Below are 57,671 nucleotides of genomic sequence, written 5' to 3'. Positions count from 1 at the left end.
TTTGTAAATCAATATTTTCCCAAGGCAGAAGTCACCCTTACGGGCGGAGTAGTTTATCACCTAGCTCTTTCTGATGTTCTTCACAATTTTGATGAATCAAGAGATAGACATCTTTTAGATTTGCTTATGATTATAGATGATTTGTGTGCAGAATTGGGAGAATCCACTTATGCAACTGCCCTAGCATTTAAGTGAGAATTTATTATATATATTGAACACCCCCTCTATATAATTTTGTTAGTTCTTTGTAGTTTTTATTGGTGAAAAAATGAACTCATTACCCTTACCACCGAAAGAGCTTCGTTTCATGCAGGAAAGCGATGAACTTTTTATCTCGATTGGCGATGATTTGGTCACGCAGATTCAAACACTCGCTGGACTCCAAAGTGACTTTTCTTTGATTGATATAGGCAGTGGCTATGGAAGACTGGCACACGCATTGCTAAGGCAGGGATTTTCGGGTAAGTACATCGGTCTTGAGATTTTAAGAAGGCACGTCGCTTGGTGCCAAGAAAACCTCAGCAGGACCTCAATTTCTTTTCAGCATTTAGATGTTTATAATTCCCGTTACAATCCATCTGGTACAATTCGTGCTGAAGCAGTGAAATTGGATGAGTTAGTTAAAAAAGGGGATTTAATAGTTTTGACCAGTGTTTTTACGCACATGATGCCCACTGAAATTGAAAATTATATCGATTGCTTTTCACGGATGGTGCTTCCTGGTGGCAGTGTTTGTGCAACATTTTTTTTATTAAATGAGCAGCGACGAGAACTTATAGAAAAAAAACAGAGTGGTCTCTCATTTCCTTTTCAGCTAACTGATTTCTCGCTCTACCACAACGAGCATGACCCTCTACACGCCATTGCTTTTGATGAAAGCTGGGCGATCGAACTCATTCAGAAGAAAGGAATGATGGTGAAAAAAATTCAGCACGGTAACTGGTGTGAGGGAAGTCGAGCTAATACTTCCCAGTACCAAGATTTTGTTGTTTTTGGTCTGAAAATTTGAATGAGCAGACTCATCTATCAGGTTTGTCAGTGACCACCTCTGACATATTTAATATATGATTGTTCAAGAAAATTATTGTAGGCTGCTATATCAGAGTTGGAGGGAGAATCGCCTCGGATAGCTTCTACTATCCAAACAGAGGGATATCCATTAAAAAACGATACTCTACCGTGACGCTCAAGTTTTGTCAATGCTGGTTGTTCACTCTTTCCATATTCACAATATTTAATTTCTCGCCATCCAAGGTTTTCAAGCAGAGAGGTAAGAAACTCCTGAGAATAAAGGAACTGGTGCCCCCAGCCATGAAATGCTCGATTAATTGCGAATGTCGATGAAATTCGCTGCTGTACACTTGGTTCAGACAGGTTGAAATGGGTAGACAGTACCCATTCTAAAGAGGGTGTGGACAGTCTTATAATACCCCCGGGTTTTAGGCTATTCCAAGCATTGTTGAGAAAATCGACAGCACCTTCCAGGCTCAAATGTTCCAAAAAATGTTCTCCATAAACGTACTCGACCCCTGCAAAAGGCCAAGGTTGTGTGACATCCATAACCCCATCTATACCTGGAAAGGGTCGGATATCTACGTTCCACCAGTCAGTCAGAATATTGTGAGGTCCGCAGCCTATTTGGACTTTTTTGATACCGTTAGGATGGCTAGGGCCTAAACGTGGTGAGATATTTTGGTCTGTTATTTCCATAAGTCCCTCAACTCTAGGAGGTTGGTGCTTGCTCATCAGATAATCACTGATGAGCCTGGGAATAATTTTTAAATTAAATTGAAGTTTCCTGGTATAGCCAGCTTTAAAATACAATCATAATTGTCGTCTCTTGTGATTGTAATGTTAATGAGCATTAGAGATTGATGTAGGACGCATTTTTTCTGCATTAAGCTGTTCAATCACCGTGAGCATTTCGCCCACACGCTTCTCAAATGTGTGGTGTTGGCGGATGTTTTGGGATAATTTCCGCCGCTTCTGAACAGTGTCGCTATGGCGAGCGAGACAGGTTTGCACAATTGCGGGAAGTTCTTTCGGTGAACTGTAAGTGATAATCACATCATCAAACACTTCCTCCAACCCAGAGATTTTATCAGAGACGATCACCGCACCGCAAGCGGCAGCATCGAACAAGCGGTTAGAGATAAACCCCTTCTTCTGCATCGTTTCCCAATGGTCATTTAACAAAACGCCACACCGCGTATAGTAGCGTCGGAGCACCTCATTGGGAATGTGCTGACCTTTGAGATAATCAGGCGACAAGAATGGCTCCCAATTCGTACCGTACACATCAACAGCAAGACCACTCTCAATAGCATCGCGGAGGATGTGGCGGTAAACCTTCCGGGAATTGCCGACGAACAAAATCTCACCCACCTTTTCAATCCCCGACTTGTCTGGGTAAAACAAGTCTGGGTCAGTACATTGTAGAAGCGGTGCCACAGGCACCTTCAATGTCTGTTTCAATTCTTCAGCATACAGCAATGAAGCAACAAACACATAGTCGAACTGCTCGTACTCGCTCAAAGAAATTTTATCAGGGTGACTTATATTCCACATGATATTGATGTGGTAAGGCTTGGGCTTATAGCTACTTAGACCCCGCAACACGATCGCCACATCGTCACCAAAGCCTTTAGGCGTTTCCCAATCAGGGAGAATATCAATCCGAACCGAGTGTCCCTTGCGTTCAAAAGCTCGTTTCATCGCCAGCGCAAAATGATAGTCCCCCCATTCATTAGCAACTTCCCAATTCGGCACACCAATTTTAATACTGATGCGGAAGGTAGAACAGATTTTGTCTCTAAGGAGAGCGAAAACCGTATGGGCGCGGTTATTATAAGTATGCTGCTCTAAGGCAATTTTCTGTAGCTTTGCAACTCGTTCTAAGCGCTTGTTTTCGTCTGTCAAAAACTCAGACAGTAATTTTTCAAGGGACTCTTGCGAGTCGTAAGTAGGTAACAGACCGTTAAAAGCTTCTTCATTGCCCAACTTGCCATTGGTAATCACAAGAGTACCAGCCATGAGGGCATCAAAAACACGAGAATTTACCGAACCCCATTCTTTCGTTACTGAATTGGCATCATCTATCACGATTTTGGTAGAAGCATAAACTTTAGGCAAGTCGGTATAAGGAACTGGTCCCCGATAATAATTTTTGAATTTTATAACATTCTCCCAATTGTGACCGTACAAAGCAAAGTTAAAGGGCAAAGCATCCGGGTCTAAAAATTTTATAATTTCTCTTTCCGCTTGCCAGTAGCTGCCAGTGAAGCAATAGTCTGATTTGAACTTAGGATCGAATCGACCGCTAGAAAATCGCTCTGGATTACTGGCAATACGCAACAAATTGACTTGCTTAGATAACTTCGACTTGATGTATTCTGTGCCCCTGACTGAGGAACACCAGAAACAGTCATAGTCCCCAGACCATTTCTGGGAATCCCATCCCTTAAACCAATTACGCGCCCAAGCAACTTTTACAAGAGTTGGCTTGGTATTGTGTAACAGCCGCAAATCATAGTTATGACGCATAACCACCAGCACATCCAACATAGTCATGTCATACCAATCCGGCCCCTCGGATAAATAAAAAACCTCCCAACCGAATTCCCTAACAAGTTGTTCGCCCAACTCAAAAGCTGTAAAATAGTCGCCAGCAGATGCCGCCATGTCTGCTTCAGTTACAGCAAAACCTATTCGCATTGGATGGGAAGTCCAGAACAGAGGATTCTCAAAAAAATCGCGCAAATGACTCCGCCGAACTAAATAGCCAAAGCGACTGTCAAACACAGAGCGGTTGTTTCCCATCCTCTTGTCAAATCCTTTCCCTCCGCTGAAGCGCGTCAAACCGCGATGATGGAAAGCTGTTAGGTGATTGGCACATATGATTTCTTTGCCTAGAAATTGTCGGAAGGAAACGCACAAGTCCACATCTTCCAACCCGTAGAAATACTTTTCTTGAAATTGGCCAGCCGCGAGAAAATCCTCTCGGCGACACATCATAGCAGCACCAGTTACAGCAGGAACCTTCCAAGGTGCCATCTGGACATCCAGAAGTTGCGGAGTATAGCGCACCTCGAATGGGCGAGACAGTTCATTAGGGTTGTAAAAATTGAACTGGACACCCAGATGCTGCGTTGGTGGTAGCGCTAAAGATCCAGATTGGACGACATCAAGCAGTTTGATACCAACAATACCAATTTCCGGATCTTGCATTAAATTAACTAATTCCGGGATAATATCTTGACAGAATGTGATGTCGTTATTTACGAACAATAGTAAGGGAGATTGTGTTTGACTAGCAGCTAAATTATTTGAATTTGCGAACGAATAGTTTTCACCCCTGTCAATAATTTTGATTGGCAGTGTTTCTGACCAACGCTGGCACACATCAATACTATCGTCATCAGAGCCATGATCGACTATCAAAAATTCTATTGACTCATAGGAATTATAAAGCCCAAAAGAATGAAATAATTTATTTAAAAATTCTCCAGCGTTGAGATTAAGAATAATTATTGCTACAGTTGGCTGAACTAGGTCTTGTGATGTTTTTTTATTTTTTGACCTGTAGAGTAATTTGGAGTCAAGAGACCCATGTTTTACAAAAACCTTGCTATCATGTTTTTGTCCTTTAGGACCAATTACTAATGAAACAGGAGATTTTTGTAAATTTTGAGCATTTTCACTAATCCTAACGCTAACATCAACAGCACTTTGACTGTTCAAAGAGGATGGAAGTTCAAAATAGAAACCATAGCATCCATGATTATGAAATATTTTTGCTAAATCCTTACGAAATTTGTTGGCTGCACAATTACCCACTAAGTTATTACCAACAAAAATATCGACAAAAACAACTTTGTCGGGAGCGTTATGATCTCGTACCCAGCCTGATACATAATTTGATGTTGCAAAATCTAGGTGGCCTTCAAAATCTGTCTTACCTTTTTGTGCTTGTAGTTTTCTTAACTTTTGGTGTAACCAAGAGCATTGTGGGTTAAGTTCAACAGCATGACGGTAACAGGCGATCGCCTCCTCAATTTGCTCTTGTTGAGCTAGTATTTCCCCTAGCTTATGCAGACACTCGAAAGAGTTTGGGTTAAGTTCAATAGCGCGATGATAACAACCGATAGCTTCCTCAATTTGCCCTTGTTGGGCTAGTGCTTCCCCTAAGTTGTAGATTGAGTCGAAAAAGTTTGGGTTAAGTTCAATAGCACGATGGTAACAGGCGATCGCCTCCTCAATTTGCTCTTGTTGAGCTAGTATTTCCCCTAGCTTATGCAGACACTCGAAAGAGTTTGGGTTAAGTTCAATAGCGCGATGATAACAACCGATAGCTTCCTCAATTTGCCCTTGTTGGGCTAGTGCTTCCCCTAAGTTGTAGATTGAGTCGAAAAAGTTTGGGTTAAGTTCAATAGCACGATGGTAACAGGCGATCGCCTCATCCCAGCGCTTAACTTTAGCTAGGGCATACCCTAAACCGTGCTGATACGCAACGGAGTTCGCTTCAAGTTTAATAGCATGGCTGTACTCAACTACAGCTTGCTCCCACATTTGCAGTGCGGTTAAGGCCTGCCCTAAGTGGTAATACACCACAGCCACATCGGGGATAAGCTTAATTGCTTTGCGACAGGAGGCGATTGCGTCTTCCCACCGTCCCAGTTTTACTAGAGCTTCCCCTAAATAATGGTGAGCCTCCCATAACTCCGGGTTCAACTCCACAGCATGGCGATACTGCACGCTCGCGCCCTCTAACTGATTTTGCTGTGCCAAAGCCTTGCCGAACTGCAAATACAACTCCGCATCGTCCGGCTGAATTTCCAAAGCCTTTTGACAAACCTCCAAATTATTGGGATTCTGTTCAATACTCCTGCGATAGCAGTTCACTGCGGCATCTAAATCTGCTTCAATATCTTTTTGAAGCGGTTGTACCCTCCCCCGCGAGCACAAAGCATCCCCTAAATGGAAATTAACAACATCCGAATTGGGAGCAACTTCCAAAGCCTTGCGATAAGCTGCGATCGCCTCATCATACTCCCCCAACTGATATAGAGCAAACCCCAAATGATCCTGAGCCTCCAGCGAATTTGGCTCAATTTCAACCGAATTCCGGTATGCCCCTACCGCTTGCTCCCATCTTCCCAGCGTCGTCAACGCATCCCCCAAATGCTGGGAAACTATAGCGGCATCCGGTACGATATCAAGCGCTTTCCGATAAGATGTGATCGCCTCCTCCCACCGCTGCACCCTCGACAAAGTATGCCCCAAATAGTGGTGGACGATCGCCGAGCCCGGTTCCAAATCAGCAGCCTTCGTGTAAGCTGCGATCGCCTCCTCCCATTGACCCTGTGTCGCTAAAGCCGTTCCCAATTTATAGTAAAGCCAATGGAAATCTGGTTTTAATTGAATCCCCTTTCGGTAATAACCCACGGCTTCTGCTAAATCATTCTTACCTTGCAAAGCCTCTGCCAACTTCAAGTACAATTCCCCATCACCCGGATTTAGATCGATCGCATGACGCAAGCACTCAATCCCTTCATCAACCCGCCCCTGTCTTGCCAAAGCCTCCCACAAATTTTGGTAAGGCAAAGCCGATTCTGGGTCAAGTTCGATCGCTTTTCGCAAACAACTTATAGATTCATCCAGTTGACCTTGCAAACACAAACCCTTACCCAAGCTGTTATAAAACTCATAAAAATCTGGATATATTTCCACAGCTTTGCGGTACGCAGCAACGGCTTCATCTAGATTCCCCTGCTGTTCTAAAACCTCTCCTATATTATGCCAAGACCAAGCCGAATTCGGGTTAAGTTCGCAGGCCGTGCGGTAACTTTTCTCCGCCCCATCCCGCTGCCCCAATTTCGCCAAAACTTCACCCAAATTGTGGTGATACCATGAAAAATCTGGGTTTAGTTCAGTACACCGCTGGTAGGCGGCGGCGGCTTCCTCTAATTTATCAGACTGTTTCAGAAGGTTGCCTCTGTGAAAATAATTAGAAGCAGTCTCTTCATGCACTAGTAATGAGTTATTCATATTTACAAAATTATTGTGTACTTTACTTTTTGGTCTGCCTGGTCTTATGCTCTAATGCTGAAATCCTGACGATCCCTAGTTAAATGCGGGCTATAACAAGGATCGTTTTCAATAAATTTTTGCCATCTTTTTCCTAGAGTATCTGCCTCTTTTTGCAACCTTTCTTTCTTTTCCGGCGTATCTTCGTAACCACGACTTTTTGATTCGTGGTGGTAGAGAGAAACATGAGGCACGTAAATATTTTGATAGCCTTGCTCAAGCATTTTCAAGCATAAATCCACATCATTATAGGCAACTGCTAGTTCCTCATCAAATCCCCCCACACTCTCAAATACCTCACGGCGGCACATTAAACACGCGCCTGTCACCGCTGACAGATTGTTCATCCCCACCACATTGCTGAAATATCCAGGGAAGTTAGCGGGAAAACCGAGGTATATGTGGCCGGCAACGCCGCCAACTCCAAGCACAACTCCAACGTGTTGGATTGTGTTGTCAGCATATAGCAGTTTAACTCCCACAGCGCCGATAGAAGACCTTTGAGCTTGCTCCACCATCGCGTCGAGCCAATCGGGAGTAATCACCTCTGTATCATTATTCAAAAATAACAAATAATCTCCCTGCGCTTTGCTAACCCCGTAGTTATTAATCTTAGAAAAATTGAAGGGAACGTCGAACGGGTAACAGGTAAATCTATCGGGCTCCTTCGCTGTCCATTTAGCAATTACTTGAGCCGTCTCTAACTCTGTGCTACCGTTGTCGATAACTATGACTTCATAATTTGGGTACAGACTCTTAGTGAAGATAGATTCTAGGCACTTATCTAAAATGTTGCCGAGATTGCGTGTAGGAATTATGATGCTTACCAGCTTGTAGTCAGCGATTTTGTAGCGGACAATGTAGTGTCCTAAATAGTCCGGCACTCCCTCCACCTTGCCCGGTTCGCCCCTCCTTTCAATAGCTTCTTGCAGAGTTTTCATTGAGGCTTGATAAGCATAAGGCTTTGCCTCCGAACTGCTAGCAGTCGAACCCGAGTGCATTCGCCAGTGATAGAGGACTTTGGGAATGTGATAAATTTTGTTAGTTTTTTCTGTAAACCTCAAAACCAAATCATAATCCTGAGCACCTTCAAAACCCGCTCTAAAACCTTCAATTTCGTTGATAATCGATCGCCTGTAAGTCCCCAAATGGCAAGTGTACATCCGAGACAGGAACGAGTCGGGACACCAATCAGGCTTGAAATACGGCCCCATCAGCTTCTCATCAGCAGTCAGCTTATCTTCATCGGAATAGATCATGTCCGCTTCTGGATGGCTGTTCAACATCAACGCCACTTCATACAGTGCATCTGGTGTCAGCAAGTCGTCATGATCTAGCAGCGAAACAAACTCCCCTTCTGCCACCTCCAATGCTGAATTAGATGCGCGGGAAATGTGACCATTTTTGGTTCTATAAACAACTTTGATTCGAGCATCTTTATCCACATACTCTGTCAAAATTTTCTTGACGTGAGGATCACTTGAAGCATCGTCAGCGATGCACAATTCCCAGTAAGGATAGACTTGATTGCGAACTGACTCGATCGCCTCCCTCAGAAAATTTTCCGGCGTGTTGTACACTGGTACAATCACGCTGATCAGAGGCTTGTAATTCAACAATTTTACTGTTTCAGCCATCTGCCGCAAGTCGGCTTCTCTGGGACAATTCTGAGCCCGCCACCTGCTATAAGCATCTTGGCTTTGTAGTAGCCCTTCCCGCAAAACATCCAAGTCTAGAGGAAATAATTGAGGATTTAGTTCATTAGCTCTCTGGTAGTAACCTAGCGCTTCATAGAGCTTATTCTGTTGGTTTAATACTCGCCCCAAATTGTAGTTAGCCCACGCAAAGTTTGGCTCGATTTCAATGGCTTTGCGATAGGCGGCAGCGGCTTCTTCAAATTTTTCTTGCCGCAAAAGAGTATCCCCTAAGTTGTGGTATGACCACGCAAAGCCTGGATTCTGTTCAATGGCCATCTGGTAAGAAGCTGCCGCTTCATCCAACTTGTACTTTTGCTGATAAAGGTCTCCTAAATTGTGGTGAGTTCCAAAGTAATTCGGGTTAACTTCTATTGCTTTTTTGTATGCGACAATAGCCTGATCTATTCTACCTTCTCCCTGAAGACTCTCGCCTAATTTGTGGTAATCCACAGCATCCCCAGGAATCCGATCGCTCTTTTCCGCCGCCTTACTTACACCCTTTTTTTTTAATACCTCTTCTAACCGCCCAGAAATAGCCTTGTCATCAGGCCGAATCTGCAACGCCATTTGATAAAAGACGATCGCCCCATCCGGCCAATTTTTCCGCACCAAAGCATTAGCCAACTCAACATAAAGGTCAGCATCATTCGGCGCAATCTCCAGGGCCTTGTGATACAACTGCACATCATCAGGATTCTCCTGAATCGCCCGCCGATACAAATGCATCGCTTCCTTCAACTCCCACTGCGATCGCATCCTCAAAGCATCAGCCAACTTTTGCGAAAGCCACGGCAAATCAGCCTGAATTTCCGCAGCGCGGCGGTAAGCGGCGATCGACTCATCCCACCGTTCCAGCTTCTCAAAAGCCGTTGCCATGTTGTAATAAGTCCACGGAAAATCACGATTCAACTCGGCCGCGCGCCGATAAACATCGATCGCTTCCTCCCACCTTTCCATTTCTAGCAGCACGTCGCCTAATTTGCTCTGCGACCAGAAGAAATTCGGATTAACTTCGTTAGCACGCCGGTAGGCAACAACTGCCTCATCCCACCGTTCCAAATTCACCAGCGCTTCTGCTAAATTGTTGTGCGCCCAAAAATGGTCTGGATTGAGTTCGATCGACCTTTGGTAAGCCGAAATTGCCTCATCCCACCTTCCCAGCTTAATCAGCGCGTCTGCTAAATAGTTGTGCGACCAACTGAAATCTGGATTTAACTCTGTTGCTTTGCGGTAAGAATCTACAGCTTCTTCCCACCGTTCCAACTTCAGCAACACATCGGCTAAATTGTTGTGAGACCAGCTAAAATCAGGATTTAATTCGATCGCATTGCGGTAAGCATTTACAGATTCCTCCCACCGTTCCAACTTAACCAGCGACTCAGCTAAATTGTTGTGCGACCAAGAAAGATCGGGATTATTTCTAATAGCATTGCTGTAAGCATCTACCGCCACTTCCCACTGTTCTTGACCCTTAAGAATTTCGCCCAATTCGTGATAAGCTGCGCCAGCATTTGGGTTCAACTCAACCGCGCGTCGGTAACACTCAATTCCCTTATCTACCTTACCTTGCTCGATCAAAGTTTTGGCTAAATTCTCGTGTTCCTCGGCGGTGCCCGATTTCGGCTCGATCGCAAATGCTCGATACCAAGCCTCAGCCGCCGCCTCCGGCTTCCCTAACTGCGTCAACAGTTTCGCATAATTGCGGAAAGCACCTGCAAAATCCGGTTTCAGGGCGATCGCCTTTTCGTAAGCAGAAACCGCTTGCTGCCACTGTTCTTGCTGCGCGCAAATGCTGCCGTAATTAGCGTATGCTTCGGCAAAATTTGGGTTAATTTCTATTGCTTTGACATAGCAACTTTTAGCTTCATCAATTTTGCCGCCAGCTTGCAGGGCGTTGCCCAGCATTTTGTAAAGCGGCGCTTCCGGCTTTATTTGCAGGGCCTTCTTGCAAGCTGCGATCGCCTGTTCCAATTTGCCCTGAGCAAAATAGCCTTCTGCTAGTATTTTGTATGCTTCTGGATCTTCTATATTAATTGTAGGATTAACTGCCTGCTGAACTGGTGGCTTAACTGGCGGCTGGATTGGCGGCTTAACTGCCTGCTGCACTGTGGTTGCTGCGGGCTGCTGCTTAACTGCACCGTTTGTCGCAGTGGCACCCGCCAAAGTTTGCTCTCCCTCGCTGCCGTTTCTCGCATTAGCTGCGTTCAGTTCAATAGCTTTTCGATAATATGCTGTCGCTTCCTCTAACTTGCCTTGTTTTTTTAGCGCTTCGCCCAAATTTTGGTAAGCTGTCGCCACATTAGGATTTAGTTTTATGGCGCGATCGTAACAAGCGATCGCTTCGGGGAATTTTTCCTGGCGAAAAAAAGCGTCGCCCATATTCAAGTGTTCCCCCGGCGCTACTTTTTCCGGTTCCAAACTAAATGCTTGATACCAGCACTGCTGGGCTTCTTCCGGTTTGCTAATTTGTCCGAATACTTTTGCTAAATTCCGGTACACTCCCGCGAAATTCGGCTTAATCGCGATCGCCTTTTGATAAAATCCGATTGCCTCCTGCCATTTTTGCTGCTGCGCGCCTAGGCTGCCCAAATTCGCATATACTTCCGCAAAATTCGGTTCTATTTCAATCGCTTTAGCGTACCAGTGCCGCGCCTCTTCCATCCTGCCTTGAGCTTGCAGCGCGTTGCCCAAAGTCTTGTAAGCTGGTGCAAAATTGGGGTGAATCTTCAAAGCTTGCTCGCAAGATGCGATCGCTTCTTCTATTTTTCCTTGGGATAAGTATGTTTCTCCCTGTTGGTTAAATTGAACCGCTGTTGATTCTGTATTCACTGTTGATGGCATATGGGCGGCGGCTCCAGAGGCAGGAATTAAATAGGGTAGTCAAAACGTTTCACAATTATACTCGCGTTTGACACTAAGAGTAGCGAGCTTGTTCCCCCAATTCTTAATTTTTTTTGACTCTCGGTGCTGGCGAGGAACGGGAATTCTCGGCTGATTTTTTGATTTTACGGCTAAATATGTAAGAATCAGTACGGTTTATGGCGGATTTGCGCGCCAGTCCAGACTTTTGTACCTTCCGGTCGATAGCCCGTGTTGTAAAGAAAAGTAAACCCTGCAGGTTCTCTTGCTTGTGGGATGGTTTCTTGTGGCCTGGGCAAGGGAGATTGCACCCTTTTCTATAGGCTTTTTACCTGCGGGCTAGAAGCAACGGCCCACAAGAAAGTAATTCACTGTTTGTGGAACAGACCAGAAAGCCGGTTTTTGAGAAGGGTGCAAAATGTGCGATCCAACCCAAATTAGAATATCCTTTTTAGCAAAAAACGATCGCCCTTTTGCGAGAAAGCGATCGCCCTTTTTTTCAACAATTAGTTAACAACTATTAGCAATTACTAATCAAGCTGCTGCGTCTGTTTCTGTGTCTTCGGCTTCAGAACCTGCTTGAATTCCCAGCACGGTAACAACCACCTGATCTGGCTCGCCGAGAGCTACCACTCCCGCAGGCAAAACTAATTCGTGAATGTGCAGCGCATCTCCAACCTTTAAATTAGAAATATCTACTTCAATTGCTTCAGGAATGCTGTCAGGTTTGCACTTAACTGCCAGTTGCGTCAGCACGGTATCCAAGATGCCGCCTTCTAACTTGACGCCCACAGCTTCGCCGACAAAATTCAGCGACACTTCAACTTCCAGACTGTCTTGAGTTGCCACGGAGAAAAAGCTCAGGTGGTAAGGATAGCCCTTCCAAGGATGAACTTGAACTTCCCGGAGCAAGGTTTTTCCGCTCCAAGAGAGGTCGGGAATGCTGAGGTCAATTAGGGTATTGTTGACTACGTGCTTTTTGAGCAGGTGTTCAACTGTTTTGGCTGGGATGGTAAGGGAAATGGATTCAGATCCTTTGTGGCCGTAGAGGACGGCGGGAATCAATCCAGAGCGGCGGAGGGCGTTAGGTTTGCTGCCTTCTGCCCGCTTTTGACATTCTACTGCGAGTTCCATTTTATCACTTTCTGCTGATTGTTTTCACATTTTATCAAATTTATGCTACAGCGATCGAACTTAATTAAATTCGCTAAATATTTGATAATAATTGATTGGGAATTGGAAATTGGGAATTTGGCTATTCTCCGAATCTCGGCCTATCCAACTTTCCCAATCTCCCCCTCACTCTTTCCCAATCTAAAATGGTTAGGCTGGAGTACCGTCTGCTGAAAGCAAAGCGCGTTTCGGGCCGTGAATCGGGTCTTCTACAATGATAGTTTGGTCGCGGCTGGCTCCGAGAGAAACGATCGCGATCGGCACTTCCATCAAATCTGCCAAAAACTTCAGATAATTCAAAGCTTGGGGCGGTAAATCTTCTAAATTACGGCACTCTTCCGTAGACTGTTTCCAACCGGGAAGGGTTTCGTAAATAGGTTGGCACCGAGCAAATATCCGGGAACTTTTCGGGAAATCAACACATTTTTCGCCGTCAATTTCGTAAGCAACGCAAACTTTTATTTCTTCTAATTCATCCAAAACATCTAGTTTGGTAATTGCCAGACAGTCAAGGCCGTTGATGCGGACTGCGTAGCGGCCGATTACTGCGTCGAACCAACCGCAACGGCGTTTCCTGCCCGTTGTCGTGCCGAATTCTGCACCTCTCTCGCCCAAAACTGCTCCTATTCCATCTACCATTTCGGTAGGGAAGGGGCCTTCTCCGACGCGGGTTGTATAAGCTTTTGCTACGCCAATTACGCGATCGATCGCTGTTGGGCCGACTCCGGTTCCCACACAAGCCCCACCAGCGATGGGATTGCTCGAAGTAACGTAAGGATAAGTACCGTGATCTAAGTCTAATAAAGTGCCTTGAGCGCCTTCAAACAGAATATTTTTCCGCTTGTGAATTCCCTCATAAATCTTCAGGGAACTATCTACTACGTGCGGGCGCAAACGTTCCGCATAAACTCGATATTCATCAATTACGTCTTGCGGATTTAAAGGCGGCAAATTGTAGAGTTTTTCGAGAAGGACATTTTTACAATTAATCGTCCATTCCAGTTGTTCTTGCAACCCTTCCAAGTCCATTAAATCTAGCATCCGAATGCCAGTGCGTTCCGACTTGTCGGCGTAAGTAGGGCCAATGCCGCGTCCCGTCGTCCCGATTTTATAATTTCCCCGCTGGGTTTCCGATGCTACATCAATTAATCGATGATAGGGCATCGTGACGTGAGCCGTCTCCGAAATCATCAGGGAGGTTGTCGAAATATTCAGTGCCTCTAGCTGATCTAACTCTGCAATTAAAACTTTCGGGTCGATGACCGTGCCACAGCCGATAATACACTCTTTATCAGGGTAGAGAATCCCGGAGGGAATTAAATGCAGCTTGAAAGTCTGACCGTTTACTACCACGGTGTGACCGGCGTTGACGCCCCCTTGGTAGCGGACAACGATATCTGCGGATTTGCTGAGCAAATCGGTAATTTTGCCTTTTCCTTCATCGCCCCACTGGGCGCCGATCACAACTACGTTAGCCAAGGGTTTCTCGCGTTCAGTTCAGGTTGACACAATCTCCGATTATGTATGAATGCGTCCTAAATGTCAATCAATTTTAGATTTTAGATTTTGGATTTTAGATTTTAGATACGGGCATGGGGCGTGGGGCATGGGGCGTGGGGCATGGGGAATCTCCCAAAAAGCCTTTTTTGAACAGGCTTTCCGGCCTGTTCCACAAGAATTATCGGAGATGTCTATTGGGCATTAGGCATTGGAACTCACAAATAACCAATGACTAATGACTAATCACTAATGACTGCTGACTACTGACTAATTAATTTTTGTTAACATTGAGAAAATAGAGGCTTTGTTGCCATGACTTTACACGCTGAGTTGCACCGCCATCTGGGTGGTTCTGTTGTTCCTAGGGTGCTGTGGCGGTATTCCGATCGCCACAATGCTGAGATGGTTAATCGATTTCCGAAATACTCGGAGTTTGAGGAGTTTTACACTCGTCCGCGCAATACTCTCAATGAGTATTTGGAACTGCACACGCTGGTAGAAAGCGTTCAAACTGTTGAGACGTTGCCTTATTTCATCTATCGGTTGATGCGGGGCGCTTACGTGTTTGAAAATCTGGCTTATTTGGAGTTGCGCTATACGCCTTATTTGCGGACTCCAGAACATTTGGAGCAGTCAGAACGCATTGATTTGATGGCAGAAATTGTCAAGGTTGTGGGCAAGGCCAGTCAAATTAGCGATTGTCCGATTGTTACTAGCCAAATTTTGTGTATGCACTCGCGTTTGCCTTATGAAGTGAATCGGGCGATCGTAGATTTGGCGGCGCAAATGGGAGAATATGTTTGTGCGATCGATATAGCTGGCGGCGATGATTGTATTGGCGAGCGTTTGGAGGAGTTTGTCGGATTGTACCAGTACGCGAGGTCGATCGGCATCAAAACTACCGGCCACCTCTACGAAACTACCTCTGGCTGTTATCCCGAACTTCTGCCTTATCTGATGCGTATCGGCCACGGGATTCAAATTCCCTTAAAATATCCCGAACTGCTGCCAGAAGTCGCGCGCAGGAGTCAATGCTTGGAAGTTTGCCCGACTACCTATCTCAAAACGGGGACGTTGCAGGATATGCGCGAATTGAAGGTTGTGTTCGATCGATGTTTTGAAGCTGGTGTCGATATTGCCATTTGTACTGACAACGCGGGATTGCACAACGTGCGACTGCCTTTCGAGTACGAGAATTTATTAACTTTGGATATCATTGATTTTCGGCAATTGCAAGCCTGTCAAAATGCTGCTTTCCGCCATGCTTTCGCGTGGCCTTACGGGGAGCAACCGGCCCAAATGCTGAATGGTTTGTTGCACCATGAGTCTGTGGAGGCGATCGTTAATTAAAGAATATCTATTTAATGAACCGCCAAGGCGCGAAGGAAGAGAAAGAGGAAGATAGGCAGATGTTTTCAGGTAAAGATTATACTTGGAAATGAGAAAAAGCTCTTTCTTCTCTTCCTTCGCGCTCTTTGCGTCTTCGCGGTTCGTTTAAAAAAGATATTTGTAAAGTTATAATAAGCGTCTGGCGAGCGATACTCAGCCACAAGCTATAGTTTGGATGCAGAAGTATCAATATAAAAGGATAAAAAAACATGACAAATATGGACGCTTACTGGATGCCCTTCACTGCCAATCGACAGTTTAAAGCGAATCCGCGAATATTGGTTTCTGCCAAAGATATGCACTTTACAAGCGATGATAACCGCTCAATTTTAGATGGTACTGCGGGGCTTTGGTGCGTGAATGCAGGGCACGCCCGCGAGACAATTGCCGAAGCAGTTAAACAGCAGGTTTTGCGTTTGGATTACTCTCCGGCTTTTCAGATGGGACATCCGGGTGCTTTTGAATTGGCGGAACGTTTGGTAAAGATGATTCCGGGCAATTTCGATCGCGTTTTCTTTACTAATTCCGGTTCGGAATCTGTAGAAACTGCTTTGAAAATTGCGATTGCTTATCACCGGGTAAAAGGTGAAGGAACTCGCCAAAGATTGATAGGGAGGGAACGCGGCTATCACGGCGTTGGTTTTGGGGGAATTTCTGTCGGCGGTATCGGTACAAACCGCAAGTTTTTTGGCAGTTTGCTAACGGGGGTAGATCATTTGCCTCACACTCACAATCTCGAACACAATGCTTTCAGCCGCCAACAACCGGAATGGGGATCGCATTTGGCGGATGAATTGGAGCGGATTGTCGCTTTGCACGATGCGTCTAATATTGCAGCGGTAATTGTGGAACCGGTGGCTGGTTCTACAGGTGTTTTGATTCCCCCGAAAGGTTATTTGGAGCGACTGCGGGCGATTTGCGACAAATACGGAATTCTGCTGATTTTTGATGAGGTAATTACCGGATTCGGGCGCGTAGGCTCTAGTTTTGCAACGGAATATTTTGGGGTGGTACCCGATATTGTGACGGCGGCGAAAGGGATAACTAACGGTACGGTGCCGATGGGGGCGGTGTTTGTGAAAGAAGGCATTTATGATGCTTTTATGAATGCTCCTGAAAATGCGATCGAGCTTTTTCACGGTTATACTTATTCTGGTCATCCTCTGGCTTGTGCGGCTGCTTTGGCGACGCTGGATATTTATGAGGAAGAAAAGCTGTTTGAACGAGCCGATAAGATGGCTGGTTACTGGGAAAATGCAGTGCATTCTTTGAAGGGAGTGCGGCACGTAATTGATGTCCGCAATCTGGGACTGGTGGCGGGTATTGAGTTGGAATCTATTGCTGGGAAGCCGGGAAAACGGGCGTTTGATTGTTTTATTCAGTGCTATGAAAAAGGGTTGCTAATTCGGACTACTGGTGATATTATTGCTTTGTCGCCACCGTTAATAATTGAGAAAGAACATATCGATCGCCTTGTAGAAATTTTGACAAGGGTTTTGCAGGAAATGGAGTAGAATTTAACGAGTCGCGAAGACGCCAAGGATGCGAAGGAAGAGAAAGAAGAAGATGTTTTTAGGTAAAAATTCCACTTAGAAATGACATCAAATTCATTGGCGCCAGAATTATTTATCTCTCTCTTTTCTCCCTCTGCGGTCTCTGCGTTCTCTGCGGTTTAATCATTCCGAAACAACCGTAAACAATATGAGAAAGACCTCTCTCTTTCCTTCCTTCGCGTCCTTGGCGTCTTCGCGGTTCGTTCAAAAAATTAAAAAGCGCTATAATAATTGACAAATAACGACGAATGACGAATAACTATGGTGCAATTAACTGCAAAAATCTCTGGTAACGAGTTAGCAAATTTGGCTGTAGATTTGATTCGGAAAACAGGTTGCGAGTACGGTGATGTGCGTTTTTGCACTTACCGAAGGCAGAATCTTTACGCGCGCGATCGATCTTTAAGTCAACTGTCAGATAATGTAAGTTCGGGTTTTGGCGTGCGAGTACTTCTAGACGGCGCTTGGGGGTTTGCCGCTAGTCACAGCAAAACACCCGCAGAGGTTGCAAGAATAGTCGCTTTGGCTGTAGAAATCGCTAAAGGCAGCCGCTTAACTCAGAAGGAACCGGTGCGGTTAGTACCAGTCAAAAAATATGTCGATACCTATGTAACTCCCATCGCCATTGACCCTTTTTCTGTACCAATTGCGGAGAAAGCTGAACTGCTGCTAACTATCAACGAGCAACTGCTAGCACACGGCGCACAAGGCATCAAAAAAGCTGATTCTTTTTTGCAGTCCAGCCGCGAAGACAAGGTTTTTGCTTCTACAGAAGGCTCGCTAATCGAACAAACAATCTACCGCAGCTATCCGGGTTTTGACTGTACGGCAATTGCGGGCGGAGATGCCCAAAGTCGCAGTTACGAACGCCCGCCGCTGAATATCGGTTACGAACATATTAATCCCGATGATTTGTTGAGTCAAGTCGAAAGAGTTGCGGCCGAAGCTATTGAGAAAGTCCACGCTCCTAAAATCCCTGCTGGTATTTGTAAATCCCTGATTCTTAAGCCGACAAATTTGTATTTGACAATCCACGAATCTGTAGGTCATCCCACTGAATTAGACCGGGTTTACGGCTACGAATCTAATTTTGCTGGCACTAGCTTTGCTACTACTGATAAGTTAAATAAACTGCAATATGCTGCACCTTGGGTGAATTTTAAGTGCGATCGCACTCAACCAGGTGGCCGCGGTACAATGGGTTACGATGATGAGGGCGTAAAATCACAAGAGTGGTACGTTGTCAAGGATGGAATTTTAGTTGATTATCTCACTGACAGAGAGACGGCTTATCGCCTGGGACGCGGTAGCAGCAACGGTTCTGCTTACGCTGACAGTTGGTCGAGCGTGCCGATGGTGAGAATTCCCAATTTGGGGTTGGAGCCGGGCCCGGATGGCGGCAGCCATACTGCTACTTTGGCAGAGATGATTGCTGATACGGAAGACGGGATTTTAATTGACGGTATGGGTAGTTATTCGATTGACCAGCAGCGACGCAATTTTCAATTCGGCGGCGATGCTTTTTGGAAGGTGGAAAAAGGTAAAGTTGTCGGTATGTTGAAGGATGTAACTTATCAGGCGATGACTACTGATTTCTGGAATCAAATAGATGCGATAGGGCCGGCTTCGGAGCTGGTTCAGTGCGGTACTCATATATGCGGAAAGGGCGAGCCGGTGCAGGTGGCTCAGATGACTCACGCTTGTGTGCCCGTGCGAGTGAGGGATATTCAAATTGGGTAATAGGGCATGGGGCATGGGGCATCGGTTCTTAGTTATTAGTTAATTGCTAACAATGCCCAATTCCCAATGCCCAATTCCCAATGCCCAATTCGCAATGCCCAATTCCCAATGCCTAATTACCAATTATGATTGTAACAACATCTCCCGCACTTTTAAGTGAAGACCAAGCCTTATCTGTAGTAGAAAAAGCAGTCAAATTATCCAAAGCAGAGGAAGTATTTGTCAGTCTCTCTACTGGCGAGGAATCTCTTTCGAGATTCTCGGAAAATCAAATCAGCCAAAATATCAGCAAAACAGTATTTAGCCTGAGCATTACTAGCTATTTCGGTAACAAAAGTGCCTCTGCTGCTGTTACAGAATTTGATGAAGATGCGATCGCCTCCGCAGTCAAGCGATCGGAAGAATTGGCCCGAATTGCGCCGGCAGACCCCGAATGGATGCCGCTGCTGCCGCCTCAAACCTACGATTTGCGATCGCCCGCATTCGACACAGCAACGGCAACTGTATCGCCTCTAGCACGGGCCGAAATGGTGCAGCAAGCGTGCGCGAGATCCTCCCAGGGGGGCGCTCATGGTTCGGGAACTTTGAGCGCTGATGCGTCGCTGTACGCGATCGCCTCGTCAACCGGACTCCGCGCCTGCAACCAGTCTACAAATGCGGATTTCAGCTTTACTGCTCGCGTTGAAGACGGTTCTAGTTGGGCTCAGAGCACTGCTTGGAGTATCAACGAATTGCCGATCGCCCAATTAGCAGAACAAGTGCTCGATCGGGCGATCGCATCCCGCAACCCCCGCGAAGTCACTCCCGGCATTTATCCTGTAATCTTTGACGGTGCTGCTTTTGCGGATTTGCTACCATGGGTAATTTGGAGTTTGGATGCGAGGGCGGCGGATGAGGGGCGATCGTTTATGTCGATCGCTGATGCAGAGGGAAAACCAGCGGGAAACCGCGCCGGGGAACAACTTTTCAGCCCGTTAGTGCAAGTGCAGCGCGATCCGGCTCATCCTTTGTTGCGATCGAATACTTTTTTCGGCGACGGATTGAGCAATAACTATTTGGAAATCATCAAAGATGGCGTCCCTCAAAGTTTGTCTTATTCCCGCTACTGGGCCGCACAAAAAGGCAAAGAGGCGAAAGGTGCTTATTACCCGATCGTAATGACAGGTTCCGACCAAAGTTTAGCAGATTTAATTGCTCAAACCGAGCGAGGAATTTTCGTCAGTCGAGCTTGGTACGTGCGCTACGTTAATCCGAAAACATTGGAAGTAACGGGAATGACTCGCGACGGTACTTTTTGGATTGAGGATGGCAAAATTGCTTACCCGATTAAAAACCTGCGTTTCAATCAAGTTTTACCTGATATGTTGCGCGATGTGGATGCAGTTAGTGCGGTGAAGCGTTACGGCGGTAGTGTCGTGCCCGGAGTGCGCGTGAAAGCTTTTAATTTCACGAGTATTACTGACAGTTTGTGACTTGCAAGGGTGAGGTTCGCGGAAACCCACCCGGAGGAGTAAGAATTATTCATATCTCTCTTCTCTTCATCTGCGTTTATCCGCGTCCATCCATTGTCATCTGCGGTTCAGAAATTCTCTTCTTTTAACCGCAGATGAGGGCAGATAAACACAGATTAACGCAGATTAATTAGATCAATTCCGGTTGCAACGTCCGTGATTGTTGACTGTTGACTCGATTTTACAATTCCGATGGTACCGGATTTGATATAATTTAGGGCGATCGATAAAAACCAATTCCCAATTACCAATTACCAATTATCAATGAATCAATATTTTGCTACAGTTGCGCGCGGTTTAGAAACTATTGCCGCCCAAGAATTAGAACGTTTAGGGGCGCAGGATGTTAAGCCAGATTTTACAGGGGTTTACTTTGCGGGCGATCGGGCTTTATTATACCGCGTCAATCTTTGGTCGAGAACAATTTTTAGAGTGCTAATGCCGATCGCCGAATTCCGGTGTTACAACTCGGATATGCTCTACCGCGAAGTGCAGAAAATCCCTTGGGACGAATACTTATATCCCGACAATACTTTAGCAGTAAACTGCACCGGTGGCAACGAAAACTTGAACCACACTCACTTTACAGCTTTGCAGGTCAAAAATGCGATCGCCGACCAACAGCGCCTGCAATTTAACAAGCGTTCTAATGTTGATGTAGAGCATCCAGATTTGCTAATTAACCTTCACATTCATCAAGATAGAGCTATTTTAAGTTTAGACAGTTCTGGCGGCAGTTTGCACCGCCGGGGATATCGACCGGCGATGGGGCTTGCTCCCCTCAAAGAAACCCTAGCTGCGGCTTTGTTGGAGATGGCAGAATGGACGCCAGATTTGCCGTTTTTAGACCCGATGTGCGGTTCTGGAACTTTGCCTTTGGAAGCGACTTTAAAGGGCTTGAATATTGCACCGGGATTGTTTCGAGAAAAGTTTGGATTTATGAGTTGGCGGGATTTTGATGAACCTTTGTGGGATAAATTGTGGGCCGAAGCGGAAAACAGCGAATTACCGGAACTTAAAGAGGTGATTGCAGGGTGCGATCGCGATTCCGATATGTTAACTCAAGCTCGCACGAACGCGCAGCAAGCTGGTATTTCCGGTAAAATTCAGTTTGCTCAAACCGAGTTATCTCAGTTGGAAGCACCCGCAGACAGAGGTGTTTTGATTTGCAATCCTCCCTACGGAGAAAGGCTGGGAGATGCTAGCGAATTGGGAGATTTGTACAAGATGTTGGGGGATATTTTCAAGAATCGTTTTAAAGGTTGGAATGCCTTTATTTTGACTGGAAATAAGGAGTTGGGTAAAAAGGTGGGACTCAGGACATCGCGGCGAATTCCGGTTTTTAATGGCTCGATTCCGTGTACTTTGCTCAAGTATGAACTGTATTAGGGGATGGGAGTAGGGAAAATAGCGGTAATGAGGAAGCTATTGCAAAAGTGGAGAAGCAATAAAGCAGAAGATAGGTGACAAGGCAGAGAGAGGCACTAATAGTCAAGGAAAAAAAGAAGATCTGCCGAATTAAATGGCTCAACAATAATCAAATTCAAATACCGACTAGGGAAATTATTTCACCTTGATCTGAGGTATGTCACCGCTCATCCCTCCATCGACAACAAAGAAACGTGAGCGGAAATAATCTTCCACCCTTCCGGAAACTTGCGCCACATCTGACTTTGCCGCCCCAGCCGCACCACTCCATCCATTACACGGCGAAATTCCAGCGTCACAGCCGCCGTGTCTGCATCGAAAGTCACGACTTTGAGGTTGAACATTTCTCGATCGACATTTACAGGCGATCGTCCTTTGCGAAAAGCCCTCACCTCATCGCTCCCGTAGAGGTTCTCCGTCACCCCAAACCGCACGACTTCCGGCGCATCCCAGAACAAATTATCAAGAGTTTCAATATCATTCGTACAAAGAGCTTTTTCGTATTTTAAATATAGTTCAGTTAACTCAGTCACCACAGCATAATCATTGATAACCGTCATAAATTTGAGATTTTACAACTCTTAAATTTCACACGTTTTGTTTGCAATAAGGACTAAATTCCTTATTGCAAACGCAACTAATTAGAGAAAATTAATGCTCAATTTTGAGCGAAATAATCTTGTCACCTTGGCGGATAGCATTGACGACAGACATATCCTCAGTTTTGCCAAAAGTTGTGTGAACTCCATCTAGATGAGACTGGGGAGAATGGCAAATAAAGAATTGGCTACCACCCGTATCTTTACCTGCGTGAGCCATCGATAAAGTTCCTGCCAAATGTTTGTTCGAGTTGATTTCACACTTTATTTTGTAGCCGGGCCCGCCCGTTCCATTGCCTTTTGGACAGCCACCTTGAATCATAAAGTTAGGAATGACTCGGTGAAAAGCCAATCCATCGTAAAAACCTTTTTCCGCCAAGTCAACAAAATTCTTCACTGTGTTAGGCGCATCCGCATCGAACAATTCCAAATTGATTGTGCCTTTGTCGGTTTCCATTATAGCGCGGGTCATGATTTTTCCTTGCTTCCTAAAATGAGTGTGTTGCCTGCGTGTTAATTGCGGACTTCGCTTTTATAGCGACAGGTTTCAAACTGTCGTTATATTGTGGCTTTCAGAAGTGTAGCATATTCCCGCAACTCTCATAGGACTTATGTGCGCTTTCGGAGGAAACCCGGTTTATTGCGAGATTTCTGGTTAGCAAAGCCAATATTTTCCCAGACACCGGGTTTGTTACTCTCTGTCATATTTTAATTGTTGGTCACTTGCGGGTGATCGGGTTCTTCCTGAATATCGCTCATATTAAAAATGAAAGGAACCCGACTAGAACCTGATCCCATAACCAGCACTTTTGGCATCTGAGCGCCGCCGCTTCTCCAAGCTTCGATCGCCTCTTTTTGCAGCACTAAATCGCCGCCTTGAGCCTTCAAAGTTTCAGCCAATAGCCTTTGAGCTTCCGCCCTACCTTGAGCGCGGTTAATATCAGCTTGAGCCTGTTGTTCTGCTTCCTGAGCCACATAAACAGCTCTTTGCGCCCGCTGTTCAGCAACCTGTTTCTCCTCAACCGCTTTCGCAAAATCTGCGGAGAATCGAATGTTAACAACGCTCGTATCGAGCACGATTACATCATACTTGGATAGCCTTTCCTTCAGCGCAGTATCAAAGTCTCGCTTCAGTTCACTTCTTTGAGTAATAGATTGTTCGGCGGTTCTCAGTGCAGCCGCTGTTTTAAATGCTTCTTGCGTCTGAGGAGCAATAATTTTTGAAACTATATTCTCCAATGTTCCTTGAGTCCTTCGGACATCAACTATTCTCGCAGGATCGAGGCGAAAGTTGATCGCAAAACTGGCATTTAAATCCTGAAGGTCTTTAGTAGCACTCTGGGCGGGAACTTCAAATTTTTGCACTGTTACATCGTACACATCTACCTTGGAGATAAGCGGGGGTCTGAGGTGAAACCCCTCTAACAATGCTCCATCTCTGGCTTTTCCTAAAACACTGACTACCCCTGCTTCGCCTGGATTGATGATGACAAAAGAGTTTAAACCGATGAGTAGCGCGCCTACTAATAGAACCCCAGCGATTGCTGATGATATGCTCTGGAAATTTTGAGTTTTCAACTTACACGCTCCTTTGTGCTCCTTCCATTATAATGGTTAAATAGATTGGGTCGCCTCTAAAGTCTAAAATCTAAAATTAAAATCAAACATGGATGGGGTCGCCTCTCAAATCTAAAATCTAAAAGGGATTGGCTGATGCTCAAAATTGTTAAATATCCTAGAACTTATCACATCGAAGGTTCGCGTTTCCAACCGGGTGATGAAGACCTCGACAGCGTGCCATTTAGCGCCCTGATCGATCGCCCGACAGTGATTGAAGAAAAGGTAGACGGCGCTAATACAGGCATCAGCTTCGCACCAGATGGACAAATGCTGCTGCAAAGTCGCGGCCACTATCTCACCGGCGGGCCGAGGGAAAAACATTTTAACTTATTCAAACAGTGGGCTTTCAGTCTCAGCGGAGTCCTGGCAGAAGTGCTGGGAAATCGCTACATTCTTTACGGCGAATGGCTTTATGCGAAACACACTGTCTTTTATGATTTTTTGCCGCACTATTTTATGGAATACGATGTGCTCGACTTAGAAAAAAATCAATTTTTGAGTACAGAATCCCGCCGCAATTTGTTAAGCGGACTGCCGTTAGTGTCCGTTCCCGTGCTGTTTTCTGGAGTGCTGAAATCGCCCAAGCAAATGATGCACTTTATGGAAAAATCTAATTTTATTCAACCGGGACATTTGGATCGGTTGCGTTTGTACTGCGGGGAATTGGGATTAGATGAAGAACGGTGTTTGAAAGAGACTGACAAGAGCGATCGCATGGAGGGTCTGTACATAAAAGTAGAAGAAGAGGGCATAGTAAAGGCGCGTTACAAATACGTGCGTGCCAGTTTTTTGACGGCTATTAAAAATGCCGAAGGACATTGGTTAAATCGCCCAATTATACCCAATATTCTGCGTCCCGGCGCAGATTTATTTAATTTTAGTTAACCAGCAGGTGAATTTATGAATGCACTGTTATCGCCCTCGCCGCCTTGGACTTTTCCCTTTTGTCCCGAACCGCCCAATTGGTTCCTGGATTGGGAAGGTATTCAAACGCATTTCGACTGGATTGACAGCCTCAAAGGATGTCAGCAAGACCCGATTTACCACGCCGAAGGAGATGTTTTTATTCACACCAAAATGGTCTGCGAAGCATTAATATCTTCTCCAAATTGGCGGCAGCTTCCCACAAAAGAGCGATCGATACTTTTTGCCGCCGCTTTGCTGCACGATGTCGCCAAACCAATCTTTACAAAAATAGAAGCCGACGGCAGAATTAGTTCAAAAGGTCACGCCCGCCAAGGTGCGAGAATGGTCAGACAAATTTTATCCCAATTCGATCCGCCTGTGCAGTTTGACATTCGCGAAACAGTTGTGGCGATCGTCCAATTCGGCAGTTTACCCATCTGGCTGATCGACAAACCCAACCCGCAGCAGTCGGTAATGAAAGTCAGTCAAGTTGTCCGCTGCGATTTCCTCGCACTTTTAGCCGAAGCAGACGTGCGCGGCCGACTGTGTAGCGACAAACAAGAACTGCTCGATAAAATAGAACTATTTCGGGAGTTTTGTCAAGAAAATAATTGTTTGGATTCTCCCCGACAATTCCCATCACCGCACAGCCGATTTATCTACTTCCGCAAAGAGAATGGAAACCCGGATTACGAAGCATTTGACGACACTAAATGCGAAGCAATTTTGATGTCTGGCTTGCCAGGAAGCGGTAAAGATTATTGGATTCGGAAAAATCTCCCAGATTTGCCAGTAATCTCGCTGGATGCACTGCGAAAAGAGATGAATGTGCCTCCCAACGAAACACCTGGCAATGTGGTGACAGCAGCCAAACAAAGAGCGCGCGAATACATAAATGAGGGGCGTTCTTTTGTGTGGAACGCCACGAATACAACTAAACAAATGCGGCAGCAATTAATTAATTTTTTTGCTGCTTACCAAGCGCGCATTCGGATTGTTTATCTGGAAGTACCTCTAGAAGAAATATTGCAGCGGAATCGATCGCGCACAGCAACTGTACCGGAAGCAGTCATTCGCAAATTAGCTGCGCGCCTGGATATTCCCGATCGCACAGAAGCCCATCAGGTAGAGTGGATTGTGAGCGATCGCGCTTAATAGTGGCAATCCACCCGCTAGCGCCCCTATTACTTCAACGCGCTACCAAATCCTTTTTCCCTAAAATAGAATCGTCATAATGCGCCAACAAATCAGCAGGGTGATCGTAAATTGCCGCAGCATTTGCCAGCGAAGCATCATCGAAACCTCCGCACCGAAAAGCAATTACAGGCACCCCGCACTTGCCCGCAGCTTCGATATCGTAAGGAGTATCAGCTAACATCACAGTCTGACTCGCTTCCATCTGCAATTTGCTCAAAGCAGCTTCCACAATATCCGGTTCCGGTTTAGAAGCTTCCGCATCGCTAGATGTCGTGGCTTGATCCAATAAATCGTCAACTTGTGCAGCTTTCAGCAAACCGGAAAGTTCTTCAGTGGTAGATGAAGTAGCAATAATTAGCCGCAATCCTTCTTGCCGCATTTTTAACAGCAAATCCCGCGAACCGGGGGTTGGAGAAAGATCGGGAGAAAAGCGGTTAATAATCAGTTCTTTGCGCCGCTGTGCAATCTTTTCCCCGTCGCCTGCTTCGTCGGAAAGTCCTGATACCATTTTGGGTATAACTTTGTCGCCTCCCATGCCAATTAGCGGGCGAATTTTATCGAACGGCACCTCGTAGCCGTAAGCAGCAAATGCCTCTACCCAAGCTTGAGCGTGGGCGTCATTGCTGAGCGTCAGAGTACCGTCAATATCGAGAATTACTGCTTGCAATTGCATAACTTATTTGTTGTTAGTTATTAGACTTATTGTCAAAACCTGGTTTGTAGTAAGGACGGAAGTCCTTAACTAATTAATTGGCACATTAGCGAGAAAAGTTATTACTACTAACTTTTAGTGGGTAGTAATAACTTTCGTTTTTGTTAGGTTAGGAGTAAGCACTTTAGTCCTTCATTACTTAATTACTCAATCGGGGACAGAAAACTCCACTACTAACTTTTTGATTGGCTATTTCATGCCGCTACCGTGCAATTTGGGTTCGGGCGGCGGGGGTACTGGTTCTGGCCCTAACGGTTGGGGATTGGCTACATATTCAAATTCGCCTTTACCGTCCATTGATTTGCCTTTCGCCCAGCGTCCCTCGCTACTTTCGGAACCTTCAGAATGATTCCAAAACTGATAAGCAAATTCTGATTTTTCCAACTCCTGCGGGAAGGAACTCGGAACGGGTGTTGTTTCCATTCCCGAACTTTCTAAATCTTCGATCGCCGCCAGCCACAAATTTTGGTGCATCGTGTCGCGGGCGATCATAAAACTCAGGGTGTCTTTCACGCCCGGATCGTCTGACATTTCATACATCCGCACAGCCTGCAATCTTCCTTGCGATTCGGCGTGCAAATTCGAGCGAAAATCTGCTAAAAGATTGCCGCTAGCAACGATATAACGACCGTTCCAGGGATACCCTACGCTGTCGCTAGGAAGTGCGCCCAAGCCCGATACAATTGCGTGCTGCGGATTCATGCTGCTGGCTATCGCATCTCGCGGGCTGTTTCCACCCATCACAGCACCCACCACAGCATCCTTGAAACCTTCTTCTTGCATAGATACAGGAGCTTTATCTAACAAGTGAGCAATCATAGTTGCTAGCATCTCGATATGCCCGATTTCTTCTGTACCGACATCAAGCAACATATCGCGATATTTAGCTGGACCTCGGCAGTTCCAACCTTGAAATAGGTACTGCATCATCACGGTCATTTCGCCAAATGTACCGCCAATTAGTTCTTGTATTTTCTTGGCGTAAACGGCATCTGGCTTTTCGGGTCTTTTGTAATACTGTAGTGGCTTCTTATGGTAAAACATGGGGAATTCCTCCCAGGGTGTTTTGAACAAGTTTCATTATTTGTAACGCTGCCAAAGATCGAGGGGAATCAGCTTTTAGTCATAAAGAAATTAAATCAAGCCCGGTTATCTTTATCACTTTAGTTTAATGCGGTTTGTCGCGGTCGCGAACTAAGACTCTCTTAAATTTGGTCGATCGTACATTCTATTTAAACAAACACAGCGCTGTGTCCTCCGGCTGTCAAAAAACACGTCAAAACCGCCCTCCTGCAGGGGTTTTAACCCCTATCGGAGAGCGGTTTTTCGGGTTGAGCGGACACTTATGTGCTGTGTCCATCCCCTACCTTCCAATCCTCCTTGTTAAGGGGGATTGGAAGAAGCAGTGGAATCAATGAGTTTGATAATTTTCCTCAGTCCAGCAGCGCGGCAGAGCTTCACCGGAAGGAAAGACTAAATTACTTTTTGGAAAAGTTGCTTTCTCTTGCTCTTCTTGACCAGCTTGATTTTTTCCCGGCACTTCTTGTTTTGTAGGGCTGATTAAAGCATCTACATCGAGGATTTCAATCAAGTCGCCTGATTCTTTTTCTTGTAAAAGCATAGTTTTTCCTTGTCAATTGAATGCGAGTTAGGGTTTGAGGACAACTTTGATGCAGTTGTCTTTTTTGTTTTTGAAAATGTCGTAGGCGTGGGGCGCTTCATCCAATTTCATTCGGTGCGTAATTACGAATGACGGGTCAATTTCGCCTTTTTGAACGCGATCGAGCAAAGGCCGCAAATAGCGGTGAACGTGCGTCTGTCCCATTTTCATGGTCAAGCCTTTGTTGAAAGCTGCACCTAATGGCACTTTGTCAACGAAGCCGCCGTAAACGCCGGGAATTGACACTGTGCCACCCTTGCGACACGCGAGGATCACTTGTCGCAGGGCCGTAGGTCGATCGCTCTCTAACCGCACGGCTTGCTTAGCTTTGTCGTACAAAGCGTCGAGACCGGTGCCGTGGGCTTCCATCCCCACCGCGTCGATGCAGGCGTCAGGCCCGCGTCCCCCCGTCATTTCGGTGACGGCTTCCCCGGCGTCCATTTCTTCGTAGTTGATGATTTCAGCTTTCGCCGCGGCCGCCATTTGCAAGCGTTCCGGTACGCGGTCGATCGCAATTACTCGATCGGCCCCCAGCATAAACGCGCTTCTGATTGCAAATTGTCCGACCGGCCCGCATCCCCAAACTGCTACAGTATCCCCCGGCTGAATGTCGCAGTTTTCGGCCGCCATGTAACCAGTAGGAAAGATATCGGTGAGGAACAATACTTGTTCGTCAGAAAGTCCGTCGGGAATTTTTAAAGGGCCGACATCTGCAAACGGAACCCGCGCGTATTCTGCTTGACCTCCTGCATAGCCACCCGTTAAATGCGAGTAGCCAAACAGTCCCGCCGGGGAATGACCGAACATTTTTTCAGCCAGCCCAGCATTGGGGTTGGAGTTGTCGCACAGCGACCACAAATCGCGGTTGCAAAAGAAGCAACTGCCGCAAGAAATAGTAAAAGGAATGACGACGCGATCGCCCTTTTTTAAGTTCTTGACTTGGCTGCCGAGTTCGACTACTTCCCCCATGAATTCGTGCCCCATGATGTCGCCCGATTGCATTGTCGGGATGAAGCCATCGTAGAGGTGTAAATCTGATCCGCAGATAGCTGTAGACGTGATTTTAACTATTGCATCGCGCGGATTGATAATTGTTGGGTCTGGTACATTATCAACGCGCACATCATTGGCTCCGTGCCAGCAAAGAGCTTTCATTATTTCGTTCTCCTCTAGTTAACTACTAGCTAGCAAATTTTTGCTTTTAAATCTTAAACTTACTACGCTGATAAATTACTTACTTGGATAATTTTTACTTTAACCCGATAAAATAAATTTTATCTCTATCGGAGGTATAATTTATAAATCTATCTTCCGGCTGTTTTCAATAATAAAAATGTAAAGCTTATCCTCCAGCTAAAGTGCGCGAGATTTCACATTCTTCTGTTAAGCCCCAACAGTTATAGCAACCGCACCCGACGGTTATAACGTTCTTAATTGCTGAAACCGTTGCCTAAGATTGCTTCTTCCTTCTCTCCTAGATAACTAAAGCCTTCTTCCTTCTCTCATAGATAACTAAAGCCTTTTTCCTTTTTCCTTTTTCCTTCTTATTTCTTCCTTCAACATCTGCTATAACAGCTAACTACTACATAGCTGAGATTGTTTTTGTCGATCGCCGAGCGCTCTTCTCTCACAATAAATAAACACTTCGCACTTAATCTCACTATCTCCGAGACTTTAGCTCACATTAGATAAAAGACGACCAAAAAATTCTCAAGTACAAGCGGGTTTATCGATTATTAAGTAGGGTGCGTGACTTTTGTATAGCTCAACACTCCGCCCAAATCTTGAGAATCACGCACCCTGCTTAAGGAGAAATAATCGTCAAATATTGTATATTAGTTAGAGCTAAAAGCCGAGCTTGCGCTAAAGTTGTTAAAGATTAAAATTTATCGATCGCGTTTTATGCCTTACACTGCATCTACCCCAACAGACCCCACTCAACCCAACATCCGCAATGCCGACCACCGCCTACTAGAATTCACCAAGCTAACGCCGATGATGCAGCGGTATGTGGAAGTGAAAGAACAGTATCCCCACGCACTTTTATTGTTTCGGGTAGGAGATTTTTTTGAGTGTTTTTTCCAAGATGCAGTTACGATTTCGCGGGAATTAGAACTTGTTTGTACGAGTAAAGAAAGCGGCAAAGAAATTGGCAGAGTACCGATGACAGGAGTGCCGCACCACGCCCTCGATCGCTACACTTCAATGTTAGTAGAAAAAGGGTATGCTGTAGTAGTTTGTGACCAAGTTGAAGACGCCTCGATTGCTGCTAAAGAAGGCCGCCAAGTCAAGCGAGAAATTACCCGCATTCTCACTCCTGGAACTTTGACTGATGATGGAATGCTCAAACCCCGGCAAAATAATTTTTTAGCCGCAATTGTGATAGCGGGGGAACATTGGGGATTGGCTTATACAGATATTTCTACGGGAGAATTCGTCACTACCCAAGCAGATACTTTAGAACAATTAACCCTCGAATTGCTGCGCTTGCAGCCTTCGGAAGTCTTGGTACCGACTAATGCGCCGGATTTGGTGACTATGTTGAGGCCCGGAGAGAAATCCGAGCATTTGCCCGATTGTTTGCCGAATTCGTTTTGCTATTCTTTGCGATCGCAAATTCCGTTTACTTTGTCCGAAGCAAAACAGAGAATCCTACAAAAATTCAAAGTGCGATCGCTTGAAGGTATGGGATGCGGTCATTTGCCCCTCGCAGTGCGCGCCGCTGGTGGTTTGCTGCAATATATTGAAGAGACTCAAAAGGAAAAAGCAGTTTCTTTGCAAAGATTGCACACTTACACTCTCACCGATTTTCTCATACTCGACTACCAAACCCGCCGTAATCTCGAAATTACTCAAACAGTAAGAGATGGGGTTTTTCACGGTTCGCTGCTGTGGGCGATAGATAAAACCAGCACCGCAATGGGAGGCCGCGCTTTGCGCCGCTGGGTGCTGCAACCTTTGCTCAACATTAAAGGCATTGGCGCCCGACACGACACGATTCAAGAATTAGTAGAAAATAACGGTCTGCGCCAAGATTTTCAGCAGTTGCTGCGCCAAATTTACGACATCGAAAGACTGACAGGCCGCGCCGGTTCGGGAACAGCTAGCGCGCGGGATTTGGTCGCTTTAGCTGATTCTCTCTCGAAACTGCCGGAATTAGCTTTGATCGCAGCCCAAGGGCGTTCGCCATATTTGAAAGCGCTGCAAAATGTACCGCCAATTTTAGAAGAATTAGCAACTAAAATTCACGATCACTTAGTTGATGAACCGCCGATTCATTTAAAAGAAGGAGGCTTGATTCGATCGGGAATCAATCCGATGCTAGATGAAATGCGCCACACTGCATCAGCCGACCAAGAATGGATTGCAAATTTAGAAGCAACTGAGAGAAAACGCACGGGAATTTCTAATTTAAAAGTAGGCTACAATAAAGCTTTCGGCTATTACATCAGCATTACCAAATCGAAAGTAGACCAAGTGCCGAAGGACTACACCCGCAAGCAAACTCTCACCAATGAAGAACGCTACAGCACTGAAGAATTAAAAGAAAGGGAAGTGCGAATTCTGACAGCGCGGGAAGATTTAAATCAATTGGAATACGATATTTTTGCTCAAGTGCGATCGGAGGTAGGAGAACACGCCGAAGTTATTCGCAACGTTTCCCGTGCCGTGGCTGCGGTGGATGTTTTGTGCGGTTTGTCAGAAGTAGCAGTTTACCAAAATTACTGCCGCCCGACTATGACAGAAAGTCGGGAAATTAAAATTATTGAAGGTTGTCATCCTGTGGTGGAAAAGTCTTTGCCGCCGGGATTTTTTGTACCTAATTCTGCTTTTTTGGGTCGGGAAGAATCGCTAAACCGCCCAGATTTAATTATTTTAACCGGGCCGAATGCTAGTGGGAAAAGCTGCTACTTGCGGCAGGTGGGTTTGATCCAGTTAATGGCGCAGATGGGCAGTTATGTGCCGGCGAAAGCTGCGAGTTTGGGAATTTGCGATCGTATTTTTACCCGCGTCGGCGCAGTAGATGATTTGGCAACCGGTCAGTCTACGTTTATGGTGGAAATGAACGAAACTGCAAACATTCTCAATCACGCGACGCCGCAATCATTGGTTTTGCTAGATGAAATTGGCAGGGGAACGGCCACTTTTGACGGACTTTCGATTGCTTGGTCTGTGGCAGAATATTTAGCAACTGAGATTCGGGCGCGGACAATTTTTGCGACTCACTATCACGAGTTAAATGAGTTAGCTTCTATTTTGGATAATGTCGCAAATTATCAAGTGACAGTCAAAGAATTGCCGGATCAAATCGTATTTTTGCACCAAGTTCAGCCGGGAGGTGCTGACAAATCTTACGGAATTGAAGCGGGCAGATTAGCTGGTTTACCGCCGTCGGTTATTGACCGGGCGAGACAGGTGATGAAGCAGATTGAGAAACATAGCAAAATTGCGATCGGGCTGCGGAAAGGTGTTAAAAAAAATGGTAGAAAAGAGTCGGAGGGCGAACAGTTGGATATTTTTGATGAGTAAAACTTTAAGTTGATAAAAAAGTGGGTAGATGCGTAGGTTGCGTCAGATCGTCCAAACCTATTAAAATCGAAACCATCGCTCTCTGACGCATCATACCCCTGCGACACTTGTATCTGCCTTAAAAGCTTAGATTTAAACACTAAAGTCCTTACTACAAACCTGCAATTCAAATTCACTTTCCATTTTGCAACTTTCTTACCTCTTTGTGTACGCTCATCCCAATTTCCAAAGCCTCATTTAGCAATCGGCCGTATTCAGTCGCCCGATCGCTCACCTCCACCGCCATCAAAGCAGCTAAATTACTTTCAATATTAGCAAATAGCTCGTAACGGCGACCGATAAACTGCTGATTTTCTCTGAGAATTTTTTCTGTTTTCAAAGCACAGACTAAACTTTCTCTAGTGATTTTTAATGCTTCAATTGCATCTCCTCGGTTAATTAAATTGGCTTGTAAATTGCCAGCATCCGTTAGGCGATCGATAATATCTAAAGCCTGAATCACCTCATGATACTTCTCAACTTCATCCAGCAGACCCGCTAGCGTTGCCAGAGGTTTTGCCTTAACCCATTTATAGACATTCCAAGCAACAGTAATCGCCAGCGACCAACCCAAAGTTAGTTGTAAAACACGGACAAATATGTCTGAATCGCTAAATAAACCAACATTATGTTTATTAGCCAGTAAAGCAACAGGCAGCGAAACAACTAATGTCACGCAAAATATCAGCAACTCATTCACCAAAATAGAAAACAGCTTTTTGCCGTCCCGGAGTGCAGCAGGTCTGTAAAAATCTGCTGCAAAACCGTCGCTCAAAGCTATTCCGCTCAAATCCTCCAACTCCTTCTCAGAAATTTTTAACTGTTCCAAATCCGCTTGTATCACTCTTCAAAATCTCCTTTAATTGGGATTAATTACGATCCTCCCAGAGACATAATTGATTGCCACAGACTCATATAAAAATTGCTTTCTCGGTCTCGGAACAGTTGAAAAGCCATTCCCGGCGACCCCAAAAATGGTCTCAGCGTCCATCCCAACTGAGTCCCAACAAACGCATAAAGTCCCAACCAAAAGCGCAAAATATTTAGCCTGATGTCTTTGCCTTCCGCATCTTGTTCTGACAGAAAGTGCATTCCTTGATAAATGAAACTTACTCCCAAAAATCCTGTGATTGCCATGATAGCAACATTCAGCAACAGATAAAAATTGTAATTGGTACTGCTTATGAGGAAAAACAAACTAACAGGTGCAAATCCAAACAGCAAAACGCTAATCATCGCCATCGCTGTCATCAACAATGTCAAATACTGCTCAAAAGTTCGTTTTGAACCAAACATGACATTAAAAAAGTACAGTGTGGGAAAGCAGATAATCAGCGTCAGCAAGTAAAGTGCTGGCAACTTAATTGCTGAAACCAGACATTGCATCCACGTACTAGAGGCACCTAATATTGCTCCGTAAATGCCAAAAAATACGGTACTAGAAATCAACAAACCGAAAATTTTAGATTTGAGCTTGACACCTTGGCGAATTTCTTCGAGAAATTGTTGCCGTTCCCGCAGCAAATACATTACTACTGAAAAATATTTCACGGGCTCTCCTTGTGACTGATGCGACTCCGAATCAGTCATAACTCAAGCTGAGTGCGCTCGGCAAGCTTGTCAAATCAGGGCACTCTATGTTAACCCATTATTCTTGTACCCAGCTCACCACAAGCTGAGAGGTGGAGGCGTTTTGAGAGATACTTGCAAAGCTAAACGGCTCAAACTGAATATAGTTATGCTTTGTATTCAATTTGTATTCATTCGTCTCCAAATTGTCTCCACAAAGGGCGATCGGGTAGTCATTTGATACTCAGTTTGGTCGTTCCGTAGTCAAATCGTAGTCATTTTGTCTCCAATTTGTATCCAATTTCTAGTCAACTTGACCCATCACAAACCGAAAAAATCAACAATAAAAAACCTCAAACCGTTGATTTCTCGTTGGTTTGAGGTTTTTGTAGGCGCAAGCGGGCAGCGGGAATCGAACCCGCATAGTTAGCTTGGAAGGCTAAAGTTTTACCACTAAACTATGCCCGCGCACAGAAACTAAACATACCACACGTCTCTGGGAATTGCAATAGGCCTGTGCAAAATTTTTGAATATCTCCCTCACAGTGGCTGAATCGGGACTTGCGACCCGATCGCCCCCTCGCCCAAAAAATCCCCGTCTCCCATGCTGCGTAAGACTTTACGGGTGGAAATAATCGTAAATTTGCTGCGCCAGACGCGGGCCAATCCCAGAAACTTCTGCCAACTGTTCGGGAGTCGCTAAACGGAGGTAGTCGATCGACCGAAAATGTGCCAACAATTGTTTTTGTCGGTGGTGTCCCAATCCGGGAATTTCATCAAGGCGCGATCGCTTCATTCTCTCGCTTCTTCGATCCCGGTGAAAACTCACAGCAAATCTGTGCGCCTCATCCCGCACCCGGCGCAATAATTGTACGCCCGGTTGCTCAGAATTAGTTGGCAGCGGCAAAGATTCCCCCGGCAGAAATATCTCCTCTCGCTGCTTGGCCAAACTGACAACGCGCAACTCTTCTAGCAAATTCATTTCCCGCAAAACTGCCACAACCGCTGACAGTTGACCTTTGCCGCCATCTATCATAATTAAGTCTGGTTTGTCGGAAATAGTAGGAGCATCTGAGGATAAATTGCTGAGTTCTTTCGGTTCTTCTAAATCGCTAAACCCATCTTCCATCTTCCCTCTTTCTTCTTCCTTCAATCCTCGAAATCGGCGACCGATAACTTCTGCTAAACTAGCAAAATCATCAGAATGACCCGATTTAATTTCAGGATTTTTAATTTTGTAATGGCGGTAGTGTTGATTGGCGGGCAAACCGTCAATAAATACCACGCGGGAAGCTACGGCGTCAGAACCTTGAATGTGAGAAATATCGTAACCTTCAATGCGGCGAGGAACTTCTGGCAAATCGAGAATTTCTGCTAAATCTTCCATTGCTTGAGAATTGCGATCGCTCAATCTTTGCATTCTCGCCAATTCATACTCAGCATTGCGTTCCACCATCTCAATCAACTCAGCCTTAGTTTGCCGCTGCGGCGTCAAAATGGTAACTTTTCGCCCCTTACGGTTGCTCAACCAATCTGCTAATATTTCCGCTTCTGGCAATTCGTACTGCACAGAAATTTCGCTAGGAATTTCTACAGATTCGACATTTTGATAGTGTTCTTCCAACACTCGCTGCAAAATCGCTCCGGCCTCTACCCCCCCTCGTTCCCCCCCTTGCCCAGGAGGGGAGGAAAGAGAAAGTTGAGATAACTCTTGCCCCTCCTGGGCAACGGGGGGTTGGGGCGGTATTTCCGCCATAAATCCCAATCTTCCAACCAATTGACCGGCGCGAATTTGGAACAATTGGACGCAAGCGTGCTGGGTGTCTGCCGCAAGTGCGATCGCATCTCTGGAAACCGTATCGTCGGGCAAAGACACTTTTTGACCCGCACTCAAAGACTGCAAACCCTTAATTTGGTCGCGAATGCGCGCGGCAGTTTCAAAGTTTAAATCTTCTGCGGCTTGTTCCATTTGCGGTGCTAACAAATCGAGTAATTCCTGAGTTCTGCCCTGGAAAATCATCGCTACTTTTTGGATGATTTTATGATATTCCTCCGGCGAAGTTAACCCTTGACAAACGCCAACGCAGCGCCCGATGTCGTAGTTCAAACAGGGACGGTCTTTAAACAGCGGTTGAGGGCGCTGTCGCAGCGGGAAAATCCGCTTAATTAAATGCAGCGTACTCCGCAGCGCCCCGGTATCGACGTAGGGGCCATAGTAGCGGTCTTTTGCACTACCTGCGCGGCGTTTGCGGGTGATAAAAATGCGCGGGTATTCCTCCGACCAAGTTATGCACAAATAAGGATATTTTTTATCATCTTTGAGGAGTACATTAAAGTAAGGTTGGTGCTGTTTTACGAGGTTTGCTTCTAAAGCTAAAGCTTCTGCTTCTGTGTCGGTGGCGATAAATTCAATTTCGCGCACTTGCTGCACCATCATCGCGATGCGGGGACTGAGATTTTGGCTTTCGCGGAAGTAGGAACGGACGCGGTTTCGGAGTTTTTTTGATTTGCCGATGTAAAGGATGCGATCGCTCTCATCGCGCATTAAATATACACCAGGAACCGCCGGAATTTCTTTGAGGCGACTTTCTAGGCGTTCCGAGTCTTTAACTAACGGCAGAGTTTTTGTGGATGGCATTGCAAGCTATCTCAGCAAAATAGAGAGTTATTGTACACTCTTTTATTTTACCTTAATTGTGCCGATTTTTCCTGCTGCTACCGTCGCAAAACCCACCGACTAAACTTGAAAATCAGTTACAATATCTGAGATAAAAACTTGCGCGTGCGTTCTTCCTTCGGGTGCTGAAAAAACTGTTCCGGCTTCGCTTCTTCAACTAAAACGCCGCCATCCATCAATACAATGCGATCGGCAACTTCGCGCGCAAACCCAACTTCGTGAGTCACCACCACCATTGTAATTCCAGTTTGAGCCAAATTTCGCATTACATCTAAAACTTCCCGCACCATCTCCGGGTCTAATGCTGATGTCGGTTCATCAAACAGCATGATTTTAGGCTGCATGGCTAGAGAACGTGCAATAGCGACCCGCTGCTGCTGTCCTCCAGACAACTGTCCGGGATATTTTTGTGCTTGTTCCAAAATTCCCACTCTTTCTAACAGTTGCATCGCCACTTCTTCGGCTTTTTTCTTCGGCCAGCGACGCACCCACACCGGGGCTAGCATGACGTTTTGCAAGACTGATAAGTGGGGAAACAGGTTGAATTGCTGAAACACCATTCCTACTTCGCGGCGAATTGTCTCGATGTTGCGTAAGTCGTGGGAAAGTTCGATTCCGTCGATCGTAATTTTACCTTGTTGGTATTCTTCTAAGGCGTTGAATGTGCGAATAAACGTCGATTTCCCTGAACCGGATGGCCCCATCACGACAACGACTTCACCTCGGTTTACGGTCATGCTGACACCTCGCAGTACGTGAAATTGTCCGTACCATTTGTGGACATTTTCTGCTATGATTACTTGTTCTGGAATTGTGGATTGAGTTTCCATATTTTTTATTTTTAAACCGCTGATGAACGCAGATGAACGCAGATTTTTTTTTACCTTTGACCTACGCCTAAAGTTCGCTCTATTTTGCGGCTGGCTAGGGACATTGAGTAGCAAAATATCCAATAAATGATGCCGACGAATATGTAAACTTCGGCGTATCTACCGATATAGGATGGATTTGCTAAAACTGCGCGGGATATTCCGATTAATTCTAACATTCCGAATAGAGATAGCAGGGATGTATCCATGAATAATCCGATGAATTGACCGCCGATCGCAGGAATGACTATTCGCAATGCTTGAGGCAGTACAATGAGAATTGTAAGCAGGGGTGTATTGAGTCCGATCGACCTAGCTGCTTCTATTTGTCCCCTGGGCACGGCCTGCAAGCCACCGCGCACGTTTTCCGCCAAGTAAGCTGCACTAAATAAGGTTAATCCAGCAATGGCTCTAATCACTCTATCCAATTTCGGATATTCGGGCGGCAAAAAGAGTTGCAGCATCACTTGACCTAAAAACAAAATGCCAATTAATGGTAAACCGCGAATAATTTCAATGTATAATGTTGATAACAGTCTCACAACTGGCAAAGAACTTTGTCTGCCGAGTGCTAGCAATACTCCCAAAGGAAAGGAAAGCACAATACTAATAACTGCTAAAAACAGCGTCAGCACTAAACCGCCCCAATCATTTGTTGACACTTCTGTCAAACCCAACCCGCCTTTAATTAGCCACAAAACTATTGGGAAGGAAAGAACCCAAATTGCAGGCATCCAGCCCATGATTTTTGGGCTAATTTGCCTTCCGATGACATAGCTGGCGGCGGCTGCGATAATAATTCCTAAGAGGTAGCGGCGAGAGGTTAGGTCGATCGGCGAAATGACCGCACCCACCACCGCAGCACCAAGTATAATTAGTAAAGGCGGATTCCAAAGACGTTCTTGCCGCTGAATGTTTCCCCAAGTTAATCCTCCCAACAAGGCAATTATTGCCGATACTATCCACAGCCGCCAGTAAGATTCGCGGGGAAATCTTCCTGCGAAAAATAGCGGCAAGTTCGCTTCTAATACGCGCCATTGAGCTTTTGTTGTTGCCCAAACGAGAATTCCTTTAATAGTTTGGAAGGCGATAATTAGGCAAACTACTGTCAGAATGCTGTTGTACCAGGTACTAAATAAATTTTTGCGCGCCCAATTCCAAGGGGTAGGCGATTCGGTGGCTGGGGGCGGTAATATGGGGACAGTTTCCATATAGCGGTTTTCAATCCTATGACGTAGAGTAACAACCAGTTATTTTATTAACCCGCGTAGGCGGGTTTTGTTTGTGTAGACGCGATTTCCAATCGCCAAGGCTAAAAAAAGTCCTACTTATTTTCGCCGATTTATCCAATCTTCTCCACCTGGTAACTGGCTTAAATGCTCGGCTAACACTGCGGGTAAATCTTTGGCGGAATGGATATAAGTCAAGTTTAATAACCTCACAGCAGTCTGAATAATCAGGTTTTTATCCATCATCTCTGCAAGTTGAAATTGACTATAAACACCATTCAATACTTCTTCTGCAGCCTCTGCGATCGCATCCTCAATCACCTCCTCCTGTATAAAACTCTCCCATTCATCAGAAGTGATGTAATAAGATGTTTTATTATCTTTAATATTTGCCTTCTTAATTTCTCTGATTGAATTGCGAATCGAACTTGCCCAAGAACCAGTTAATCGCTGTTCAACTTGATTTTTAATCAAGTGAATCAGCAAAACATTTAAAAAAGATTGGATTTGTCGCAAAATTGCCTGTTTGCTCATTCCATCTAACTCATCGACTATTGCCAAAGCATCCGTATACCTTCCTTCCAATATGCTATTTCTAAGAGCAATTAATTCTTGTGTCATTTGATTTTCCTCAACTTTAATACTAACAAGCCAAAGATAGTTGTGACTTATTTATTATTGCTTAATCGTCAACTCACAAGTTTTCGTTTCTCTGTCTAAGCTACAGTCACTGTATGCCTGTTTATGCGCTATCCTGTGATTCCTCGTAAATTTGGTTAAATTTAAAGTCTTTACCTTTCCTTGATTTGTACGGTTTTATTGTACCAATTCATGAACAGAGAAACTATCAAACTAATTGTTAGGTATGTTACCATGATAATTAACATTGCTTCGATCGCCCTTCCGGTCTGATTCAAGGTCGGAGACCCCACGACAAAATAAACGTCGGGATAAGCAACCGCAACCGCTAAACTCGAATTCTTAGCTAAATTCAAATACTGACTGGTTAAAGGCGGCACAATCACCCGCAAAGCTTGTGGCAAAATTACCATCCGCATCATTGTTCCAGACTTCAGCCCCAAAGACTTTCCCGCTTCCCACTGGCCTCTCGATACTGACTGAATTCCGGCCCGCACAATTTCTGCAATGTAACTGCCAGTATACAAGCTGAGTCCTGTCACCAAGGCTGCAAATTCTGGAGTTAATTTTAATCCTCCTTCGAGTTGCAAGGCTGGTGTCAGGCGGGGGAAATCTAGACGAAAAGGCAGATTTTTGGTAATAATCAAAGCTAAGATTGCACTCAGCCCGATCGCACCTAGAGCCCAAAACAACTGTCTTCCCGGCTTAGCTTCTTCCAACATCACCCGTGCCCGCCACATCCACAGCCCCGCCGCAGCCAAAAATCCGATAGTTAGCAAAATCACCCAAATCTCAAAACCCGGCCAAGCCACAGGCCAAGGTACAGCAATGCCGCGATTTGTCAAGTAAATCGGCCCCCTCATCTGCTGATTGTCTTCGAGTTTTGGCAGGGAAATGAAAACTGCAAAATACCAGAAAAATAATTGCAGCAATAACGGCGTATTTCGCAAAATTTCCACATACCAACCCGCCAAATTCCGCAGCAGCCAATTGTCGGAAAGGCGCGCGATTCCTACCGTCAAACCCGCAACGGTTGCGAAAATAATCCCAAGACCCATTACCCGCAGCGAGTTAAGTAAACCGACAAAATAAGCTTGTCTGTAAGTGTTTTCGGGACTGTATGGAATCACGCTTTCGCCGATGTCAAAAGAGGCTTGGGAATTGAGAAAATCAAATCCAAATGCAATCCCCAGTTGCGAGTAATTGGCACTGAGATTGTCCCAAAGAATGGCGATAACAACTATTACTAAAATTAGGGCGATCGCCTGTCCGGCTATTTTCCAGAAGCGATCGTCCCGCAGCAGTTTTGATATATCTTTAAATTTGGGCAATTTCTGCGATTTGCCTGGTAGAGGTTCTGGGTTCATAACTGTTTAATTTAGAGCGAACTATACCTAACTTTAGCCTGCCTAAAATATCTTGTAGGGTGCGCCTAACAAGCACCTTAAAAGTCTGCTAGGCGCGGAGTACCTTCCTGTCTAAAATATCTTGTTGGTTAACTGTTAACAGTCAACAGTCAACGGTCAACAGTCAACAGTCAACAGTCAACAGTCAACTGTTAACAGTTAACTAAAATTAACGGAACGGCGGCGAGTAAAGCAAACCGCCATCTTTCCAGAGTCTGTTTTGACCGCGTTCTAACTTAAGTGTACTTTTGGGGCCGAGGTTGCGATCGTAGATTTCCCCGTAATTCCCCACTTTCTTAACAACGCGGACAGCGTAGTCGTTCGGGAGTCCCAAACCTTTACCTAAATCTCCTTCTGTTCCTAGCAAACGTTTGACGTTCGGATCTGTAGTGCTTGCCACTATTTTGTCTACATTTCCTGAATTAATTCCCAAATCTTCAGCTTCAATCGCGGCGAAAATAATCCATCTCACCGCGTCCGACCATTTAGGATCGCCGCTTTTCACCGCTGGGGCTAACGGTTCTTTTGACATCACGATCGGCAAAACAACATTATTCTCGGAATTCGGCAGAGTTGTCCGCTTAGAAACAAGTTGCGATCGATCGGCAGTAACACCTTGACAGCGACCTTCTTGATAGGTGGCAAAGGTAGAATTGACATCTTCAAACACGACAGGAGTGTATTTAACTCCTAATCTTCGCATTTGGTCGGACAAATTTTGTTCCGTGCTCGTACCTGTCTGCACGCAGATAGATTTGCCCGCAAAATCTTTTAAACTTTTGATGCCACTATCTTTTTTGACCATGATGCTTTGAGAGTCATAAAAGATCACCGGGGCAAATTCCAGTCCGGTAGTGCTGTCGCGACTCGCGGTGTAGGTAGTATTTCGGCTGAGAATGTCGATTTCTCCCGCCTGCAAAACTGTAAATCTATCTTTAGCGTTGAGTTTTCGGTACTCGACTTTTTCGGGATCGTCAAATATTGCTGCCGCGACAGCCCTGCACACATCCACATCCAGTCCGGAATATTTGCCTTTTTCGTCTACAAAGCTAAAACCCGGCAGTTCGCCGCTGATGCCACAAATCAGTTTGCCGCGGCTGACAATTGTATCTATCCGGCTGGAACCTTGTTGCGAGTTGCCACCTGCCGCAGTTGTTGCTGTTGTTTGTCCGGTTTGTGCCGATCGATCCCTACAAGACGCCAACGGTGCCACAAACAACACACTTGCTAGCAGCAGAAATCCCCATTTACGCATAAATTTTAATAGAACGCTTTCCTGACAATCCTACCTTGTAGCTGTCAGAACTGTGGCGATCGGCGATCTACACAGCTTCCGGTTTCAAATTAGCCGTTCTGCATCCGTTGCTGCACTGCGGCAACTGCACCGACTACCCGCCTGTTTTTTTTTGAGCAAACTGGGAACCCAGAGTTAGAAACCCGGTTTCTGGCTGAAGGCCTGGTCGTCAAACCTAAGATTTATCCTTGAAACCCGGTTTCTTTTCGGCTATTTCTGCCCAGCGCAAGGGCTCATCGCCTTTCCCTGGAATATTTATCCGATTTTGATTGAATCCGCTCACAGTAGCTCTGGGGCTAGCCGCTGCTCAGCTAAATCGCGGATTAGGGAAAGCCGAGACTGGATGTATTCGTCCAACAAATCTGCTTCTTTGCCATTAAGCGCAGAGTTCGTCTTTAACTGCTTTAGCAGCCACTGTACCAAGGTCGCATCGTCTAAATTGACTAACAGAGTAGCTTGGGTGGTCTCAATTAATGACCAAAGTTGGCGTAACATGACTGGAGTCATAAAACCTCGTTGAGCGTAAATACGCACTTAATGGGCGGGGATAGCGAAAAGCTGGTCTTGGTGTCTCAAGCCGATCTACGAAAAGCACCCTCATGTCGATCGGCTTAATGATTATTTTATATTTGACCACAATAACTTAATGCAGTAGTGTCACAAGTTACAACACACAAGATGTTATAAGAGTTCCCAATTCCTTCACATTCAGATAAACATCTTGATAAAAGATTAACAATCTTTACACGCGCTCGCTCGCGAGGGCTGCCAAGAGCTGTCCGGGATCGGGCCCGATAGCCCGGTTCAAAAGAAAATTGATAGATTACTCAGTAGCCACAAACTTTTCAACCCCCGCCAGAATTATTTCTAATTCAGCGATGATTTTTGTAGCCCCCTCCAAATCATTTGATTCGGCAAGACTTTGAAGCTGATCTGCCATATCGGGCATTAACCGCACCGCCGCCGTAGCGCTGACACCTTTAATTTGATGAGCGTGGCGGGCCAGTGTCTCCATATCTGCCGATGCTATCGCCCCCTTAGCAGCTTCTAAATAACTACCAGTATCCACCACAAAAGCTTGCAGTATTTCCCGCTCAAACTCTAAATCAGCGCCCGAAATTTCGTGCAAACGTGCCATATCGACTACCGATTCGATATCGGGATCAGAGTTTAGAAGTTCCTCGCCATTAAACTTGGGAGTTTCAATTTTTAGCTTGGCCGACCAATTTTCTAGTACAGATTTTAACTTTTCGATCGAAATAGGTTTGCTAATATAATCGTCCATGCTCGCCGCCAGACATTTTTCCCGATCGCCCTTCAAAGCATTCGCCGTCATCGCAATCACCACCGTCTTTTGATGTGGTTCCATTTTCCCAGCAGCATCTGCCGCTTCCCGGCGGCGCAATTCCAGCGTTGCTTCATAACCGTCCAAAACCGGCATCTGACAGTCCATCAACACAATGTCATACTTTTTCAGGGCAACCATAGATAGCGCCTCTGCACCGTTATTGGCTACATCCGCAGTACATCCCAAAACTCTGAGTTGATTGAGACCAACTTTTTGATTGATTGGAGTATCTTCAACTAACAAAATCTTTAAACTTGCTAACTCCCGGTTGTCAATAGCCGAGGCTCGATTGGACGTTGGATTTACCTGCGACTCATCAATCAGCGTCATCGGGGCGATCGCATTCGCCAAGCAATCAAATAGTCGGTGAGCTTTCACAGGTTTAGTTAAATACCCGCTAAAACCGCTATCTACCAAGCGTTTCGCCTCTGCAAGCTGATTCATTGAAGTCAGCACCACCCAATGCGTCTGCTGCATTGCCGGCTCAGAAATCCTCAAGCGTTCGAGACTTCCCGCCACCATTTCCGGCAACTGAATATCAACCAAAACGATATCGTAAGGGGAATTAAGGCTAACAGCTTTGTACAGAGATGCGATCGTCATCCAACCGTTCTCAACCTCCTCCACCTCCATTCCCCACAAAACAGCCATTCTCACTAGCACTTTTCGCACAGTCGGCTTGTCGCTGGCAACTAACATTTTTCGCCCCGCCAGCACCGTTTCAAAATTCACTTCGCACGCTGTGCCTACAGCGGTTAAATTTTCCGTAACTGTCGGCACAGTAAACCAAAAAGTCGAGCCTTGGCCAGGGGTACTTTCCACACCGATTTGCCCACCCATTAATTCCACCAACTCCTTAGAAATAGCTAGCCCCAAACCTGTCCCACCGTATTTTCTTGTCGTAGAGGCATCAACTTGAGTAAAAGATTGAAACAGCTTTTTTTTGTCTTCGGGAGCAATCCCAATTCCTGTATCTGTGACTTTAAACAGCAGGAGCATCGAGTCATTGTTTTCTATTTTTAACGGTTCGATATTCTCTAAAATTTTCTGATTATCGCTGGCTGCCAACAACCCAGGATTACTAGCATTAGCCACCTCAATTACTACTTCTCCTGCTTCTGTAAACTTAATAGCATTGTTGATCAAATTAGTGAGAATTTGCCGCAACCGCGCTGCATCACCTTTAATTTGCACCGGCACGTCGCTGTCAATCAGTGCCACCACTTCTATACCTTTTTCTTGTGCGGGAGTTGCCAACAAGTCCAGCACTTCATTCACACAGATACTGAGGTTGAATTCGATTGTTTCTAAGCGCATTTCTCCTGCTTCCAGTTTGGAGAGATCCAGAATATCGTTAATGATGGAGAGTAAATTTTGGCCGCTGAGTTTCAGCGTCTGTACAAAGTCAAGCTGTTCGGGAGTAAGATTCGTTTTCAGCAGCAAATCAGTCATCCCCATCACTCCATTCATCGGAGTACGGATTTCGTGACTCATATTTGCTAAAAATAGCGACTTCATTCGAGATGCTTCTAGGGCTGCTTCTCGGGCCTGCTGCGCTTGTTCAAAAAGAGTAGATTGCTGAATGGCGATCGCCAACTGCACGCTCAACCTTCCCAGCAAATCCATCTCAGAATCAGTCCAAACACGCGGAGCGCTGCACTGATGGGCAATCAGCAATCCCCACAACCGATTTTGACTCGTTTCCAAACTCCTTTCCGGCAGTTCAATGCGAGTTTCCGGCGAATATTCTGCTACCAACCCCTGACTTTCATCGCCTATAAAAATTGGTACAACTAAATTAGCCCTTACCTGCAAACTAGCAAGTAAATCTCGGTGTTCCTCGCTCAAATTGGCCGTATAAATATCTGCCATTGTTTGAATCGTTCCTGCACTGTACAGCCATACAAAACTTTCCCCAAAGGATGTTCTTTGAACTTTTCTGCCCAGCAGGGGCATCCAATCATCTCCTACAGATTCCACCACCACAACCGCTGTTTCCTCGGACTCAAAACGATAAATTACCGTGCGGTCAGTTGCCAGCAACTGTCGCACTTCGTGTACAGCAGTGCTCAGAGTTTGAGTGAGGTTAAGAGACTGCCGGACTCGCTGGGCGATCGCCGAAACCAGCCGTTCTTGTTCTGCTTGTTCCCGCAGCATTCTCTCAGCTTGCTTGCGTTCGGTGACATCGCGAATTACCGCAGCAAAGCACAGCGGTTCGGTGGTTTGAGGGTGCTTGACCAGAAAAGCATTCATCACAACATCAATGGGTTGTCCGTTGCCCAAGTGCTGCATTTGACCTTCGCCTTGCCACTGGCCATGACTGATAATTGTTGGTAAAATCTCTTGACTGAATTTCTGTTGAAAATAGGGCCCAATATAATCCCAAATCTCCGTATGAAGCACAGCCGAAAGATTCTCTACACCCACCAGTTTTCGTCCGGCTTCGTTGACAAAAAGCGTTTTGCCTTTCAGGGTAGCCATACCGATAAAATCGCTGCTGTTTTCAATCAGCGACACAAATTTTTGCCGTTCTTCTTCTCCTTTTTTGCGTTCGGTAATGTCCCGCTTGACGCAGACATGACAAATTACATCGTCGGCGTTGTTAATCACAGAGTATGCCGCAACGTCGATCGCCAGCGTCTGACCTTTTTTAGTGGAGTTAGTAATTTCGCCCCGAAAACTTCCTGTTTTTGCTAAACTTTGGGCAATTGCCAAAAAGCGATCCCCCGCCACCAGCGGCGAAGCTTCTGCTTCTAATTCCGCGTCTGTGTATCCTAGAAGCGTTTGGTGAGCAAGATTTTGTTCGAGGAAAAACCCGTCAGCATCGATAATGACGATCGCATCATTGGAGTTTAAAAATATTTCTCGGTAAAGTTTTAGTTTGTCCTCAGCTCGCTTGCGTTCGGTGATGTCTCTTTTAACACTTACATAACAAACGACATCCCCAGCATCATTTAAAACCGCAAAAGCCGAAACCTCCACCTCAACTATTCCCATTTGCCCAGCCTTAATACAAGTCATTTCGCCTCGGTAACTCCCCGAAGTGGCCAAGCTTTGCAGCACCGACGCAAATGTCTGTTCTCCCATGTGAGTGGCAGGCGTTTTTCCCCACAATTTTGACGCGCTGTGACCCAGCAAAGCCGTGTGAGCTTGATTTGTTTCTAAGTAATAGCCTTCGGGGTCTAAGATCGCGATCGCATCGTTGGATTTTAAAAAGATTTGTTGATAAAGTTGCAGCTTCCGTTCAGCTTGTTTCCGGGCGCTAATATCCGTGAACAAGCCGTAGTAAACTATCTCCCCCGATGCTTGGAATTCTGGCTGGGAAGCTCCTTGCACCCATTTAAGTTTTCCTGACGGAGTGACAATTCTTCCTTCCCACCGCCAAGGCTGCAAATTTTCAGCAGAAAGCGTCACCGAGTTAAGAAAATCATCTCGATCTTCGGGATGAATCATGTCAACAATTACATTAAAATCCTGCTGAGCAGCCTCTGGTTCTATTTCATACAATTCTCGGCAGCCCGCGCTCACAAACGAGAAGGCCATCGAGCCATCTGGATGTAAGTCAATTTGATATACCGTACCCGGTACGCTAGCAGTAATTTTTTGCAGTTTGGCTTGGCTTTGATTCCTGGCTTCCTCTGTGGCTTGCAATTGACCAATCTCTCTAGACAAACCCACAACCCCAAATATATTACCCTCTGCATCGTATAGCGGCAATTTTTGCGTATCAAAGACGTGCTGTTTTCCGCCTTCAAAGACGATCGCCTGGTAGGGATTGCGAACCCTCTCCCCAGCCAGCACAGCTCGATCTTCCTCGCGGATGCCCCTAATTGAGTTGTTGCGATCGCCAAATACTAATTCGGCTGAAAACCCTAATTCAATATCATCTTTGCCGATAATTTCCTCAACATTTTTCCCCACATATTCAGCAAAACTTTGATTAACAAAAATGTATCTAAAATTTCTATTTTTAGCAAAAACTCTGTCCGCAGCAGCTTCCATTACAGCCCGCAACAATAGTTCTTGACTTTCCGAATCCAGAGCACAATTATTTTGAAGTGTATCCTTGACAATGGTCGGTTTAGATGCTAAGATATTTAACTCTTTTGCACAAATTTGAGCTACTGTGTGGAGCAAACAAAGGTGTTCCAAATTAAAAACATTTGCCTGCTCTGCACCAATGAAAAATACTCCCAATAATTCCTCAGTTTCATCCGGGTTGGCTGGTGCCATCAAGAGCGACTGAAACTGAGCCATTGGTGCCGGAGCGATGTTGTGCGCCCAGTCCCGATTGCCAGCAAGCCATTCAGCGCGAGCAGCTTGCAACCGCCCTTCCATTTCGGATCGGGTGCTAGCAGTTAAGGGCTGTAAGTGTTGCAGGTATAGTCGATCGTCCGGTAGGGTCAAAATGGCGATCGCCGCCCCAGGAATCAGGCGATCGAGATATGCCAGACACGCAGACCAAATTTCATCAGCACTGAGACTGGTTTGAACTTTTGCAGTAAGTTCGTTGAGAACTTGCAGTTCCAAGGTACGCTGGCGGACTTGTGCTTTGAGGCTGGCGGCTAGGATTTGCATAGTGCTCACCACACTGGTTTGCTTATATTATAATTATTGATTTTCAAATTTTTGTAAACAATCATCTTAAAATATATCCGACGAAAAGACAACGTTTTATATTTATATTACCTTCACGCGCTAAAAAACCAAGGCGCGATCGGGAGCAAAGAGACACTGCTCAATGCAAGCTCTCGCTCCCGCTGCGACTTAACATCACACCTAAAGATAGATGCAATATCCAGACTTCCGTGGCTTAAACAAAAAAAAATTAGACCAAAGTTCAAACCCTCAAATTCATCTGTAGAGTCAATCAAAAATCGAAAATCGAAAATCAATGGACGGTGAAACTAGCCCATTAAAATCACATTATCGATCACATGGATCACGCCGTTATCAGCTTCGATATCCGCAGCGACAACTGTAGCATTTTTCACCTCAAAACCGTCAGAACAATCAATTTTAATCGGCGAACCTTCCAAGGAAGTAACAAAACCGAGTTTTGCCAAATCAGCTTTCATAAACTTCCCCGATACGACGTGAAACATCAAAATCCTAGTCAGTTGGGGAACGTTCTGCACTAGGGTGGTGATAGTTCCCGGTGGCAATTTGGCAAAAGCATCGTCAGTGGGTGCAAAGACAGTGAAAGGGCCCGGACTTTTGAGCGCATCTACTAAATTAGCTACTTGCACGGCTGTTACGAGGGTTTGGAACGAACCCGCACCTACGGCAATATCAACAATATCAGGCATTGTGTTTTACCTCATCTGGGAAAAAAGTTCTATTAAGTATCGTAAACTGAGGCGGGCAACAATACCTACTGTCTTTTTTGAAAAATTGGTAATTATTTTGTAGTCAGGACTTCAATCCTCACATTTTTGAGGAGGACTTCAGTCCTCACTACAAACCTAATAATATAGGACTTACATATGGCAGCCCAGAAACCGGGTTTTGTACGAAAATACTTCGTTAAAACCCGCAGATTAGGTAAAAAACCCAGTTTCGAGGAGTCGGAGTGCGTAAGTCCTGTAATAGTTATTTTACCCGATATAATATTACTAACCGCTTGGGAATTTAACGGCGGGGGGGGTTTACAATTGGTACATTACTGCTGGCGATTGTGATACCCCAATTCTCTGTTTCTAAATCTTCTACTTCAGCCTTTAGGTTTTCTCCCTTGTGAATGCTAAAACTGCCGTACAAAATTAAAACTTCAAAAATATCCGTATGAATCAAAGCTGCTTTCCGGTGCGCGTTTTCACCTAAATGAAAACCAATCAAATCAGCTTCAGGATCTTTGACATCTTCAGGATGGAACACCTCCCAACTGATGTCTCTGCAGTCATGAAATACTATGCTATAAGGCAATCGATCGCCTGTCGGATCGTAAATACATTCAAATAAAATTTCATTCCCCCACAAAGACACATTGACATTGGTGATGAGGGATGTAAGTCCACCTAAATTAAGCAAGTTGTAGTCATCGGGCATATTAATTACTCACTTTTTCTCCAGTATTGTGCGTCCCAGGAATATTATTGCCAAATTCATCGCTTGTTTTGACCAAACTGCCATCTTTGTCAAGACGCAAACCTTTGTTTATTTTTCGGCCATCTGAACCGTATCTGGGAGCTGGGGTGCGTACAACTTCACCATCAGGACGGATATTGACTCGCGAACGATCGGCAAATTCGTATTCAAGATAACCCCCTTCAGTAGTTCTGATTTCTGCACCCAATCCGCGAAAAAAATCATCGACTTCTTGGCGATTCATCCCGGTTAAGTCTCCAAACTCAGATGCAATTCCATTTCCTCCCACTCCTTGACTCGGCACGCAAGTCTCCTCACCAACCATTGCTTATTGGAGTTTAGCACAGGTGGAAAATGGGAAAAAGGAAGTTTGACAACGAGCAATGTACGGGATGTAACGGATGGATGGATCGATGGATATCGAAGAAGGAAGAATCCTTCCTCAAAATCCCAATGCCCAATGCCCTGTTTGGCCAATACCCAAAACAAATAGGGCGCGCACCGCACGCCCTATCTATCAGCAATTAGCCAACAATTATTAGCCGCCGATTTGCACTTTAACCACGCGGTTCTTTTCTGCTTCCGCTTTGGGCAAATTCAGGTGCAAAACTCCATTTTTGTACTCAGCTTCTACGCTGTCATTTTGAACCCGTGCCGGTAGGGGAATCACCCGGCGGAACGAACCGTAGCGGAACTCAGAGCGAGTCATGCCTTTATCTTCACTCTTAGTTTCTTGACGGCGTTCGCCACTGATAGCAACAGCTTCTGCGGTTACTTGTACATCCAAATCCTTAGCTTCCATGCCCGGAATTTCTAACTTAAGGTGGATGGCTTCGGGAGTTTCATCGAGTTCGGCGGGGGGTAGAAAAGCAGAACCGTTAGATCCGCGATCGGTTGCCGGAGTCAAGCTATCAAACAACCGATTCATTTCTCGCTGCAAGGAGTCCATTTCCCGCAAAGGTTCCCAACGAATAAGTGCCATAACTAATACCTCGACTATCTGAAGTTTTTAGGGGTTGAGAAACACTTGACTCAACTTGTATTTAATATATTCCAGCTCCCGAAACTGGGGGATTCGGTTTTCCGCAAAAAGGCCGATCGCATTTCCGAACATTCGCGATCGGTATTGTAAAATCATCCCAGGTGCGGGTCTCCGATCCAACCCGAACCCAGCAATTTTAGATTTTAGATTCGATCGAGGAATTCCCATCTAAAATCTAAAATCGAAGGTTCGATTAACTCCACCGCGAATGCTGATAAGAAGCGTAGGTATCAAACAAAGCACCCACCAAACTAAAAGTTAGGCCGATCACGAAAAAACCCTGGAGGGGACAGCCACTGCCGAAAGTAGCTAAGAACTGCAAAATCAGGTCTTCTCCAGAACGACCAACTCCTTGGAGAGCAGGCACGAAACCGATCAGCGAAAAGCTAGTCAATCCCGCACCGATTAACAATAAGGGGGCGACAAAGCTCAACAGGCTAGTCAGCAGTACAGAGCGAAGAAAATTGGGAAAAATGCTCATAAGAGTCAGTAAATTCAGCTAAACTGCCGAAAGGTACAAGCAAACAAAACTTGTCCTTTTCTACGATAGGCAGCGATCGCCCTCAGTGGCCAGTTCTGTCAGAAATCTTAAATGTTATAGAAAAAACTTGTTTAAGATTTGTAGATAAATTTCATTTTTGGCAGTTGTTCTATACTCGAAACCCCCTTGAGCACCACTACATCTTCCAGCCTCAGTTTGTGGAGTCAGCGGTTGCTGGCAGCAGCTTTATTGGGCGGCCAAGTCATGCTGCACTTGCTGAAGGGCAAAATTCACCGCCGCAACACCATCGACCAAATGGCAGCAGTCGGCCCGGAATCTCTGCTGATTGCTTTGCTGACTGCGGGTTTTGTCGGCATGGTATTTACTATTCAGGTAGCGAGGGAGTTTATTAACCTCGGTGCCGGCAATGTCGTCGGTGGCGTTTTGGCTTTGTCTTTGACTCGCGAACTCGGCCCCGTCTTAACAGCCGTAATCGTGACGGGACGGGTAGGTTCGGCTTTTGCGGCGGAAATCGGCACGATGCAGGTGACAGAACAGATAGATGCCCTGCTGATGCTCAGAACAGACCCGATCGACTATTTAGTAATTCCCCGCGTCCTTGCTTGCTGCTTGATGCTGCCAATTTTAACCATCATGTGTCTCGTCACCGGCATCCTCGGCGGACTGCTGATTGCTACGACGATGTACGGCATCTCTCAAAGCGTGTTTTTAGAATCAGTCCGCAATTTCCTGAGTCTGTGGGATATTTGCAGCGCGGCAATTAAGGCTTTTGTATTCGGTGGCTTGATTGCTGTAATCGGCACTAGCTGGGGTTTGACCACCACCGGCGGGGCAAAAGGCGTCGGTCAATCGACGACTACGGCGGTGGTGACGGCTTTACTGGCTATTTTTATTGTGAACTTTTTCCTGACTTGGCTGATGTTTCAGGGAACGGGTTCTAGCGTACTCAAGGGCTTGTAAGCTAGGAAACAGATAAAATATGAATAATTGGCAACATTCGTTTACTACCCTTGATTTAAACCCGTGACTACAACTGCCTCTTCGACTGCGCCGACAAATACGATCGAACTCGCTCCGAGTTATGCGATTCCCCTAGTCCTGGTACTGGCGGCCCTACCGCTACTGTTCGTTCAGAAGTGGGTGAGTTTGCCGCTTTCTGTGTTCGGCTTGTTTCTGATGTACCAAACCGCCACCCTCCGGCTACAATTTACCCCAACAGATTTGGACATTTATCGATCGTCCAAGTTAATCCGCCGCTTTCCTTACCGAGAATGGCAAAATTGGCGGATATTTTGGCCTGCGGTGCCGATTTTGTTCTATTTCAAAGAAATTAACAGCATTCACTTTCTGCCGGTTCTGTTCGATCGTAAAATGCTACAGACCTGCTTAGAACAGCGCTGTCCCCGTCAAGACTAAAAAAGTTGTTAATTTTTAATTTTTAACTTTTCCGTGCCCACGCCGAACAAAATTTCCCATGAATTCAGACGAATCTCCAACCCAAGAACCCCAACCACAACCAGCCGCCCCAAGCGGTGAAGGCGAAGTCGATTTGCCCGTGAATGAGACGGAATACCAACTTCTATCTCAAACAGAGGATTTGTGGCTCGACGAAAATGAACTGCCAGCCCAACTCCCGCCAGAAACAGACCCGCCACTGGCAGAGGAAGATGCCGAAATCGCCCAATTCGTGGACGAAGCAGGCGCAATCGCCCAAATTCCGCCCAACACCCACGATGGCGAATCAGAAAGTCCGATCGCTCAAATCGATCCTCCCACAGACTCCCAGCCAACAGCAACCGCAGAAACGGTAACGCACATCCCAGAAAATGTTACCGAACATTTGGCAGAGAGAGTCAAAGAATTGCAGCAGCAAGAACAAGCTTTGACTGAAAAAATTGCCGCATTGGAAGCCGACAAAGCCAATGCTATAGAAGCGTTGGGCCAGGCTCAAGCATCGATCGGGCGTTTGGTACAAGACGGCTTGATTCAATTAGATCAGCGCAAACAAGCGCTACAAATCGAAGTAGAAAAACTCGAACGCCGGCGCGATCGAATTCAAAAGGAAATGCGAACCACTTTTGCCGGCGTTTCCCAAGATTTAGCAATTCGAGTCCAGGGTTTCAAAGACTATTTAGTAGGCAGTTTGCAGGATTTGGCCGCTACCGCCGAACTCTTAGATTTGACACCGCCAGTGCAAGAGACACCACAGCGAACTGCTGCTGAGGAGTCTCAATCCTCAGCACCGGTAAATCCCAAATTTGCCGAACAGGGATTTCAAGAACAAGCCAAACAAATTCGCCGCACCCTCGATCAATACCGCACTGTCCCCGACTACTACGGCCCGCCTTGGCAACTTCGCCGCACTTTTGAACCCATCCACGCGGAACGAGTTTCTAACTGGTTTTTCACCCAAGGAGGAAGGGGTGCTTTGCGGACTATGGGTTCGCGCTTGCAAAATATCTTGATTACTTCGACAATTATTTCTGTACTCAGAAGCGTCTACGGCGGGCGGGTGCGGACTTTGGTGCTCGCCAACAGTCCCGAACGTTTGGGAGAGTGGCGCCGGGGTTTGCAGGACTGTTTGGGCATTACTCGCAGCGATTTCGGCCCGGAAAGGGGGATTATTATGTTTGAGTCTGCGGAGGCTTTGGCTCAAAAAGCCGATCGACTGGTGAAAGATGGCAAATTGCCGCTAATTGTCATTGATGAAACTGAGGACTTAATTAGTTTGTCAATCCTGCAATTTCCTTTATGGCTGGCCTTTGCTGCTGATCCGCAAACTTTGATGGCGGCTAAGGATTTTTGATTGGGTAATGGGTAATTGGTAATTGGTAATTGCTAATTAGTAATTGCTAATTGCTAATTATGCTAGGGGAAAGGTTGAAACTTTTAAAAGTACACGAAATCTCAAATTAAAAAATGGCTAGCTGGATAATTTTAAATGGCGCATTGCTAATAGCAGCTTATCTGCTGGGTTCGATTCCGACTGGGTACGCCTTGGGGAAATGGATGCTAGGAATTGATATTCGAGAGGTTGGTTCGGGTTCGACTGGTGCGACTAACGTACTGAGGACTTTGGGCAAAGGGCCGGGGTTGGGGGTGTTGTTGGTTGACGTGTTGAAGGGGGTAAGTGCGATCGTCCTAATCCGCTATATTTACTCTCTCACTTTTACCAGCCAGCTAGCAACCGCCGCAGGTTTAGAAAATACTGCAACTGTCCTCCCTTGGATAGCAACTTTGGCGGGTTTCTCGGCTGTTTTGGGCCACAGCAAATCTATTTGGCTGGGGTTTACCGGCGGTAAATCAGTGGCTACGAGTTTGGGAGTTTTGCTAGGTTTGTACTGGCCTGTTGGTTTGGGAACTTTCGGAATTTTCGGGATAGTATTTGCGGTATCGCGAATTGTTTCTTTAAGTTCGATTATCGGGGCAATTAGCGTTTCTGGATTGATGTTTGCTTTACATCAGCCTCTGGCTTATGTATTGTTTGGAATTGCGGGTGGTGTGTTTGTAATTGTGCGGCATCGGAGCAATATTCAGCGGCTGTTAAATGGTACAGAACCGAGAATTGGGGAGAAATTGGAAACAGCAGCTAGCGATTGATATGTAGTATTGTTGTACTGCTTGGTTGCAGACTACCATTTCTCTGTCCAATCTTCGATTTAAGCTTTTGTAGGAGGTATTGCAGCGCATCCTAAAGCTTAGAATCCTTGAACCGAGATAATACTATTTTGGACTTGAGCGGGGTTTACATATTCAACAAAACCTACTACATCTCCTGAACTCCTGACTTTGATGAGAGTTCCTGAAGTCACGACCGATTTCGGTGCTAATATATCTGGCGGAAAAAGAGAGCTGATAGCTTGCGGAAATTCCGCTTGTATGGTAATGGACACATTTATCAAGCTTTCCAAAACTACATCGTTAACCGTCAAACCGTCTGCTAATCCAATCCGATCTACACCCAATGTGAAACCTATAATGGCATCGGCATTGTTGACATCTGTAACTCCGGGTTCTGCTTGAAGGACGTACAAGTTGCTGCCCTCGATTTTGATTGAACCATTACCATATAAAGGTGCTAAAACGTCGCGACCCAAACCTCCCACGAGAGTGTCATTTCCGTTACCGCTGCTTAAAAAATCATTGCCTCTACCTCCGAATAAAACATCATTTCCTGCCTCAGCAGAAAGCACATCTCCATCTTGACCGCCGCTTAGGCAGTCATTTCCCTCATCTCCATACAATGCGTCTTTCCCTTTTCCCCCGAATAAAGAATCGTTACCAACCTTCCCTCTGATAATATCTTCGCCCTCATTGCCCAATATCAAATCGTTGTTTGTTGAGCCATCGATTGTATCGTCACCTCCGAGCATCAAAACTCCCCCAGAGGAATTACCTAAACTTCCGACCCGTAAATCAGTGTATTCGGATGTGTTGTCGCCAATTAATCGGGGCGATCCTGATGGGTCTCTTTGTACAGCCATAAAAAATTTTTTTCCTAAAGTTTGAGATTTCAAGATTATTACATCCGCCAATTTTAAAGTCAATTCATATATTCATAACTTTGAGTTCATATATTCATAACTTTGAGTTCATAAAAGTCATATTTGTGGTACGCTCGACACCAACGAGTGCAGCGAGTTAAGGGGATGGAACAATTTAGGTGTCTAAATCCAGGGGATATTCTGCGCGATCGCTACCGAATTATCGCTAAATTAGGTGAGGGAGGGTTTGCTAAAACCTATACGGCTAACGACCCTTTGGGCAGCCCCGAAAATCCCTTGTGCGTCGTCAAGGAAATTCCGCCTCCTGAATCTAACGATGAACGGCTGTTGGAGGAAGCACAGCACCAATTTGAAAAAGAAGCTAAAACCCTGAAGTATCTCGATAAGTGTTCGCAGATTCCCAAGTTAATCGATCGCTTTCTTGAACAGGGAAAATTTTACTTAATTCAAGAATACATCGAAGGAAATCCGCTGAACAAAGAGATCGGTTCAGGCAGGCAGTTTCAAGAGTCAGAAGTTATTGATTTATTGCAGGACATTTTGTCCGTTTTAGCTTTAGTCCACGATCAAGGGATTATTCACCGCGATTTAAAACCATCAAACTTAATCCGGTGCACAAGAACCGGCAAAATTGCCGTGATTGATTTTGGTGCGGTAAAAGCGATCGGCACTTTGGCGATCGAGGGCGGCCAAATAACTCAAACTCGTGTCATCGGTACAGACGGTTATATGCCAGCCGAACAGTGGAAAAATCAACCAAGATTTAACAGCGATATCTATGCTGTGGGAATCATCGGCATTCAAGCGATCGCAGGGTTAGATATTGAAGACTTTTTTCATGATAAAAAAACTGGGGAACTCGTCTGGCACTACTCAACTGACGATCGCCCGATGGTACAAATTAGCGACAAGCTGAAAAAAGTTTTAAATAAGATGGTGCGTTACCACTTTAACGATCGCTATCAATCTGTTGCTGAAGTGTTGCAGGATTTGATCTCGCTAACAGCGTTGCACTCACCTGCGCCCCCTTCACAACAACCTCTGCTGCCGAAGCCTCAACGACAATGGCAAGATACATTGAGAGTCTGCTTGCCGATCGCGATCGCAGGATGCCTCGGGCTAGCAGCATTTTTAATACACAAAATTTTCACGCCTCAAACTTGTCCTTTAATCCAGGGAGATGCTGTGAGTTGTGGCGATGAAATTCTCATCAAAACATCTGCTTCTAGATTAAAACAATGGGGAGTAAATGATTTTTTCAATGGAAACCATCAATCAGCTTTTAATTTATTAAAACAATCGTGG

At 45.6% G+C, this 57,671-nt stretch carries 43 protein-coding genes and 1 tRNA gene (2 of these 44 cut by a window edge); 15 read left to right on the top strand and 29 right to left on the bottom strand.

The window, feature by feature from the left end; translation table 11 throughout:
- Positions 1-195: the 3' portion of a class I SAM-dependent methyltransferase gene (locus tag QUA24_RS02900; protein ID WP_333227052.1), read on the top strand. 861 nt of this gene lie to the left of the window's left edge; the window shows 195 of its 1,056 coding nt (coding positions 862-1,056); its start codon lies beyond the left edge, outside the window; its stop codon occupies positions 193-195.
- Between the two features lie 73 nt (positions 196-268).
- On the top strand, positions 269-1,009 hold the full coding sequence (locus tag QUA24_RS02895; RefSeq protein WP_333159040.1) for a class I SAM-dependent methyltransferase: 741 nt from the start codon (positions 269-271) through the stop codon (positions 1,007-1,009).
- Positions 1,010-1,035: 26 nt separating this feature from the next.
- On the opposite strand, the gene QUA24_RS02890 is transcribed toward QUA24_RS02895, so the two are convergent.
- The 5 genes from QUA24_RS02890 to QUA24_RS02870 form a co-directional block, all read right to left on the bottom strand.
- Positions 1,036-1,824: a hypothetical protein gene (locus tag QUA24_RS02890; protein ID WP_333159038.1), complete on the bottom strand. Its 789-nt coding sequence runs from the start codon at positions 1,822-1,824 to the stop codon at positions 1,036-1,038.
- 30 nt (positions 1,825-1,854) lie between these two features.
- The gene (locus tag QUA24_RS02885; protein WP_333227049.1) at positions 1,855-7,047 is read right to left on the bottom strand and encodes a tetratricopeptide repeat protein; all 5,193 of its coding nucleotides are present in this window, start codon (positions 7,045-7,047) and stop codon (positions 1,855-1,857) included.
- 44 nt (positions 7,048-7,091) lie between these two features.
- A complete protein-coding gene (locus QUA24_RS02880) occupies positions 7,092-11,624 on the bottom strand; it encodes a tetratricopeptide repeat protein (protein ID WP_333227047.1) in 4,533 nt (1,510 codons plus the stop codon).
- A gap of 552 nt (positions 11,625-12,176) precedes the next feature.
- The gene (locus QUA24_RS02875; RefSeq protein WP_333227045.1) at positions 12,177-12,776 is read right to left on the bottom strand and encodes a 50S ribosomal protein L25/general stress protein Ctc; all 600 of its coding nucleotides are present in this window, start codon (positions 12,774-12,776) and stop codon (positions 12,177-12,179) included.
- Positions 12,777-12,965: 189 nt separating this feature from the next.
- On the bottom strand, positions 12,966-14,294 hold the full coding sequence (locus tag QUA24_RS02870) for an adenylosuccinate synthase (RefSeq protein ID WP_333227043.1): 1,329 nt from the start codon (positions 14,292-14,294) through the stop codon (positions 12,966-12,968).
- Between the two features lie 333 nt (positions 14,295-14,627).
- Here QUA24_RS02870 and QUA24_RS02865 point away from each other — a divergent pair, with 333 nt between their 5' ends.
- The 5 genes from QUA24_RS02865 to QUA24_RS02845 all read left to right on the top strand — a co-directional run bounded on the left by QUA24_RS02865 (position 14,628) and on the right by QUA24_RS02845 (position 21,897).
- The gene (locus tag QUA24_RS02865; protein ID WP_333227041.1) at positions 14,628-15,665 is read left to right on the top strand and encodes an adenosine deaminase; all 1,038 of its coding nucleotides are present in this window, start codon (positions 14,628-14,630) and stop codon (positions 15,663-15,665) included.
- Positions 15,666-15,913: 248 nt separating this feature from the next.
- Positions 15,914-17,218 carry an aspartate aminotransferase family protein gene (locus QUA24_RS02860; RefSeq protein WP_333227039.1) on the top strand — a complete coding sequence of 435 codons (1,305 nt, stop codon included), beginning with the start codon at positions 15,914-15,916 and terminating at the stop codon, positions 17,216-17,218.
- A gap of 300 nt (positions 17,219-17,518) precedes the next feature.
- Positions 17,519-18,997 carry a TldD/PmbA family protein gene (locus QUA24_RS02855; RefSeq protein ID WP_333227037.1) on the top strand — a complete coding sequence of 493 codons (1,479 nt, stop codon included), beginning with the start codon at positions 17,519-17,521 and terminating at the stop codon, positions 18,995-18,997.
- 125 nt (positions 18,998-19,122) lie between these two features.
- Complete coding sequence (locus QUA24_RS02850) at positions 19,123-20,469, top strand: TldD/PmbA family protein (protein ID WP_333227035.1); 1,347 nt, start codon at positions 19,123-19,125, stop codon at positions 20,467-20,469.
- A gap of 303 nt (positions 20,470-20,772) precedes the next feature.
- Positions 20,773-21,897, top strand: coding sequence for a THUMP domain-containing protein (locus QUA24_RS02845; protein WP_333212994.1), 1,125 nt, complete (start codon positions 20,773-20,775; stop codon positions 21,895-21,897).
- A 206-nt stretch (positions 21,898-22,103) separates the two neighbouring features.
- Here the strand turns inward: QUA24_RS02845 and hpxZ are convergent, their stop codons facing one another.
- The 3 genes from hpxZ to QUA24_RS02830 form a co-directional block, all read right to left on the bottom strand.
- Positions 22,104-22,496 (bottom strand): oxalurate catabolism protein HpxZ, encoded by a 393-nt coding sequence (hpxZ, locus tag QUA24_RS02840; RefSeq protein ID WP_333227033.1) that lies wholly within the window; start codon positions 22,494-22,496, stop codon positions 22,104-22,106.
- 91 nt (positions 22,497-22,587) lie between these two features.
- Entirely contained in the window at positions 22,588-23,007 is a 420-nt protein-coding gene (locus QUA24_RS02835; RefSeq protein WP_332982885.1) for a peptidylprolyl isomerase, read from the bottom strand.
- A gap of 236 nt (positions 23,008-23,243) precedes the next feature.
- Positions 23,244-24,113: a prohibitin family protein gene (locus QUA24_RS02830; protein ID WP_333227031.1), complete on the bottom strand. Its 870-nt coding sequence runs from the start codon at positions 24,111-24,113 to the stop codon at positions 23,244-23,246.
- Positions 24,114-24,248: 135 nt separating this feature from the next.
- On the opposite strand from QUA24_RS02830, the gene QUA24_RS02825 reads away from it, so the two are divergent.
- Both QUA24_RS02825 and QUA24_RS02820 read left to right on the top strand, forming a co-directional pair.
- Positions 24,249-25,040 (top strand): RNA ligase family protein, encoded by a 792-nt coding sequence (locus QUA24_RS02825; RefSeq protein ID WP_333227029.1) that lies wholly within the window; start codon positions 24,249-24,251, stop codon positions 25,038-25,040.
- A 15-nt stretch (positions 25,041-25,055) separates the two neighbouring features.
- On the top strand, positions 25,056-26,216 hold the full coding sequence (locus QUA24_RS02820) for an AAA family ATPase (RefSeq protein WP_333227027.1): 1,161 nt from the start codon (positions 25,056-25,058) through the stop codon (positions 26,214-26,216).
- A 34-nt stretch (positions 26,217-26,250) separates the two neighbouring features.
- Here QUA24_RS02820 and QUA24_RS02815 read toward each other — a convergent pair whose 3' ends face one another.
- From QUA24_RS02815 to QUA24_RS02800, 4 genes are all read right to left on the bottom strand, one after another.
- On the bottom strand, positions 26,251-26,931 hold the full coding sequence (locus QUA24_RS02815) for an HAD family hydrolase (RefSeq protein WP_333227025.1): 681 nt from the start codon (positions 26,929-26,931) through the stop codon (positions 26,251-26,253).
- Between the two features lie 228 nt (positions 26,932-27,159).
- On the bottom strand, positions 27,160-28,014 hold the full coding sequence (locus QUA24_RS02810; protein WP_333227023.1) for a manganese catalase family protein: 855 nt from the start codon (positions 28,012-28,014) through the stop codon (positions 27,160-27,162).
- Between the two features lie 367 nt (positions 28,015-28,381).
- The gene (locus QUA24_RS02805) at positions 28,382-28,591 is read right to left on the bottom strand and encodes an acetyltransferase (protein WP_333094800.1); all 210 of its coding nucleotides are present in this window, start codon (positions 28,589-28,591) and stop codon (positions 28,382-28,384) included.
- Between the two features lie 27 nt (positions 28,592-28,618).
- On the bottom strand, positions 28,619-29,785 hold the full coding sequence (locus QUA24_RS02800) for a zinc-dependent alcohol dehydrogenase (protein WP_333227021.1): 1,167 nt from the start codon (positions 29,783-29,785) through the stop codon (positions 28,619-28,621).
- Between the two features lie 747 nt (positions 29,786-30,532).
- On the opposite strand from QUA24_RS02800, the gene mutS reads away from it, so the two are divergent.
- The gene (gene mutS, locus QUA24_RS02795) at positions 30,533-33,160 is read left to right on the top strand and encodes a DNA mismatch repair protein MutS (protein ID WP_333227019.1); all 2,628 of its coding nucleotides are present in this window, start codon (positions 30,533-30,535) and stop codon (positions 33,158-33,160) included.
- Positions 33,161-33,332: 172 nt separating this feature from the next.
- Here mutS and QUA24_RS02790 read toward each other — a convergent pair whose 3' ends face one another.
- From QUA24_RS02790 to QUA24_RS02715, 16 genes are all read right to left on the bottom strand, one after another.
- Positions 33,333-34,043: a hypothetical protein gene (locus tag QUA24_RS02790; RefSeq protein ID WP_333227018.1), complete on the bottom strand. Its 711-nt coding sequence runs from the start codon at positions 34,041-34,043 to the stop codon at positions 33,333-33,335.
- A 29-nt stretch (positions 34,044-34,072) separates the two neighbouring features.
- Complete coding sequence (locus QUA24_RS02785; protein WP_333065673.1) at positions 34,073-34,750, bottom strand: actin-binding WH2 domain-containing protein; 678 nt, start codon at positions 34,748-34,750, stop codon at positions 34,073-34,075.
- Between the two features lie 415 nt (positions 34,751-35,165).
- Positions 35,166-35,236 (bottom strand) — tRNA-Gly (locus QUA24_RS02780).
- 151 nt (positions 35,237-35,387) lie between these two features.
- Entirely contained in the window at positions 35,388-37,406 is a 2,019-nt protein-coding gene (uvrC, locus tag QUA24_RS02775; RefSeq protein WP_333227016.1) for an excinuclease ABC subunit UvrC, read from the bottom strand.
- Between the two features lie 116 nt (positions 37,407-37,522).
- Complete coding sequence (locus QUA24_RS02770) at positions 37,523-38,275, bottom strand: amino acid ABC transporter ATP-binding protein (protein WP_333227014.1); 753 nt, start codon at positions 38,273-38,275, stop codon at positions 37,523-37,525.
- A 50-nt stretch (positions 38,276-38,325) separates the two neighbouring features.
- Positions 38,326-39,525: an amino acid ABC transporter permease gene (locus tag QUA24_RS02765; protein WP_333227012.1), complete on the bottom strand. Its 1,200-nt coding sequence runs from the start codon at positions 39,523-39,525 to the stop codon at positions 38,326-38,328.
- A 117-nt stretch (positions 39,526-39,642) separates the two neighbouring features.
- A complete protein-coding gene (locus QUA24_RS02760; RefSeq protein WP_333227010.1) occupies positions 39,643-40,164 on the bottom strand; it encodes a DUF29 family protein in 522 nt (173 codons plus the stop codon).
- A gap of 170 nt (positions 40,165-40,334) precedes the next feature.
- Positions 40,335-41,549 carry an ABC transporter permease subunit gene (locus tag QUA24_RS02755; RefSeq protein ID WP_333227008.1) on the bottom strand — a complete coding sequence of 405 codons (1,215 nt, stop codon included), beginning with the start codon at positions 41,547-41,549 and terminating at the stop codon, positions 40,335-40,337.
- Positions 41,550-41,757: 208 nt separating this feature from the next.
- Positions 41,758-42,843 carry an amino acid ABC transporter substrate-binding protein gene (locus QUA24_RS02750; protein ID WP_333227006.1) on the bottom strand — a complete coding sequence of 362 codons (1,086 nt, stop codon included), beginning with the start codon at positions 42,841-42,843 and terminating at the stop codon, positions 41,758-41,760.
- 318 nt (positions 42,844-43,161) lie between these two features.
- Positions 43,162-43,389 (bottom strand): hypothetical protein, encoded by a 228-nt coding sequence (locus tag QUA24_RS02745; RefSeq protein WP_015178453.1) that lies wholly within the window; start codon positions 43,387-43,389, stop codon positions 43,162-43,164.
- Between the two features lie 316 nt (positions 43,390-43,705).
- A complete protein-coding gene (locus tag QUA24_RS02740; protein ID WP_333227003.1) occupies positions 43,706-48,820 on the bottom strand; it encodes a PAS domain S-box protein in 5,115 nt (1,704 codons plus the stop codon).
- Between the two features lie 317 nt (positions 48,821-49,137).
- The gene (locus tag QUA24_RS02735; RefSeq protein ID WP_006634220.1) at positions 49,138-49,539 is read right to left on the bottom strand and encodes a fasciclin domain-containing protein; all 402 of its coding nucleotides are present in this window, start codon (positions 49,537-49,539) and stop codon (positions 49,138-49,140) included.
- Positions 49,540-49,861: 322 nt separating this feature from the next.
- Positions 49,862-50,278, bottom strand: coding sequence for a hypothetical protein (locus QUA24_RS02730; protein WP_333211826.1), 417 nt, complete (start codon positions 50,276-50,278; stop codon positions 49,862-49,864).
- A gap of 1 nt (position 50,279) precedes the next feature.
- Positions 50,280-50,642: a hypothetical protein gene (locus QUA24_RS02725; protein WP_333227001.1), complete on the bottom strand. Its 363-nt coding sequence runs from the start codon at positions 50,640-50,642 to the stop codon at positions 50,280-50,282.
- Between the two features lie 213 nt (positions 50,643-50,855).
- Positions 50,856-51,299, bottom strand: coding sequence for an Hsp20/alpha crystallin family protein (locus QUA24_RS02720; RefSeq protein ID WP_333226999.1), 444 nt, complete (start codon positions 51,297-51,299; stop codon positions 50,856-50,858).
- A 253-nt stretch (positions 51,300-51,552) separates the two neighbouring features.
- Entirely contained in the window at positions 51,553-51,840 is a 288-nt protein-coding gene (locus tag QUA24_RS02715; protein WP_333226997.1) for a hypothetical protein, read from the bottom strand.
- 186 nt (positions 51,841-52,026) lie between these two features.
- Between QUA24_RS02715 and QUA24_RS02710 the strand changes: the two genes are divergently transcribed.
- The 4 genes from QUA24_RS02710 to plsY all read left to right on the top strand — a co-directional run bounded on the left by QUA24_RS02710 (position 52,027) and on the right by plsY (position 55,461).
- Positions 52,027-52,821 (top strand): MlaE family lipid ABC transporter permease subunit, encoded by a 795-nt coding sequence (locus QUA24_RS02710; RefSeq protein ID WP_333226995.1) that lies wholly within the window; start codon positions 52,027-52,029, stop codon positions 52,819-52,821.
- 63 nt (positions 52,822-52,884) lie between these two features.
- Complete coding sequence (locus QUA24_RS02705) at positions 52,885-53,277, top strand: DUF3119 family protein (protein WP_333226993.1); 393 nt, start codon at positions 52,885-52,887, stop codon at positions 53,275-53,277.
- A 58-nt stretch (positions 53,278-53,335) separates the two neighbouring features.
- A complete protein-coding gene (locus tag QUA24_RS02700; RefSeq protein WP_333226991.1) occupies positions 53,336-54,667 on the top strand; it encodes a DUF3086 domain-containing protein in 1,332 nt (443 codons plus the stop codon).
- A 113-nt stretch (positions 54,668-54,780) separates the two neighbouring features.
- Positions 54,781-55,461 carry a glycerol-3-phosphate 1-O-acyltransferase PlsY gene (gene plsY / locus QUA24_RS02695; RefSeq protein WP_333226989.1) on the top strand — a complete coding sequence of 227 codons (681 nt, stop codon included), beginning with the start codon at positions 54,781-54,783 and terminating at the stop codon, positions 55,459-55,461.
- Between the two features lie 98 nt (positions 55,462-55,559).
- On the opposite strand, the gene QUA24_RS02690 is transcribed toward plsY, so the two are convergent.
- Positions 55,560-56,345, bottom strand: coding sequence for a calcium-binding protein (locus QUA24_RS02690; RefSeq protein ID WP_333226987.1), 786 nt, complete (start codon positions 56,343-56,345; stop codon positions 55,560-55,562).
- A gap of 165 nt (positions 56,346-56,510) precedes the next feature.
- Between QUA24_RS02690 and QUA24_RS02685 the strand changes: the two genes are divergently transcribed.
- Positions 56,511-57,671, top strand: partial view of a bifunctional serine/threonine-protein kinase/ABC transporter substrate-binding protein gene (locus QUA24_RS02685; RefSeq protein WP_333226985.1) — the 5' portion only. Its footprint extends 1,263 nt past the window's final position; 1,161 of the gene's 2,424 nt are visible here — the first part of the coding sequence; the start codon lies at positions 56,511-56,513; its stop codon lies beyond the right edge, outside the window.

Source organism: Microcoleus sp. Pol12B5 (assembly GCF_036701335.1).
Taxonomy (GTDB): domain Bacteria; phylum Cyanobacteriota; class Cyanobacteriia; order Cyanobacteriales; family Microcoleaceae; genus Microcoleus.
Note: the sequence above shows the minus strand (reverse complement) of the source record. Positions and strands in the feature narration are given on the sequence as shown.

What these genes read in the sequence shown, in the direction of transcription:
- QUA24_RS02865 (WP_333227041.1), top strand. Translation starts at nt 14,628, where the DNA reads ATGACTTTACACGCTGAGTTGCACCGCCATCTGGGTGGTTCTGTTGTT.
- QUA24_RS02765 (WP_333227012.1), bottom strand. Translation starts at nt 39,525, where the DNA reads ATGGAAACTGTCCCCATATTACCGCCCCCAGCCACCGAATCGCCTACC.
- QUA24_RS02715 (WP_333226997.1), bottom strand. Translation starts at nt 51,840, where the DNA reads ATGAGCATTTTTCCCAATTTTCTTCGCTCTGTACTGCTGACTAGCCTG.
- hpxZ (WP_333227033.1), bottom strand. Translation starts at nt 22,496, where the DNA reads ATGACGGTTATCAATGATTATGCTGTGGTGACTGAGTTAACTGAACTA.
- plsY (WP_333226989.1), top strand. Translation starts at nt 54,781, where the DNA reads ATGGCTAGCTGGATAATTTTAAATGGCGCATTGCTAATAGCAGCTTAT.
- QUA24_RS02820 (WP_333227027.1), top strand. Translation starts at nt 25,056, where the DNA reads ATGAATGCACTGTTATCGCCCTCGCCGCCTTGGACTTTTCCCTTTTGT.
- QUA24_RS02880 (WP_333227047.1), bottom strand. Translation starts at nt 11,624, where the DNA reads ATGCCATCAACAGTGAATACAGAATCAACAGCGGTTCAATTTAACCAA.
- QUA24_RS02895 (WP_333159040.1), top strand. Translation starts at nt 269, where the DNA reads ATGAACTCATTACCCTTACCACCGAAAGAGCTTCGTTTCATGCAGGAA.
- QUA24_RS02885 (WP_333227049.1), bottom strand. Translation starts at nt 7,047, where the DNA reads ATGAATAACTCATTACTAGTGCATGAAGAGACTGCTTCTAATTATTTT.
- QUA24_RS02810 (WP_333227023.1), bottom strand. Translation starts at nt 28,014, where the DNA reads ATGTTTTACCATAAGAAGCCACTACAGTATTACAAAAGACCCGAAAAG.
- uvrC (WP_333227016.1), bottom strand. Translation starts at nt 37,406, where the DNA reads ATGCCATCCACAAAAACTCTGCCGTTAGTTAAAGACTCGGAACGCCTA.
- QUA24_RS02770 (WP_333227014.1), bottom strand. Translation starts at nt 38,275, where the DNA reads ATGGAAACTCAATCCACAATTCCAGAACAAGTAATCATAGCAGAAAAT.
- QUA24_RS02800 (WP_333227021.1), bottom strand. Translation starts at nt 29,785, where the DNA reads ATGAAAGCTCTTTGCTGGCACGGAGCCAATGATGTGCGCGTTGATAAT.
- QUA24_RS02805 (WP_333094800.1), bottom strand. Translation starts at nt 28,591, where the DNA reads ATGCTTTTACAAGAAAAAGAATCAGGCGACTTGATTGAAATCCTCGAT.
- QUA24_RS02730 (WP_333211826.1), bottom strand. Translation starts at nt 50,278, where the DNA reads ATGCCCGATGACTACAACTTGCTTAATTTAGGTGGACTTACATCCCTC.
- QUA24_RS02860 (WP_333227039.1), top strand. Translation starts at nt 15,914, where the DNA reads ATGACAAATATGGACGCTTACTGGATGCCCTTCACTGCCAATCGACAG.
- QUA24_RS02855 (WP_333227037.1), top strand. Translation starts at nt 17,519, where the DNA reads ATGGTGCAATTAACTGCAAAAATCTCTGGTAACGAGTTAGCAAATTTG.
- QUA24_RS02750 (WP_333227006.1), bottom strand. Translation starts at nt 42,843, where the DNA reads ATGCGTAAATGGGGATTTCTGCTGCTAGCAAGTGTGTTGTTTGTGGCA.
- QUA24_RS02725 (WP_333227001.1), bottom strand. Translation starts at nt 50,642, where the DNA reads ATGGTTGGTGAGGAGACTTGCGTGCCGAGTCAAGGAGTGGGAGGAAAT.
- QUA24_RS02815 (WP_333227025.1), bottom strand. Translation starts at nt 26,931, where the DNA reads ATGCAATTGCAAGCAGTAATTCTCGATATTGACGGTACTCTGACGCTC.
- QUA24_RS02825 (WP_333227029.1), top strand. Translation starts at nt 24,249, where the DNA reads ATGCTCAAAATTGTTAAATATCCTAGAACTTATCACATCGAAGGTTCG.
- QUA24_RS02720 (WP_333226999.1), bottom strand. Translation starts at nt 51,299, where the DNA reads ATGGCACTTATTCGTTGGGAACCTTTGCGGGAAATGGACTCCTTGCAG.
- QUA24_RS02845 (WP_333212994.1), top strand. Translation starts at nt 20,773, where the DNA reads ATGAATCAATATTTTGCTACAGTTGCGCGCGGTTTAGAAACTATTGCC.
- QUA24_RS02755 (WP_333227008.1), bottom strand. Translation starts at nt 41,549, where the DNA reads ATGAACCCAGAACCTCTACCAGGCAAATCGCAGAAATTGCCCAAATTT.
- QUA24_RS02850 (WP_333227035.1), top strand. Translation starts at nt 19,123, where the DNA reads ATGATTGTAACAACATCTCCCGCACTTTTAAGTGAAGACCAAGCCTTA.
- QUA24_RS02690 (WP_333226987.1), bottom strand. Translation starts at nt 56,345, where the DNA reads ATGGCTGTACAAAGAGACCCATCAGGATCGCCCCGATTAATTGGCGAC.
- mutS (WP_333227019.1), top strand. Translation starts at nt 30,533, where the DNA reads ATGCCTTACACTGCATCTACCCCAACAGACCCCACTCAACCCAACATC.
- QUA24_RS02835 (WP_332982885.1), bottom strand. Translation starts at nt 23,007, where the DNA reads ATGACCCGCGCTATAATGGAAACCGACAAAGGCACAATCAATTTGGAA.
- QUA24_RS02760 (WP_333227010.1), bottom strand. Translation starts at nt 40,164, where the DNA reads ATGACACAAGAATTAATTGCTCTTAGAAATAGCATATTGGAAGGAAGG.
- QUA24_RS02745 (WP_015178453.1), bottom strand. Translation starts at nt 43,389, where the DNA reads ATGACTCCAGTCATGTTACGCCAACTTTGGTCATTAATTGAGACCACC.
- QUA24_RS02735 (WP_006634220.1), bottom strand. Translation starts at nt 49,539, where the DNA reads ATGCCTGATATTGTTGATATTGCCGTAGGTGCGGGTTCGTTCCAAACC.
- QUA24_RS02875 (WP_333227045.1), bottom strand. Translation starts at nt 12,776, where the DNA reads ATGGAACTCGCAGTAGAATGTCAAAAGCGGGCAGAAGGCAGCAAACCT.
- QUA24_RS02700 (WP_333226991.1), top strand. Translation starts at nt 53,336, where the DNA reads ATGAATTCAGACGAATCTCCAACCCAAGAACCCCAACCACAACCAGCC.